Here is a 57,671-nt window from a genome sequence, read left to right on the forward strand (position 1 = left end):
TGTACAAGCGGGTATTCCACCTCCAGGACCCGAGTCTGGTGTTCGTCGGCCTGATGCAGTCGACCGGTGCGGCACTCCCGGTGGTGGAGGCCCAGGCGAAACTCGCCGCCGCGTACCTGTCCGGAACCTACGCCCTGCCCACCCCGGCCGAACAGCGTCGCACCGTGGACACCGAGCTGCGAGCCGCAGCCGAGCGGTGGGGCTGGAACAGGCGGCCGCACATGCGGATCGACTTCGACCGCTATGTCACCGGCGTGCCGCGGGAGATCCAGGCCGGGCGCGGCCGAGCCGCCCGCGGAACGGCCGTCACCTTCACCCCCGCCCGTCGTGAGGAAGCCACCGCATGAGCATTCGACGTCCTTCTCGCGCCGCCACGGCGGCCGGTCTTCGTGATGCGCACGGCCTGCGTGTGCTCATCACCGGCGCGTCGGGAACCTTCGGCCGGGCGATGAGCGCACGGCTGACTGATCTCGGCGCTCACGTCATCGGCCTCGACGTGGCTCCCGGCCCGGACGATCCGGTCGAGGTCCTGCCCTGTGACATCACCGATGACACGAGCGTCGAGACGGCGGTGGCCGCCGCCATCGCCAAGCTCGGCGGCCTCGACCTGCTGATCAACAATGCCGGAGTGGGCGGACCCGCGCCCGCGGAATACGTTCCCGGGGCCGAGGTTCGCCGCCAGCTCGAGATCAACCTGCTCGGTGCCTGGCGGGTGTCCGCGGCATGTGTCGACGCGCTGGTGGGTGCTCGCGGGCGGATCGTCATGGTCTGCTCGCGCATGGCGGTCCTGCAGTTGCCCTTGGCCGCTGCCTACGGCGCGTCGAAGCGCGCCCTCGTGGCGTACGCGGACGCGCTGCGCCTGGAGATCGGCACGCACGTCGGCGTGACCTGTGTGTACCCGTCCGCGGTGCGCAGTCCGATCCATGACTCGACCGCCGCCGCCGGGCTGTCGCTCGAGGGGATGAGCAGCTACGAGCCGCTGGAAGGCGTCGTCGATACGGTCCTGCGCGCATCTCTGGGCCGATTGCGCCGCGACATGCCGACCAGCCGCAAGGGGGCCGTCGAGTTCTTCCTGGCTCGCCACCTGCCGTGGGTGACCGATCGCATTGTTGCCCGGACACTGGCCCGCCGCGCCCGGTCCGGCGCGTTCGGCGACGCCGGACTCGCCGCCGGTGTCGTCCGGCGTCACAGCGCCGGATGAGCACCGTCCGCGAGCCCGGAACGGGCGAGAATACGGTTCGGCCGGACGACTCGGTCCGCGCGAAAACCGCTGACCTGCTGGCCTATTCGACCGGATCGGCCGGTATGGGGGTGTGGATCACGGTCCCGGGTCTGCTCCTGCTCTACTTCCTCACCGACACTCTCGGCGTCTCGCCCCTCCTGGCCGGGTTCACCCTGTTGCTGCCGAAGATCGTCGACGTGCTGGCCCATCCGCTTTTCGGGTCGCTGTCGGACCGGCAGGCGCGCAAGGCCGGGCACCGGCGCGGCATGATGCGCTGGGGACTATTGCTGGTGATCGCCATGGCGGCCATGTTCTCGGTGCCCACCGTGTGCACCGGTCCGGCGGCCGCACTGTGGGTGGGCGGCTGGCTGGTGACAGGGAACTTGCTGTTCGCGTCCTTCCAGGTGCCGTACCTGACCACACCGTCGGATCTGCTGGTCGGTTATCACGAACGCACCCGCGTCTTCATGTTCCGGATGCTGCTGCTGACGGCGGGCCTGCTGGCCGCCGGTGTGGCCGCCCCGGCACTGGTGTCAGCGGGTGGCCGTGCGGACTACTCCCGCATGGCGGTGCTGCTGTCGGGCGCGATGCTCGTCTCGGGCCTGGCCGCGTTGACCGGCGTCCGCAGACTCACCGCCGACTGCGGCTTCCGCGTCCCAGCGGAGAGCCGCCGGTCCACGGCCGGCGACGTTCGGGATGCGTTGCGGGACCGCGACTTCCGGACGCTGGTGCTGTCCTATCTCTGTACCGGGGCGACCACTCATCTGTTTCTGGCGGCGGTGCCGTTCTATTCCGAGTACGTATTCGACGACAGCACGCTCACCCCGAAACTGATGGGCGGATTCCTCGGGGCGGCGCTGCTCGCCGGACCCGCCTGGATGCGGGTCTCTCGACGAATCGGCAAACAGCGGGGATTGCTGCTGTCCCAAGGCATCTTCGTCATCGGATCGCTCACCCTGCTGGCCGGCAAGTCGCTCGGGGCGGCGGCGACCGTAGCCGTGGTCGTGGCACTCGGAATCGCTTTCGCGGGGCTGCAACTGCTCGCGTTCTCGATGGTTCCGGACGCGGTGGCCGCCGCGCAGGCGCACGGAGGCGCACGGGCGGGGGCTTACACCGGGGTATGGACCGCGACGGATGCGTCCAGCACCGCCCTGGGCCCCTATATCTTTTCCACCGTCCTGGCTCTCGGCGGCTTCGTGGCTTCCACCGACGGCCACACCGTGACACAGTCGGGCACCGCGCACACGGCGTTGCTTCTCGGTTTCACCGTGGTGCCGGCGGCATTGATGACGGTGGCCATCGCGTTCCAACGTCGATGCGCCCTCGACCGGGCCGCGCGGTGATCGGCCACGCGGTGTCCGCCACGCATGTCCTCATGCTCGGCGGCGTATTGTTCGGCGCGGTGGCGCAATCCGCGACCGGCATGGGGTTCTCCCTGGTGGCGGCGCCCCTGCTAGTCCTGCATCTGGGCCCCCGCGAAGGCGTCGCGGCCACGGTGATGCTGGCGGCGCTCTCCTCCGTCGCACCACTGCTGCGCGATGGGCGCCACGTCCGGCCCCTCGAAGTCACGCGACTGCTGGCGCCGATGCTGCTGTGCACACCGCTCATCGCCGCGGCGTTGCACGGGATCGACACCGACCTGCTGGCGATGACCGCCGGCGCCGGCGTGATCGTCGCCGTCGGCGTGCTCGCCAGCGGCATCCGCTGGAGCTGGCTGCGACGCCCCTGGGGAGCGGTCGCCACCAGCGGCGCCAGTGCGTTTCTCAATGTCATAGGCGGTGTCGGCGGACCGCCGATCGGGCTCTATGCCGCCAACTCCGACTGGGAACCGGCGACTGTGCGCGCCAATCTGCACAGTGTCTTCATCGTGCAGAACATCACGACGGCACTGATTCTCGGCATAGCTGTTCCCGATTCGCTCGAACTGCTCGCGCTGGTGATCGGCACGGTCATCGGGATGGCGCTGGCGACGCGCATTCCGACCGCGCGAATGCGGCTGGTGGTGCTCGGCATTTCGTTGTTGGGCGGAATCGCATTGATCGGCCGCGCCATCTGAGCCGAGGGCCCTGCCGCTCCAGAGGACCTGTCGCACAACGGATTCACAAGTAGATGAGGAAGAAGTATGAGCATTCGCCGAGCGACCCTGACCGCCGCCGTGCTGGCCGCGAGCGTGGTCACCAGCACCGCGACCGCCACGGCCGCACCCGACACCACCACACCGCCGCCGGTCGCCTTCCGCGCGAACCTGGTCGGCGACGCCGTGGTCACCACACTCGCGGACGGGGTCTTCGCACTCACCGGCGACCAGCAGTCCGTCGCCGTTCGCGATGCCGCCGGGCAGACCCTGGACGCGCTACCGCTGGCGTTCACCCTCGACGGGCAGCGGCTGCCGATCCGGCAGCAGATCACCGACGACGGGCACACCCTGCGGCTCGTCCCCGACCTCGCCGGTCTGGACCGGGCGGTGTTGAAACCCGTCGCCGCACCTCTGGAAGACCAGCTGGCCATGAACGACCTCATCAACGCCGTCAGCCTGGGCACCTCGATCGGCAGCCTGGTCGGCACCGCCATCGGCGCGGTCGCCGGTATCGGCGTCGGCGTCGCGCTGGCCGGCGCGTCCTGCCTGGTGCTCACCCTCGGATGCGTGGTGACCGTGCTGCCGATCATCAGCCTCGTCGGCGCGGCGGGCGGGCTCGCCGGCCTGGTCCTCGCGGGCGGTCCCACCGCGGTGGCGGCGGCCTTCGACTACTGGACCACGCTGCGCGCCGAGCCCGGCCAGAGCAAGTATGCCCCGCAGTTGCAGGGCAAGCCCGGCATCCCCGCCCCGGCGGCGTCCGGGAACTGACCCACCACGAACCCAAGGGATACCTGAATGAGACTTCGCACAACGGCTTTCGCCGCGATCGTGGCGGCCGGCGCGATGACCGTGGCAGCCACGCCCGCCACCGCGGAGCCGACGGCATCGGCGCACTACCGCACCGGCGTGGTGGGCGGCTCCGTCGTCACCACCCTCGAGGACGCCACCTTCACCCTGGCGGCGGACCAGCGGTCGGTTCTCGTCCACGACGCGGCGGGACAGTTGGTGTTCAGCCTGCCGCTGGCCTTCGAGCTCGACGGCGTGCCACACCCGATCCTGCAACAGATCACCGATGCGGGACGCACCCTCGTCCTCATCCCCGACACCGGCCTGCGCGAGATCGCCTCGCCGCTGGAAAATCAGCTGGCACTGACGGAATTCGCCGGAAACATGACCAAGGCGACCTTGGCCGGCACCGTCGGTGGATTCGTGGTCGGCGCACTGGTGGGCGCCGTCATCGGTCTCGGCTCGTGCCTGCTGGTCGGCCCCGGCTGCCTGGCCACCACCCCGGCGGCCATCATGGCCTTCGCCGGCGCCGGCGGCCTGATCGGGCCCCTCGCCCTCGGTGGCGCGGCCCTGGTCGACGGCGTGTGGAAATACGTCACCACCCTGCAGGCCACACCCGGCGAGAGCGCATACGCCGATAAGGGAGGTCTGCTCGACCCAGACGGCACCGGCGTCCCCGACGCCAACCTTCGGATTCCGCCACTGCCGTTCAAAGCCCTCATGAGCGGCTCCGCTGGCCGATAGGGCACGGCAACAGCGCATGCGTCGCGGTCCCGGCAGCCGCGGCGCAGGCCGGACAGCCCGAGATCGGGGCGGTGGTGACCAGGTGAGCCAGCAGACGTCGGATTGCGCCGATAGCGAGTGGGATGAGTTCGCTGCCAACGCTTTCGGGACGACGGCGGCATAGCGGCGAGGTAGGCGTTGGCGAGCATCGCGAGGGTGACGTGCCGACATTCTGCGCTTTGCCAGTCAGCACCCAATGGAACGCGCGACCGTGATCGCCTCAAACAAAATCAGGCCCGGCAATTCGCCGAGCCCGATCATCTTCCTGTGGACCTGACGGACCAGCATACGAACCGGGCGGTGCTGGTCGACGGGCCGGATGTGGTCATCCGGGCGGTGGGTGCCCGACCGGTCGCGGGCGGTGGTGCCCGATGACCGGCCACGACGACCGCCCGGCTGCGTTTGGGTCGGCGGATAGCGGCGCGGATGGGGCGGCGGCTGCTCGGTGTCCTATAACCGCCACCCCAAACGCCGAACACGATGTCAGTATCCGCGCCGCTCACGCCCACAATCCGGGGGTGGGCTCGAAATCCCGACTCAGTATCAATACTGAGGGTTCATCGCGTAGGGGGCGGCGCGGCGGCCGTGCCGTGCACTGCGGCGGGCATCCGGATGCGGGGCCGTGGTTTCGCCTGCTCGATCGTGACCGTCGTCTTCTCGCACTACTTGCTGAACACAAGGTGCTGACCACCGCCCAGATCGCCGGCCTGGAATTCACCTCGATCCGCCGCGCCCAGGACCGGCTGGCCAAGCTGCGCGAGATGGGCATGCTCTTCGCCTTCCGCGAATCGCTCTACGGCGGCGGCACCAGCCAAACGCGCCACGCGCTCGGCTATTCCGGCGCGCGCCTGATCGCGGCCCGGCGCGCCGAGACGCCACCGACCCCGGCCGTCTACGCGCTGTCCCTCGAACGGCTGGCCTGCTCCCCGACCCTCGGGCATCGTCTGCGTGTCAACGGGTTCTTCGCAGCGCTGGCCGCGCACCGCAACCCGGCCCGCAACCCTGACGCGACGGTGCTGGAGGGGCTGACGCAGTGGTGGTCCGAACGCCAATGCGCCGAACAGTTTTGGACGGCGTTCGAGCGCGATCCTCAGATTCGTCCCGACGGCTACGGCTGCTGGGAACAGGAGGAACACGCGGTGCGGTTCTTCCTCGAGTACGACACCGGCACTGAAACCCTGTCCACCCTCGCCGCCAAACTCACCGACTACCAAGGCTTCCCCACCGACAGGTTCGGAATCCTGCTGTTCTCCCTGCACTCGACCCGCCGTGAAACCGGGCTCCGGACCGCGCTGCGCCGCACACTCGGCAGCGGCAACCCGGGCATGGTGATCGCCACCACCGCCCGTGACCTCACCCACCCCGACGGCCCGGTCGGACCCGTCTGGGTCCTGTGGACGGCTGGGGACGGCGACACGGTGACTGAGCGCCTCCGGTTGACCGAGCTACCCGAACGTGGACCTCGAATTCCGCACCACTCCAGCGGCGGCCAGCCCTATAACGAGGCCGCCTTCGACCACTACGACCCACAGGTCCACAACCTATTCATCGCCGCTCAGTCACGGCCTGCCACGCCGAATTCGCTCGCGACCGCACACCTGGTCGAGAAGGCCGACGAAGAGGGCTTCATCGAATTGGACGACCAATCCCCGGACGGGCCGTGACCATTCGCTCCGCTCGATGGCTGTGCTGGTGAATTCCGACGTCGATCATCGGCCAACCGTGACGCCCTCCAGCGCAGTCGAGATCCGTTGGTATCGGCGAAACTTACGTCGCCGGGTGGTGTCCAGATGCTTCGGCGCGTCTACTGAACGCACTATTCTGCCGAATGCAGCGAGGTCCGGGCTGTGCATCTACCGTTCGATGTGGACGGCAGTAAGATCTCGGATCGCTGAGGACCGGCTGTGGGGGGAATGTGAGTGACAATATAGGACACCTGTCCAGTTTCGTGTGGTCCGTGGCTGACCTACTGCGCGGCGACTTCAAGTCTTCCGAATACGGACGGGTGATCCTGCCGTTCACGGTATTGCGTCGGCTCGACTCTCTGCTGGCACCGAGTCGGCAAGCGGTGCTCGACGAGGCTGAGCGCACCGACAACGAACAGGAGCAGGAGCAGCGCCTTATGGCGGCCTCGGGTTGGCCCTTTTACAATCTGAGCCGGTACTCGTTCCAGAGTGTGCTCAATGATTCGTGGAACGCCGACCAGGTGCTCTTGGAGCATGTTCGCGGGTACTCCTGCAACGTTAGAGAAGTGCTGGACGGCTTCGAGTTTGAGCGGACCGTTGTCCGCCTGCATCAGGCAGAACTTCTCTACCCAGTAGTCAGGCAGTTCGCCTCGATCGACCTGGGGCAGATGATCACCGACTTCGATATGGAGAACCTTTTCGAGGAGCTGGTCCGACGATTCGCGGCGGGCAGCAACGAAACGAGCGGGGAGCATTACACCCCCCGGGATGTCGCCCATCTGATGGCGGGGTTCCTCATCTCCGCCGACTCGGACCTGCTGACCTCGCCACACGCCGTTCGCACCATCCTGGACCCGGCCTGTGGAACGGCCGGCCTGCTGACCGAGGCGGCCTCGTTCATCACTTTGATGAACCCGGGGGCGGACATCATGCTGTACGGCCAGGAGATCAACCGGCAGGCATGGGCGATTTCCCGTGCCAACATGATGATCAGCGGCCGCCTGGCCTCGACAATCGCCTTTGGGAATGTCCTCGCTGAAGATGGGCACCAAGGAATCGCCTTCGACTACCTCCTCGCCAATCCGCCGTTCGGCATTAACTGGAAGAAGATCGAGTCCACAGTCCTGCGGGAGCACCAGCAGCTCAGTTTCGCGGGCCGTTTCGGGGCCGGTCTTCCTCGGATCAACGACAGCTCGCTGCTCTTCCTACAGCACATGTTGGCGAAGATGAAGCCAGTGAGCGCCTCGGGTGAGGGCGGCAGCCGGATCGCAGTCATCTTCAACGCCTCTCCGATGTACGTCGGCGCCGCCGGATCCGGCGAATCAGAGATCCGGCGGTGGATCTTGGAGAACGACTGGCTTGAGGCCTTGGTCGCGTTGCCTGACCGACTCTTCCACAACACGGGCATCGGCACTTACCTGTGGGTCCTGAGCAACCGCAAGCCTGCACAGCGCAGGCATGAGGTGCTGCTACTGAACGCGCAGGACCAGTACCAGCGGATGCGCCGCACCATCGGCTCGAAGCGCAACTACATCACCTCGGACCAGATTGCCGAGGTCACAGGGCTCTACCTGGACACTCTGTCCGCCGACCGTGCCCAGCGGCCGAACGACCGGGTCCGCATCGTCTCCACCCACGAACTGATGTACCAGCGCGTCACGATCGATCAACCACTTCGGCTTCGGTACGAACTGTCCGACGAGGCCCTGACTCGCCTCGCCGAATCGCCTGCGATAAAGAAGACCGGTGATCCTGCCGCTCTGGTGGCCGCCCTGCGTCCGTTGATCGGCTCGACGTGGACGAGGTGCCAACAGGCCATCACCGCACTGCGCCGGGAGGCCACCTCGGCTGGCGTGAGCTGGCCGCGGGGGAAGGTCTTCGAGGCGGCGGTCCGCAAGGCCATCGGTGTGCGCGACAGCGACGGGGAGCCGCAGCGGACGGGGGATGCTTACGAGCCGGATCCCGAGCTGCGTGTGCTGGTCAATCTGCCGCTTCACGTGGATCCGAGCGACCACCTCCGAAGCGAAGTGCACCCGAGTGCTCCGGCAGCCTGGATCGACGACAGCAGGACGCGGGTGGGTTGCGAGATCCCACCCTCGCTCTTCTATCGACCCGAACTCGACGGCGAATTTGAACTGCTGCGCAACCTCGCCCGATTGGAAACCACTCGGGTCCACCCGCCCCAGAGAGGCGAGGAGCAGGAGGAGGGCACTGACCGGCCCAGGCATCTACGCGCCCAAGACCTTCACGAGGCCGACTCTGCCGCTGACTTGCCCGATGCCCCAGAGGACGGAAGGCCACTTACCCTCTGCTCGGGCGGCATGCTCGTCGGACGGCCGGGGAACTGGCGTCTGCTCCCGAATGGCTTCGGCGAAGCGGCCACCTCGCTGTTTGTACTGCAGCCGCTGCACGGCGGTGGCCAGGCGCTATGCGAGTGGTTGAACTCCCGCAAGGACAACGGTCAGTACCCCAGCACTCGCGACCTGCTGGATACACACATCCCTCTCGACCTAGTGACCGACAGCGAGGTGGAGAGCCTCCTGGAAACCGTAGAAGAAGGGCGGCGCGCACTGCGGAATACGATGTCGGGAATCTTGCCCAACGTCTTCAGCAGCGGCGAGCGGGACGTCCAGAGGGTTCGGAACGAGATCCGGTTCGCCGCCCATGAGGCAGGCCTGATCGGTGAACTCGTGCGGCCCCTGGACGACCTCATCTCGCGCGCCGAGTGGAGCTTTCCGTACCACGCGGCCGCACTGTCCCGTCGGTACCGAATCAGCACGCACCCAGCGGAGCAGAAAGACGGACTGCTCAAGCTAGGAGAAGGTCTGGCCCGTGTGCTGGGCGTGCTGGCGCTCACCGAACTCGCCGAGTCGAGTGGATTCTCCCCGAACCTGCGCAAGCAGTTCCGGCCCCAGGCCTCCTTCGGTACTTGGCTCTGGTTCCTCGACCGGCTGGAGGCTGAGGGAATCACGCCTCGCATCCAACAGCTCGCCACCCTGCGCGACCGGGGCAACGCACGAGCCTTGCTGGGCCACATCAAGGACTTCAGGAACACCTCGCATCACGCGCATGGCGTCCGCGCTAGCCACCAACTGGCGGAGGACGTTGAACGGCTGGAACCACACATCGTGGGGGCAATCAGTGCGGTTAGATGGCTCTCCGGAACCCACTGGGATTGGGTGGAACGGTGCGAGTACCTCGACGACGGCCAGTATCGGATCGTCGGGTTTCGACTGAGAGGCAGCCATCCGAACTGGGAGCCGTTCGATCGGTCGAGCACTCGGCCGATGCGTCCCGACCGCATCTACGTGGACAGTGCTCCATACGGTGCTCCGGTCGACCTGTGGCCGTTTGCAGTCGTCAGTATGTGCGACAAATGCCACACAAGGGAGCTCTTCCTGCTCAACCAGGTCCGAGGCGACCAACTGACGCTCCGCAGCCTGGAGGAGCATTCGCTGGAGATCACATATGGCGAGCCCGAGTAGTGGCGGGGCGGGGCGAGGCTGCGTCTGATGCGGAAGTGAAGGGGAATAGTCACAGCGACGCGGCCTTACGGTCGAAGGCACGGGTCGATCTCCGTGCTGGTCGCCGCAGTCTTCCACAAATAGACCGCAGCGCCCGGGCGCCGCATTCGGCTTGCCGACGCCAACGCGGTTGCGGATCAACGCTATTGGTGACGGGACTGGCATGATCTATGGGGTGAGCGGGGAACATCTCAACACCGATGCCGAAATCGTGTCGATCGCCGAGGATCGGCTGCAGCGGGCCCCGTTCGTGCGCCGGATCGCTGAGCGCATCAGCAGGGCCGGCGCGGACCGCAGTGTCGTGTTCGGGTTGGCGGGGCCTTGGGGCAGCGGCAAGTCGTCGGTACTCAACATGATCAGCGAGGTGCTGTCCACCGAGCACGGCGACCAGTGGTCGGTGGTGTCGTTCACCCCATGGTCGGCGTCGAGCGTGGCGGAGTTGACCGAGGAGTTCTACGCCGCGGTCGCCTCGGCCATGCCCGACACCGAAGCCGGCCATCACGCCCGCAAGGCACTGAGGGCCGCGGTCCCGGTGGCGGTCGCGGTGGGCAAGGCAGGCGTGGCGGCACTATTCGACAGGCACTTCGGTGACGGCGCGACCGCAAAGATCCTCACGGCGGGTAGCGACAAGCTCGCCGAGCAGGTCGGCCACCTGCCCGCGCCGGTCACCGACCCGTTTTCGCAGCGCTTCGAGGCGGCGTCACAGGCGATCTTGGCGGCGGGCCGGAACGTGCTGGTCGTCGTCGATGACGTGGACCGGCTGCACGCCGACGAGCTGCTGGCGGTGATGAAAGCGGTGCGGCTGCTGGGACGCTTCGACCGCGTGCACTACCTGCTGTCCTACGACGAGCAGACGGTGCTCGACGTCCTAGTCGATACCGATCTGGCCCGCCACAATCCGCGGCGCGCCGGCCGGTATCTGGAAAAGATCGTCCAGTATCCGTTTGTGCTGCCCCCGATCCAGCACCAGCATCTGAGCGCCGAACTGCAACGCGAGATCCGCGAGCTGGTGGACATTCACGACCTCAGCGCTGCGCGGCCCGGCATCGACACCGCGCAGGAGGCTGCGACGGTGTGCGAGATCCTGCTGGACACGTTGCCGACCGACACGGTCACTTTGCGTAGTCTCAAGCGACTGTGCAGCCAGGTCGATGTGCTGCTGACACTGGTCGGATCGCGCGAGATCGACCTGCTCGACGCGTTCGTGCTGACGTACCTGCGGCTGGAACACCGCGCGTTGTATGCGATGCTGCCGCACTGGCGCAGCGAGCTGACCCGGTCCCCGCAGACTGCCGCGCGGCTCGGCGGCGTGAGCTCGGACTGGTATCAGCGCATCGAGGACGTGACGGGCTTCGCTGTGGGGGACCGGGAAGCACGCACCATCTACCGGCTGTTGGCCACCGTCTTCCCCGCACTGCCGATAGGACCGGACACGGTGATGCCGCCCCGCGCGCGGGCCACCTCGTTGCGCGCCCACAACGGTGGCTACTTCGACCGGTATTTCGCGTTCCGGGTCCCCGTCGACGACATCGAAGACCACCGGGCCCACTCGGCCTTGGCCGAGCTCGCCCGCACCGGCCGACTGCCGACAGTGCTGACCGAGTGGCTGCCAGACGAGAACCGTCGCCGCCTGCTGCGAGACAAACTGCTGTCTAACCTCGACGCCATCGCTGGCGCGCCACCGGCCCAAGCTGCTCAGGCCGCGACGGCGTTGACCGAAGCGGTGCCGGTCGACCACGCCGACCTGTATTTCACTAGGTGGGGCACGGTGATCCATGCGCTGCTCGCCCACGCGATCACCGAACTCGGCCCCGCCGATGCTGCGGCGTTGATCGACGACTACCGCGCTCGATTCGGGCTGGCCACGACCCTCGATGTGCTCGCGGTCCCTACCGCAGTGTCGGGGGTGCCAGTGGCCTCGGTCCTTGTGGCCACCACCGCGGTTCGCCGCGAAGTGTTCGAGCTATGCGTGCGAGATCTCACGACCGACATACCGAACGATGAGCAGGCACCGCACGCCAGTGTGCTCGGCGTCGCGCACTACCTCGACGACCAACTGTGGGGCGACCTGCGCACCCGGGTCGGCGAGCTGCAGAACTCCGGCGTCTGCGACATCCTCGACGTGGCAGCACGTTTCGTCAGCATCAGCACCCGCCTGGATCCCTCAGGCAACGGAGGCCACCGGCAGCGCTACCTCAGCCGGTTCGAATCCACGCTCTTCGGGCGGCTGATCGACTCCGACCAGTGGCGCACTCTGAATCTGCCCCAACCATCAAACATCGCGATCGACGACAACGATCTGTCGATGAGCAACCGGCGCGAATACGCTATCGGCGCGCTGCGCCAGCTACAGGTCACCGGTCAGTACACCGGTTACTGAATCGGACACCGCGGCCGCGGCCCTGCCCTCGAAGGAATCCTGGTGCGGCCACGAGACCGGGTGCTGGCCAGTTCAGTGAGCATCGGCGACCGGACTTGATCAAGTCACCTCGCACGGGGGAAGGGTCTGCGCAGGTGCCGGATCTGTCATGGTCCAGATGATTCCCGATGAGCTCACTCCGCGCTCACTTGAGAATCCACCAGACGTCGGCACCGGTTCCGAACGCGCAATAATGTCGCATCCAGCGCGGTACGCGGCTGCCAGCGCGACCTACCCGAAGATCAACCGGCTCCGGGGCATCTCGGGGCCGTCGCTGTGTCCGCTCAGCAGTCGAGTTGGGCATGCCGAACAGGTGTGGCTAAGGGGTGGCACTGATCGCGGCCCCGGCGTCTTTCACCTTCGCCCTGCTATCGATCGTCTCGTCGTCTGCCGGTGTACCAGTCCGGTGCCGGTTCAAGTGTCTGCATGTGCAGAACCTCGAAAGAGTCGGCACCGATCGGAAACCGATCGGTCTGAGTATGCTTTGAGATTATTCGGTTCCGTTGGAGCTGGCGCGGTGGTTCGATAGGACCGTGGCGGTAACGATTTTCCTGGAGAGCGGACCCTTCACGTACATCAGCATCATGAACCAGTGCAGTGGCGTGCCGGTAACTTCCGCCGTCACTGCTGAGGAATATCTGCGCTTCGCGAAGTCTGATCTTGAGATGGGTACAACACATGGACTCATCAACGCAATGGGAAACGCGAAGAGATCACTGCATCTGATGATCGATACTGTCTTGCAAAGCTACGGCTTGCTCGCGCAGGGCAAGCGGCGTTCATTTCCCGATAAATTGCGATTGATGGATGACGTTGGACTCATTGCGCTCAATGTGTTCCGAAAGCTCAACGTGGAGCGCAATGTCATGGAACATGAGTACATGGTGCCGGATCTCGATCGGGTACAAGACTTCGTCGACGTATGTCACCTGCTGCTGCTGGCGACCGAACGACTCGGACAAGACCTTCCTTATAGGTCGATCGTTGGATTGCGTAGCACCGGTGAGCATATGCTCCTAGAGCTTGAGCCAATGGCAGGCACGGTGAACTTTCGACCTCTGCTCACGCCAACGGTAATGGAGACTGAAGCCTTTGATAGAGATATCGAATACGTCGCGAGAATCTGGCGTGATGAGGGTCCGACTCCAAACGCGGAGTCCATCGGAGATGTTGTGCAGAGCATCGCGCTTCGACCGAAAGATGAAGCGGAGTGGATACCGATCGTGAGGTCCTTAGTCGCGGTCGGAAACGACTTGTCGAGGTCTCGCAGTTCGGCAATAAAAGACGGGATGATGACCATCCAGACTGCCTTCACGTTCCCGGTTGCAAGCGCTGACGGTCTGTCGCTTGCCGACCTCATCAGAGAGAGACTGGCCGTGTTGTCAGCGGATCAAGATGAGGAGAAGCCCTGACTGACTCCAACGCATTCGCACGTGCTAAACCAGCTGACTTACCCGGCCAGCGCTGAACGCGCACCGAATATCGCGTTCAACGAGCCTTTGCCGTCAGCCTTGCGACAGCGGTGTCATTGAACCTCATTGAATGCCGTTAGTTGCAAGATAGACCCAACCTCTGCGGGGACACTGCGCACGAACGAGACGATACGAGGGTCGGTGTGAGCTTCAGAACTGTGGTGATCTCTGAGGATCTGGCGTTTGCGTTGCCGTTATGGTTTGTCGAGGCCCATCCTGAGCTGCACTTCGGCAACGGCGGGGACGGGTCGCCTCGCCTGCCGATCGCAAGTCGCTTTGAGCGCAAGTTCTACGGTTCCAAGGACGATCCGCTCTTCCTGGACCTGCAGCGGGTGTTGAACGAAACTCCGTCATGGCGGCACCATGTCGAGCTGATCCTGTTCCACGAGTGCGGTGGGATTACCAAGGTGCTGGTGACGCGCGACCGGATACGCATGGCCGAGCCCACGGGCTGGTCCGAAGTCGACGAGATCGAACACTGGTTCTGCGGCTGCTCATTCGATACTCAAGTCGGGCCCGAGAGCTCCGAGTCCGCGGAGCGTAGCGGCCCCGAGATCGGAAAGGCCGTCAGCCCGCAGGTCGGCTCGAATGAAGAGTGACGATCCGAATACTGAACTTTTGCCAGCAAGCCCGACCTCCAGCACGGACGCCGCACCATGATACCGCTGATCGCTCGATTCGAGACGGTCGCGGCGCCCAACCTAACGCACAGATTTGGCGATTCCAACGCGATCGCATGCGCGGGCTCCGGTGGCTATGGCCGACCAGGTTGAAGTTTCGCGTGCACGCCCATTACGCGGAGCTGGCGCTCGATGATCTCCATCTCAACACGTGTGCCTACGAGGCCGGTCGCGCGTAGCCTCTCAGCCAACGCCTTGGCCTGCACCAGCGGCAGGGGCCCCAGTCAGGCGTAATGCTTGCATCAGCGTGGCTGTAGGCACATTGACCGAGCCAAGTTCGAGGACGGTAGTTCTGTTCGCGGCCAAAATGGCATCACGAAAGCCCGCGAGCGGTTTCGGATAGCCGCAGTCCTCCCAGACCGCGCCACATATCGGCAGCGTCCGTCGATATCCCACCGGTGGCCTTCGCCTACCAGCGCCTCAGTGAGTGTGGACTCGGTCAGTGAGCCGCAGCTGATACAAGGCATCGGGTACGGGGCTGATTCGGTGACAATCTCCACGTGGTCGAATCTAGTCGCGTGACAGCTCGACGCGAGTTCGACGACATGTCGGCCGGATCTGGATGCCGCTGTGCGAGTTGAGAGCTCAGATTACGATCTGCGAAACGCACTACTGTAATCTGCCGCATGCCGCGCCGACCGAAGCGGCCAACATGGCGCGGCGGAAGATCAAATGGCCGTGGCGAATTGAGCCGTCCCGGACGTTCACTACTACCGAATGCAGGACCTTGTGAACGCAAGAGCGCGACATCTTACAGACGCCTATGTAGTTAAGAGTTGGCTATCATCGACGGATGGGCGTCAGACCGCTGGGTCTGTTGGTGGAGCAACTGCGAGGACTGCGTTTTGCTCCGTTGTGGGTGATCGTGCTTGTCGCGTACGCGGCGCTGTGGGGTTTCGCAGCGGCGGTTGGGTTCGGCTACTTCGCGGTTCTCCTCGCAGCGATAAGTACTCCGACCTTCCCGATTGCCATTGCGACGGAGCGGAGACGTTACGGCGGCCGTGAGCAGATGCGCGAGTTCTATGACGTAATACGGGCTCGGCAATTACCGGTGCTGACCTCAGCGGATGAAGCTATTCGCTGGAACCGCTTGATCATCGATGAACGTACCAATCGCCGCTCCGGGCTCGCGCTCTCCTGGGTCATCGTGGGAGTTGCGTCCTTCGTCTTGGGCCTGCCCGTGCTCTTTGGCTTGGCTGACGGGGGCAAGGGCTACGAGGGCAGCGGTTTCGGCATGCTTGTGGCCGGAATACTCGCCATCGCCGCCTTCGCTTGGCTCCGGTTTGCCAACCCTCGTGTACTCGCCGCGCTCGATGTGCTGGCCCAGCAGGGAACCGAACGCGGATATGGGTCCCTGCTAACCGCTGGCTGGTCGTCTGCGCGCTGACCGGTGCCAAACGCACTCATTTTGCCGCTTACAAGGTCGTTCGGACGGGCCAGGCCGCGCTGGCCTCCTTGACGAATCCCAGCGCGGTGCCCTGCTGAATTTCCGCGTGGTGATGCGGTGTCGGTTGGCGGTCGGCTGAAGTGGGCTGCCGCATACTGACTGGTATGGCAGCCGACAGTGCAGCAGGCGCTCGGGCGCACGCTCGGTGGGGTCGTCGATGACGCGTTTCTCGGATCGTGTTGCCGAGTGGCGTGGGGTGAAGTGCGAGAGGGTGGAGGCCCTCATCGAGTACGAGCCGGACTCAACCGGCGTGGCCCCCGTGTTCGACACCGTGATCGAGTTTAGTGACGGGACGCGTCTGTTGACCGGGTACTGGCGGTTGACGAAAAAGGCCAGACCGGTGCGGAGCATCTTCGATCATGGTCTCCGGTACGGTTTGCCCGCGCCGATCGACGCGTTGGCCGTTCTGCGTGACGAGCTTGTCGGCCAAGGGCTGCTGGCCGCTGAGATGGACCAGACCACGGCGGACTTGAGGTTCATCTTCGAAGGTGAATTAAGGCTGGAGGTGTTCAACTTCACCGGTTTCGAAGCCTGGGAGTTGAAATTCCCCGACGGCACTGTCGAGTGGTCGAACTATGCTCTAGCGGATTGACCGAAGCAGTACCGCTGCAACGGTATTCGTTAGCGGCACGGGTCTACGACCCATCGTGCTCAGAGGTATTTCCGCCGTGAAATGGTCCCTTGATGGTGACTGTGCGGGTGCCGATGCGCCGGTTGTCGTCGGCCAGGGCCGGCGATGCATGCGCATGCCGCCTCCAGCGCTTCGGAGTGCCGACGGCCAGTGGCGGCGAAGTGGGTTGATGATCGGTCCATGGCCAGCGGAAATACGGATAGGAAGCAGTTTCGGTTCCATGTCGAGAGCGTCTTCACCATCACCGGCCGCGGCACAACGGTCATCGGAACGATCGAATCAGGAACGATCTCGACCGGGGATCCACTCACCCTGATCAAGGCCGACGGCAGACAAGGCCCGACAGCGATCTGCCGGGCAATCGCGGGGGTCCGTCAAACCGGACGAGACCCGGAGCAGCCTGCACCACTTGGCCTTATCATTCCCGAACTCCGAGAAGACGAGATTGCTCCCGGTGATCTTCTCGTCCACGACGCTGGAGCCATAGACACCGACGTCTGAACATCCGGTGATGCCGCACTGACCGCTGTTCGAACCGGCCAAAGTGATCCTGTCCGGACGTACCGGTTTGACGAGTGCAGCGCGAAGTGTCGCGACATGGGGGATGCTATCGATCGTTCATGATTCTGTTCATGAGCGAGCCCAGCCCTGAGTGGACTCCGCCAGAGTCCTGTGATCAGTGCCCGCATCCGATTTCCGAGCACATGCTGTGGAAACCGGATGCGGTATGCGGCGGCTGGATGCACTGTTGCGCTGTTGACTGCCAGTGCTGGCACGACTGGCCGCAGCTGACCGGCGCGCAGGCGAACGTCGAGTCGCGAATGCTCGTGGAGAGGGTCGATCGTCTATCGAGCCGTCCCGGGTGGCTGTTCATCACGGGAGTCGTCGAAGGTGAGCCGCTGCATGTTGGCGACACGGTACTTGTCCAGCGTGGGAACAAGACTCGCTCCACGACGGTCAGAACGATCGAAATTCATACTCTCCCCGGTAAGACCACGATCGTGCTGGACACCGACCTCGAAGAGGTAGCCGTAGAGGGTGCGATCGTGAGTCGTCGGGCGGGGCAGCAACGCGCGAAAGCGGTCGAGGGCAGAGCCCAGCCAAACCGTTGACCGCGTAGGGTCTGGGGCGTGAAGCGTGCGACGCAGTGGAACATCCTCGGGGAGCGGCTGGTCGATGAGAATCGGCATATTCGGCTCTCGACCGTGGACGTCGAACTACCGGACGGTGTTCGGTTCACTCAGTACGTAGCGCGGATGCCGCGGTGCGCGATGACGTTGGTACTCAACGAGAATCGCGAGGTGCTGTTGATGTACCGGCACCGGTTCATCATCGATCAATGGGTGTGGGAACTACCGGGTGGCTATGTCGACCATGCCGAGGATGTCGCGGTGGCGGCGGCGCGGGAGGTGGAGGAGGAGACCGGGTGGCGGCCGCGCGCGATGGAGCATCTGGTGACCTATCAGCCCTCGATCGGCACATTGGATCAGCCTCAGGAGATCTATCTCGCTCGGGGCGCGGATCTGACTGATACCGCACCCGACATCAACGAGGCCGAGGACGTGCGGTGGATCCCGCTGGCCGAGGCGGCGGCGATGATCGATCGGGGTGAGATCGTGGGTGCGGCGACGGTGGTGGCGATCTATCGGGCGCTCAGCCTCGCCGAGTGAGTTCGAGGATCTGCTGGCGAAATTCGGCGACCTCGGTCAGGTCGTTGAACGGCCGCAATCGGTAGCGCAGGTCTCGCAGGTAGGACAGGCTCCGGCGGGACGCGAGATCGACGGCGATATCGAGCGCGCCGAGTCCGACCCGCACGGCCTCCCGTGGGTCGGTGACGGTCAGGGCTGAGGCGAGCAGGCTCAGGTTGAATGCGCGTCCGCGTTGGTAGCCCGCCGACATTGTCAATGATCTTTGTGCGAATTGCGCTGTGCGCGTGTGGTCGCCAAGTTCGCGGAAGCAATGGGCTGTTTTCGCGGACATGTAGGACTGGTCGAAGTACGCCAGCCATACCGGTTGTTCACCGGGTCGGGCGCGGTCGTATGCGCGTTCGGCGGCCTTGAGTGCTGTGGTGCAGGATGTTTCGTCTTGGCGGGCGGCGTGGCCGTGGGCTTCGACCATGTGGCATTCGGATTCGAGGGCGGCCAGACCAGCGGTGCGCGCGGCGATCTGGGCGGCGCGGGCCAAGTCGATGGCATCTCCGGGCCGACCGACGTAGGTGGCCTGGTGGCTCATGGCGGCCATGATTTCCGCGCTGAGCGCGCCGTCGCTGGCGGCCCGGGCGAGTCGGAGGGCTTGGATCAGGTACCGCTGGGCCAGGCCATGGTCTTCCTGGTCGTAGGCGGCCCACCCGGCCAGGCGGACGAGTTCGGCTGTGGAGCCGAACAATTGGCGTCCAATGTGTTCGTTGAAGCTGCCGCGCAGCAGCGGCGCGACCGAGCTGTGCAGGTACTGCACGATCGTCGAACGGACCTTGCCGCCACCGACCTTGTTGTCGAGATCCCGGAACGCCGCCGCCATGGATTGGACCGCGTCGACGTCGATCTGCCCGACACGTCGCGACGAGCCGATCGATACGGGGTGTTCGGGGCCGGGCAGTGTCAGCCACCGCATGGAGGCGGCCGGGTACACGGCAACCGCGTAAGAGGTGTCCTGCAGAAATCGTCGGTGCTCGATGTCGCTGCGCCACAACGCGGTCGAGGCGTCGACAGCGCCGGAGAGACTGAGTGAGAACTCCAGGCCGAGATCCGCGGCCGCATCCCGGGGTTGGACATGCCGCACATGGCCGGTGTGATTGTGCGCCCGAGTAATTCGGTCAGCGTGTCCGCGATCAGCTGCGGCACCGGTGGCTGGGCTGCTCTCCCGAGAGCCAGCGCCCGATCGAAGTGTGGTCGTAGCTGAGCTTCAGCCCGAGACCGCGGCCCCGGTCGACGACGCGGCGGGCGAGGGCCTTGCGTACCCCGCCGGCCTCTTCGACCAGCTCCTCGAACTGCCGATTCGGTTGTTTCGCACGGCGTCCCATGCATCGCAGTGTGGCACCGGTGACACCGAACCGCTATCAATCGGCGATTGCGCACACCCCCTGTGCACACACCCGCCCAGCCCGCGCGCCTACCGATGACCGCCCCCTGTGCAGTGGACTGGCAGTCAGCCCCACCAATGCCGGGTGGCCTGTTAACACGCGATACCCCCGGCATCGGGTGCGCTGCAACGACCATCGAGTACCGGGAGCTGCCGGACATGGACATCCTTCTTGCCATCACGCTCGTCTCGCTAGTGATCTTCGTCGCCGCAACCGGCCGCCTTCTTGCTGGCAGTGACGGTCCCGCGACGCGGCTGACCGTCGCTGACATCCAGGCACGACTGGCCGCCGAACCGCCACGCAGTTACGTCCCGATCAGTCGAGGGCGGTGAACGATGGCGTTCACGGAACCCGAGGCGAAAGTGCTTGGCGCACTGTCGAACCTGGACCCGACCGAAGCGCTGACCGTGCGACAACTCTGCCGCGCGACCAGGCTGCCCGAAACCTCGATCCACCGGGCATTGCTGCGACTGTCCCGCACCGGGCTCGCGATGGGCACCCTGCAAGGACCAGCGCGCTGGCGCTGCACCAATCGGGGTCGCCTCGCGATCACCCGCCCCGTATATCGCGAATACGCCGGGACCTGACCATGACCAACTACGTGATCGGATTCCTCCGCCCCGACGTCTCTGGCGAACAGTGGCAGCAGGACGAGGCACGCATTCACACGCTCGCGGAGAAGCGCGGGTGGTCGGTGGTCCTGGTCTACTTCGGCGACCCGAAGCGCCCCGGCGCGGTGATCAATCGCCTGATGAATCTCGCCTTCGCCGAATGCGTCAACGAGGTGATCGCCCCAAGCGCCGACCATTTCGAACCCGACGACCTCCCTGCCCTGGTAAAGATCGCCGACGTGATCTGCGCGGACACCGAAACCAGGTACACCATCCCAACAGACGACGCTCCCCAAAGCCCCCCGAAACCCGCAGCTGCTGGGGGGAGGTGAACCGCCGATGAAGTCCTTGAAACCCGGCCCGAACGGCAACAGCCACGACATGTGGAATGTGCCCGTAAACGCCGATGACGACGGTCAAGACCAGACCGGCCTGATCAACCGGCGGTAGGCGTCACTGCTCCCATGAACCCGTTCAGAGCGCCCCAGGTAAGGCAATCGCCCCTGGGGCGCTCGGCTGTGGCGACACCGATCGTTATCGAACCTTTTCGCACGAAATGTCGAAATCGGGCCCCTCCTTGGCAGTTAACAGGCGCGACACCCCATATGCCGGAACCCAGCGGACCCCGTGATTGATGCCGAACCTTGACCGCGGAACACGGAATTGCATCAATTCCGGTCTCATACGCGGATAAACGCGGGTTCTCCTGCCAGTACAGGGTGACGCCACGCCAAACGCCGAACATCTCACAGGAGCCCCGATGGAACGTCCCGAACCCGGAAAACGCTCCCCGACAGGTACAGAACCCGCCGGGCCATCTGCTCGTAACCGCGCTCACCAACGCTGGCACATCGACCGAGTCGACACCGAACCCGTCACCGCCACCCAACACGACCATGCCGTCACCCTCCTCGCTGGCCTTCTCACCGCATGGATCCACCGTCACCACCCCGACAACGGCGAATGGAATGCCGCATGAAACGCCACGACCGAAATAGCCGCCACACCAATACATTCGAAAACCGATCGAGGGACAATAGGACCGGCGACATACCGGACCGAATCCCGTACCCGAATTCCGTGCCGTCACAGGTTGTTTCAGATATCCACCTTTTCGAGAAACGTGTATCGATGGGAAGGACCGGCAGCATGGCAGGCACCAAGAAATCCTATCGCGTATCCCCAACAACACTGCCGCATGGGAACAGGACGTGCGAGTAGGTACCTACACCCGCCGCTCCACCACCGAAGACAACCAGCCCTACTCCATCGAAGCCCAGGACGCCCGCCTGGACTCCTACATCAATTCCCAACCCGGCTGGCGACACACGACGTCCTTCACCGACGACGCCTCCGGCGCAAGCACCGAGCGGCCCGGCTTGCAACGCGCGTTGCAGGCCGCACGTGCCGGGCTCATCGACGTGCTGGTGGTCTACCGGGTCGATCGCTTCTCCCGCAACCTGCGTGACCTGGTCACCTTGCTCGACGAACTCGACCGAGCCAAAGTCGTGTTCCGCTCCGCCACAGAACCATTCGATACCTCCACACCGATGGGGCGCATGCTGGTGCAGATGCTGGGCATGTTCGCCCAATTCGAACGCGACACCATCATCGACCGCGTCATCGCAGGCATGGAACGCAAAGCCGCCAAAGGTAAATGGAAGGGCGGCAAACGGCCCTACGGATACGGGGTCGACAGAGCTACCCAAACCCTCGTCGTTGACGAGGCCGAAGCCGTGGTCGTGCGCATGATCTTCGACCTCTACGCCTGCCGCCGTCTCGGTGCCCGTGCCGTCGCCGCGGAGCTGAATGCCCGTGGGCACCGTGCCAGCACCGGCCGTGAATGGTCCGGCCACCATGTACTGCGGATCCTCAACAGCCGAATTTATCTCGGTGAGTTGACCTTCCGCGACACCACCGTCACCGATACTCACCCCGCCATCATCGAAGCCGACACCTTCGACCGCGCCCAGGCGGTCCTCGAAGCACGCGGGGAATCCCACGCTCACCGCGCCGCTAACTCCTCGGACTACCTGCTCACCGGACGCCTGCGCTGCCCACGCTGCGGGCGGGCCATGATCGGCACCCGCGCGACCGGACGTTCCCGTTCCTATCGCTATTACACCTGCTTCAACCGTGCCCGCTACGACAGCGACAAGTGCGACTTCACCCGACTCGACGCCGACTCAGTCGACGCGGCCGTTCTGGAGGCCTTGGGCAAGTTCTACCGCACCCGGCACGATCTGATCAGCCAAGCCATCACGGCCCAGCAGCGATGCCACCGCGATTCCAGTAGTGACACCCGCATCGAACGGGACGCCGTCACCGCCGAGCTCGCCAAAGCTCAGCAGGCGATCGACCGGTACCTGAACGCCTTCGAAAACGGCACCCTCGACCCCGAGCTCCTCGCCGGAAGGCTCAGCGAATTGCGCGCCAAGACAGGCCAACTCATCACCCGGCGCGACGAACTCACCGCCGCGCTGGCGAACGAACCCACCGCGCCGAAACCCGCAACGCTCGACGGCATTGCCGACCATATTGCCGACATCATCACCAATGGCTCCCGTACCCAGGCCAAGGCGCTGATCGAGACCCTCGTCGCCCAGGTCGCCATCACCGGCCCCGACCGCTTGGTCCCCACCTTCCGCATCCCCCAACCCAAAAACGACATTGGGGCTGGTACCGCTTCCGCGGTACCAGCCCCAATGGAGTCGGTTCGTGCAATGACACGATTGGTGGAGCTAAGGGGACTCGAACCCCTGACCCCCACACTGCCAGTGTGGTGCGCTACCAGCTGCGCCATAGCCCCGGATGGTTGCCGCGAGGTTTCCCTGGCGACTGGGAGAAGGTACACCAGGACACCCCCTGCAACGCAAATCGGCTGGAAATATGGGTGGGCAGGGGATGGGTCGGCGCGCGTACAGTGGGCGGTGATTCGTTGTCGTCCGGGGTGGTTCGCGGGGAAGGCGGGCCGCGCCGCGGGGAAGGTCGGACGCCGGTGAGGCTGATCAATGGCCGGTACGAGCTGCGGGAGCTGGTCGGCAAGGGGGGTATGGCCGAGGTCTGGGACGGCTGGGATCTCCAGCTGCGCAGGCAGGTTGCGGTCAAGGTGCTCGATGCGGGCAGTGTCGCGGTGCGGGCGCAGGAGGAGCAGGTCGCGTGGCAGCGGTTCGAGCGGGAGGCGCGGATCGCGGCGCAGATGAACTGCACCAATATCGTGATGCTGCACGATTCGGGGGTGTTCGCCGAGAATGGCTCCCGCTCACCGTTTCTGGTGATGGAGTTCATTCACGGGGAGAACCTGCGGCAGTTCATGCGGGACCAGGAGAACTGGTCGCTGGCGGCGCTGGCCCGAATTCTCACCGACGCGCTCAGCGGGCTGGTGTACGCGCACTCCAAGCAGGTGGTGCACCGCGATATCAAACCCGAGAACATCATGATCTGCCGCGACGGCTCGGCGAAGTTGGCCGATTTCGGTATCGCCATCGAGATGCGGGAGAACATGCTGCGGCTCACTCGCGCGAACCAGGTGGTGGGCACTCAGAACTATTCCGCGCCCGAGTATCTCGAACACGGCCGGTTCACCCATCTCAGTGACGTGTACTCGTTCGCGGTGGTGTGCGACGAGGTACTGGAGACGGTGTTCGCGCCCGCGCCCCTGCCCGGCCGGCTGAAATCGGTGCTGGATCAGGCGCTGTCGCCGGATCCGTCCAAGCGTTTCCAGTCCGCGGCCGAGTTCCAGCACTTCTTCCGTGACGCCGTCCATTCCGAGACCCGCAATGCGACCCGAATCGTCAAGGGCCCCAGGCCGGAGCCGGTCACCGTGCCGGTGCGCGCGCAGACCAGCGTGCTCACTCCGGGCCCGCCGGTGCGGCCGCCGGAGGAGCGGCACGGCGTCGAGATGCCGGCGACCGGCCTGTGGGGCATCTTCGTCCGCCCGGCCCTGGAGTTCCGCCAGCGCGTCCTGGAGGGGCTCACCCGCGACGATCCCCGCTACATCGGCGGCGTGCTGCTGGGTGCGGCCGCCGCCGGAATCGTGCTGGGCTGGCTGGTCTTCGTACTGCTGGCCTGGGTGATCCTGACCATCGCCCACCTGTTCTGAGGATCTGCGATGAACAACCGACAGTCCGGTCTGGCCTGGCAGCAGTACGTATACGCGGGATCCCGCGCCTGGCACTGGCTGCGGGTGGCGTCGGGTGTCGGCGCGGCCCTCTTCCTGGTCACGCTGCTGTGGCTGACCTACACCGTGCTCTGATGGGGTGCCCGTGAGAATCGTCTGCCTGAACTGCCTGGCGGAGTTCAAGTTCGACACCGCCCGCCGCTCCTGGATCTGGGTGCTGCGCCAGTCCAACGGCGGCTTCGCCTCCCGCGTCGGTGACTATTCGCGGCAACTGGACCGGCGCTGCCCCAACGGCTGCGAGATCGACGAGGAGATCCTCGCCCATCCGACCACCGTGATCGGCTTCGTCGGCGAATCCGCCTCGTCCAAGACGCATCTCATCGTGTCCATGATCTATTCGGTCATGAACGACCCGATCCTGGCCCGCGAATGGTCCATTGTGCCGTCCCGCCGCTCGACGAAAATGCTGGCCGCGCTGGAGAACACACTGATCAACCGGCAGGCCATCGGCTACACACAGAAGCGCGGCTATGCCGGCGCGCAGCAGCGGCAGGAGAACGGCATCGGGCCGCTGGGCGCACCCCAGCCACCGCGCCCGCCGCGACCCCCGATGACGCCGCAGCAGACCCAGACCCACGCCTGGAGCGGCTGGCAGGTCCGCACCCCGATCCTCATCAAGTTCACGTCGCTGTCCACCAGGCGCACAGTGAATCTCGCCTTCGTGGACGTCGCGGGCGAGGATGTCGCCGACGCCGAGATCGCGGCCAAGGTGAGCCCGCACCTGGCCATCGCCGACTTCCTGTGGTTCGTGGTGCCGTCCACCCTGAACAAGCAGTACCTGGCCATCATGCGCGAGCACGCGGGACCGGCGAACGAGGAGAGCCTCAGCAACAATGTCGAGCACTCCCAGACCGTGGGCCGCACCAAGATGATGATCGACCAGATCGCGAAGCTGTGGCGCACCGCCAACAGTTACCCGCTGGATCTGCCCATCGAGCCGCCGCGGCTGCACGCCTCGACCATCATCGCCAAATCGGATCTGCTGTCGCTGATCAACCTGCCCGAGGTGGGTCTGGTCGCGCCGCCGCCGGACTGGGCCGACACCCCGTACAGCCTCAATGGTGCGGGCAACCTGTATCAGCCCGGCCAGATCGACTACCGCTCGGACGCCACCAGAAGCCTGGTGCGCAAACTGTTTCCGGCCGTCGACGCCACGTTGTCGATCCATTTCCCGCAGAACCGCTACTTCCCGGTCTCGGCGGTCGGCTGCGGCAAGCGCGCCGACAACAGCTATCCGGTGTTCAAGCCGTTCGCGGCCGTCGACCCGGTCATTCACATGCTCGACCGCATCGACCGGCTACGGTCCGCCCGATGACGGAGTTCGCGCAGCTGCTGTGCGGCTGGGCCATGGTGACGCTGGAGTCCTCCGGGACCGGGGTCGGCGTGGTCGCCAGATCCGGAAACTGGCCCGCCGCACTGGGATCCACCACGCGGGAACTCGGGTCGCTGGTAACCTGGGACGGTTCGCCCGCGCCGCGGGAGGCCTTCGCGCTGGAGTTCACCGTGGTGCGGGGGCTGGCGGTGGCGGCACTGAAAACGCCGTCCAACGATCGGCCCGGTACCTGTGTGACGCACCTCGTCGCGGGCGGGCGCGGAACACTGGACGGCGCAACGGCTTTGAGCCTCTATGACGCAGGCCACTTCCGTGCCTCGCTCGACGATCCCGGCTTTCCCACCGATCAGTGGCCGCCACTGCCGAACTCCGTGGAACACAGTCCCGCCGTCACCGCCGCGGCCGATGCCTTTCTCGAGCTGGACTGGGTACCCGCCCTGCTCGGATACACCCTCGCGCATCTGGCCGGGCGCGGCCCCGCCGTCGAACTGCACGTCGAGAGCGGGACCGACGCCATCGCCATGTTGCGGGCACTCTATGGCCTGCTGCCACGGAAGAGCCTGCGGGACTTGACCTTCTGCACCTCCAGCACACCGTCCACGGATTCCGTCGCGATCACCGCGGTGACCCGCGACAGCGCCGCCCCGCCCGGTGGAGCGCGCCGCATCGTCACGCCGGGCGATCCCGGCGACGAATCGGACCCGTTCGTCCTGCTCGGGCAGCAGATCATCGGCCATCGGCGCGCCGGCGTCATACTCCCCGAATCCCTTTCTACCGCAGATGAAATCGGTCACTGGTGCTACCGACGTCATCTGCGCGCCCTCGGTCCGGCCGAACTCGACGACGACCACCTGGCCGAGGTGATCACCGATCCCGAGCTGAACCCCGACTGGCTCCGCGACGACGCCGTGGCCGCGCGCGCCGTTCGCCTCGCCATCGGAAGACCCAGCGTCACGAAGGCATTGGCGCGGCTCGACCTTCGCCCCAGCGTCCGCCGCACCTTCGAGCAGGTGCTCACCGACCGCGTCCTCAGCGACGACCGCGACCGCACCCGCACCGTGGAGGTGGCCCGGCAACTCGGCGTCGATCTGAGCGAGGCGCTGGCCACCTCCGCCTGGTGCCGCCTGGAATCCGGAAACGCGCCGCTGACCTCCGCCGACGCCGATTCGGTGTGGCCGCGCCTCCAGAAAGACTGGGCCACCGGCGAAGTCGAGCATCGCCGCGGCATCGCCGCCCATCTGCTGCGTCACCGGGCCTTGCGCGAGCATGCGATCGACTCACGCGATCGGGCGCTGGTGTACGAGGCCCTCAGCGCCGAGGTCGACGACCCGGGCGCGCACGCCGGCGGCAGCCGCATTCTCCGCCAGGCCATGCACACCAACCTCGGCATCGTCGCCCAGCTGCTCGTGAACGTCTCCTCCGACCGGCGCGATCGCTATGCGCTGGAACAGATCCTGGCCTGCGCGCCCGCCGGCCAACTCCCTGCGCTGCTCGCCGAGGCCGGCCGTTACCCCGCGCTCAATGCCGCGGCGCTGATGAAGGCCCTCACCCTCAGCAGCTCCGAACCGGCCGAACTGGTCACCGCGCTCCGTCCCGCGTGGCGCACGCTGCGCAAGACCCTCGGTCTTCCGGAACCGATCGAGGCCCTGGTCGTCCTCGCCACCCCGAGCCCTGCCGACACCGCGGACCGAGACGGACTCCGCCCGCCCCGCAAGCCATTCGGATGGGCGAGGAACCGCGCCACCTGGTCCCGCGCCGAACTCTCCGCCCTCCTGCGCACCCCCGCCGACGAACCGCTGGAAGCTGATTCCCCCACCGAAACCCTCGCCGCCGCACTGACCGCGGACCTGGAATTCGTCGTCTCCACCCTGGTCTCCCGCTCCCGCGCCCCCGACGCCGTCCCGGCCCTGCGCCGCATCCTCGCCCTCACCCCCGACGAGCAGCTCCCCACCCTGGTCACGGCCTGCGCCCGCCAGTGGGACATGCCCCCATCGACCCTCCTGCACGCGGTAGCGGCCCTCGATCTCCCCCCAGCCGACCTGACCGAAACCCTCGCCGGCGCTTGGCCCTGGCTCCGCACCCGCCTCGATCTCCCCCAGGCCATCGCTCCCCTCCTGGTGCTGGACCTCTCGGACAGCCTGCCTCCCGCGGCCAAACCCCTTACCCAAGACGCGGATTCCCGTCGCGGCTGGCAATTCTGGCGTTGACCACCGCTAGGTATTCAGCTCCGCCGCTTTCACCAGCGCGCGGTACCGCCGCAGCACATCCTGGAGGTCCGCGTCCTCGGGCACCGTTTCGTGCGCCGATCGCTCGATCATCGCGGCCTGCTCGAGCAGGATCGCGCGCCGCGCGGGATCGGTTGTCCGGTCCGCGATCTGGGCCAGCGCGTCGAGCTGCCGGATCATGACGGCGACATCCCCCCGTGCGGCCTGGCGGATCTTCTCGAATGACCGCTGCACCAGCCGTTCGTAACTCGCCTGCGCGGCGATGACCCGCACATACCCGTCCTTGCCGCGGTAGACCGGACTCGGCTCCCATGTCTCCGCAATCCGCGACAGGCAGTCACCCAGCCAATCGATACAGGTCAGCGCGGTGAACGTGTCGTTCACCGCCGCGGACAGCGCGCGCAGCCCGATCTCGACCAGCTGATCGATGCCGAAGGAGATGTCCTGGGTGAGCGACCGCGTCGGTCCGGCCACATGCCCGCGCGAGAAGTTCTTCGCCACCTGGGCGGCCGCGGAGGCGGGCCATACGGTGGCCACGATTTGCCCCTCGGTGAGGAAATGCCCGGGGCGATACGGCAGATGGATCACCGAATCGGTCTCGGTGGCGATCCGCACCAGCTGCTCGTAGCGGATGTAGCGCAGATAGCCGCTCCCGGTCACCCGCACCTCACCGCCCTCGTCCCCCATGCGCTCGAGCAACTCCGCCGCGGTCGGCCCGCGGTGCGGGGTCGTCGACATGTCGACGCGCTGGGCCTCGATGCCCGCCGCCACCTCGCCCGCGATCTCGGCGATGACATTCGGCAGCTGGATGGCCATGGCGATGTGATTGATGAAGTAGATCAGCACCGCCAGATCCAGCACCAGCGACGCGATCGACACCGTGGTGGAGATGTGCGGCACGAAGTCCGGTCCGATCGAGACCAGCGTGGCGATCGCGTAGACGAAGCTCGCCACGAAGGTGCCCAGCGTGACCTGGGTCCCCCGATCCCGGATGAAGGTGCGCAGCATGCGCGGGCCGAACTGGGTGGAGGCCAGGGTCAGTGCCAGGATGGTGATCGAGAAGACCACGCCCACAACGGTCATGATGGCCGCCGCGATGGCCGTCAGCACCTGCCGCGCGGTATCGGGCGTGCCGCCGATGACCCAGCTCGGAACCGCGAAGGCGCCCCGGTCGGCCGCCCTGTCGAGCAGATAGGTGAGCACGAACAATCCGCACGCGGCCAGGACCTCCACCGTCGGCACGAACCACAGATTGGTCCGCAATGCCTCGCGTCGGCGGTCGGATTCGAGGGCGATGCCGGCCACGGTCGAGCCTCCTACACCATCGGCGTCACGGGCACGCCGACCGGGCTTCCCGGCTGTGTCACCCGAGAGCCCGGACGTGTGATCAATTTACACCCGGAGGAATGGGCTCACCTCCGGCGCCAGTCGACACGCACGGGCAGCCGGCCCCAGGTGGCCGTCGTGGCACACGTGCAGCCGCGCATCCGGAAGGCGATCATCGATACCGGCGGCGGCGATCTCCACACCGGCGCGCAGCAGCTGATCAACGATTTCAGTCGTGCCGCGGTCATCCCGTCTATGGCCCGATCAGTCCGTGTTCCGCGTCGGGTCCGGCAGTCACGTGCCGGACCGGCAGGGCGCGGACTGCTGCCAGACCACGCGACGGAGCAGGCGCAGGCCGTTGAGGCCGACGATGACCGTCGAGCCTTCGTGGCCGGCGACGCCCAGCGGGAGGGGCAGGGTGCCGGCCAGATCCCAGATCACCAGGACCGCAATGAACGTCGCGGCGATCGCCAGGTTGGCGACCACGACGCGGCGGGCGCGGCGGGACAGGGCGATGACGGCGGGGATGGCGGTGAGGTCGTCGCGAACGATCACGGCGTCGGCGGTTTGCAGGGTCAGGTCGGAACCTGCTCCGCCCATGGCGATTCCGGTGTCGGCGGCAGCGAGGGCGGGCGCGTCATTGATGCCGTCGCCGACCACCGCGACGCGGTCACCGGTGGACTGCAGAGCCCGGACGGCGTCGACCTTCTGGTGCGGGAGCAGCTCGGCGCGGGCGTCGATGAGCCCGACCTGGGCGGCGAGGCGATGGGCGGCGCGACTGTTGTCCCCGGTCAGCAGAATCGGGGAGGCCCCTGTCACCTGTGCCGTGAGGTCGACCGCGGTGGCGGCCTCGCGACGGAGTTGATCGGTCATCGCCAGCACTCCGATCGGGCGCCCATCGCAGGTGACGATTACCGCGGTGAAGCCCTTGTCCTGCAATCCGTTCACGACGGTCCGGGCCGCCTGGTCCGCGTCCGTCGCGGCCCGGCCGGAGCCGGCCAGCATTGCCGCCGGAGAACCCACCGCGATCAGGCGCTCGCCGATCCGGGCGCGGACGCCGCGGCCGGGGGCGGCGACGAAGCCTTGGACGACGGGCAGCTGCTGCCCGGCCGCGCGGGCCGCGCGCACGATGGCCGCCGCCAGCGGGTGCTCGCTGTCGAGTTCGGCGGCGGCCGCCAGCCGCAGCACCTCGGTCTCGCCGAATTCCGAATCGACACTGTGGATCTCGTCGACGTGCGGGGTTCCCCGGGTCAGGGTGCCGGTCTTGTCGAAGGCGACCCGCGTGGTCATCCCCAGCCGCTCCATGACCACGGCCGACTTCACCAGCACGCCGTGCCGCCCGGCATTGGCGATGGCGGCCAGCAGCGGCGGCATGGTGGCCAGCACCACCGCGCACGGGGAGGCCACGATCATGAAGGTCATGGCGCGCAACAGGGCTCGCTGCAGCATGTCGCCGAAGGCGAGGGGAATCGCGAACACCGCCAGGGTCACCGCGACCATGCCGAGCGAGTACCGCTGCTCCACCTTCTCGATGAACAGCTGCGTGCGCGCCTTGGTGTGCCCGGCCTGTTCGACCAGCGCGGCGATGCGCGCCACCACCGAGTCCGAGGCTCGGCGATCCACCCGGATCCGCAGCGCCCCGGTGCCGTTCAGGGTTCCGGCGAACACCTCGTCGCCGGTGGTCTTGTCCACGGGCAGCGGTTCGCCGGTGATGGTGGCCTGATCGACCTCGCTGCCGCCGTCGATCACGGTGGCGTCGGCGGCGATTCGCTCGCCGGGGCGCACCAGGACCACATCGCCGATGCTCAGGTCCGCGGCGCGCACGGTCTCCTCGCCGGTGCCGGTGAGGCGGGTCGCGGTCTCGGGTGCGAAGTCGAGCAGGCCGCGCACCGAGTCCTCGGTGCGCGCGGTGGCCAGCGCCTCCAGCGCCCCGGAGGTCGCGAAGATGACGATGAGCAGAGCCCCGTCGGTGATCTGCCCGATGGCGGCCGCGCCGAGGGCCGCCACCACCATGAGCAGGTCGACATCGAGGGTTTTCTCGCGCAGTGCCCGGAGCCCGGCCAGTCCCGGCTCCCAGCCGCCCGCGGCGTAGCAGGCCAGGTACAGCCCCCACCACAGCCAGTCCGGGGCGGCGGTCAGCTGGGCGGCGAGCCCGAGCGCGAACAGCGCGACGGCCAGTGCGGCCCAACGCATCTCGGCCAGCTCGAACAGACGGGTGCGGCGGATCGCCACTTCCGGCCGCGCGGACACCCGCGTCGGCATCGCCACGACCACAATCCACCTCCATCGCGACCTTCGAACGCCGCCACGATACCAGAACACATGAAGATGTCTTCATGTGTATGAAGTTCCTCGAGGTACCCTCCTGTGTTATGGGACATGGCGTCGAGGGCCGCGATCGGCCGACGGCACGGCTGGACGCCGAGGCCGCCGCCCATGTCGCGACCACCCTGCAGGCGCTCGCCACCCCGAGCCGGCTACTGATCCTGAGTGAGCTGCGGCAGGGCCCGCTCGCGGTCACCGAGCTGGCCGCGTCGATCGGCATGGAACAGTCGGCGGTCTCGCATCAACTGCGGCTACTGCGCAATCTCGGGCTCGTCGTGGGGGCGCGCACCGGTCGCAGCATCGTCTACAGCCTCTACGACAACCACGTCGCGCAACTACTGGACGAGGCCATCTACCACAGCGAACACCTGCGCCTGGGCCTCACGGACCGGCCCACCACCGCCTGACCCGAACGCGACCGGTGGGCCGACCCAACGAGAAGCGTTGCGAGGCGGATCAATTGGCGGCGAGGGCCCCGGGGTGATAGCTGACGGCGGGGTTCCAGAGGAAGAACCCGTCGTAGCCCGCCGCGTAGGTGGCGTCGATCTGGGCCTTCACCTCGGCGTCGCCGTAGGTCACGCCGAGGCTGAAATCCTGGAGCCACGGGATGATCTGGGTGTTGGTGCCGGCGGTGCGGGCACGGAAGTCCTGCAGTGATCGGACGATGATGTCGTAGGGCTGGGCGTTCGGGTTGGCGACGTCGTATTCGCCGGCGTGCCAGTGGCTCGGGTAGAGCATGGGGGCCAGGAAGTCGGCGTAGCGGGCCATGGCCGGGATGTCCTGGGCGATCTCGTCGGGGCGGGTGGCGGCGATGCCGAAGACGGCCGCGCTCAGCGACGCTCCGGCGTCGTGGACGGGTTCGCGGCAGTCGCGCAGAAAGTCGGCGATGGAGTCCGACGGCGATTCGGCGAGGCCGGGGAACTGCATGCTCTCGAGGTTGCCGTCGGGGCGGCGGATGTAGTCGTACATGATGCCGTCGAAGCCCAGCCGGGCGGCCTCGACCGCGAGATCCAGGTTGTAGGAACGGATTTCGGGGCTGGCGAAGTTGGTGAAGGCGATCGCGCCGTAGCCGCTGGAGTACGGCTGGCCAGCCGGGTTCTGGATCACCCAGTCGGGGTGGCCGTTGTGCCAGGCCCAGGACGCCAGGGTGGGATCGCGGAAGGCGACGATACGGCCGACCACCTTGACGCCCATGTCGTGCAGCTGCTTCAGTGCGGCGGCGGCGTCGTAGATCGTGGTGGCGGCGCCGGATTCGCGAGCCAGCGGCACCTGCGAGTCGTAGCCGACCATCCCGTCCTCGTCCTTGATATCGAGTTCGACGGTGTCGATGCCGCCCTCACGCGCCATGTCCAGCACGGCATCCCGCATGGGGTCGTAGGCCCAGGCGTAGGCAGTGACGTGGACGGCACGGATGCGCGGCAGCGTGACGTCCACCTTCAGCGGGGTGGTGACGTGGTCACCCGAGGCGCCGGTGGCCACGACGGTGGTGTCGAGCGGGGCGTGCGGCAGCTGAAGCTCGAAGGATCCGTCCTCGGCCGGCTGGACCGACCGATCGCCCACCGTCACCTGCTTGGCGCCGATCGCCTTGCCGCGCACCGTCACCGGATCACGGTAGGAGGTGGCGGTGGCCGTCGGGGCCAGTTCCAGGCGGGGCGGCCGGGTCTCGGCGGAGGCGGCCGAGGGGCGGCCGCGGCCGAAGACGAACACCATCGCGGCGAGCACCAGAACCACGACCGCGCCGATCGCGAGCAGGGCGGACCGCCGGCGGCGGATCGACCGGAGTCGCATGAGCAACGTACACACCAACTTCCACTGACAGCTGTTGGCATCACTATCGCGCCTGCACCGAGGAGCGGGCCGTTTTTCGCCGAGATCACCTCAAAACCGTTGTCGCCGCGTAGCGTTGCGGCGATGAAGGCGTCGACGACGCTGCGGATGGTCGCGGCGGCGCTGCTGTGCACGACCGCCACCGCATGCGGAGCAACCACCGCCACCGTGCCGCGCCCCACGGCCGTCACCACGCCACCGCCGACGACCGCGCCCCCGGATCCGGCCTCGGTGACCGCCGATGAGCTGGGCCGGATCCCGATCCTCATGTACCACCGCATCGAGGCCGAGCCCAGCAGCGAATACGACCAGACGCCAACGAAATTCACCGCCGAGCTGGACCGCCTCTACGCCGAGGGCTACCGGCCGATCACCATCGCCCAGTATCTGGCGGGCGCCATCGACCTCCCCGCGGGAACGCACCCGGTGGTCCTGACCTTCGACGACTCCACCCGCACCCAGCTCGCCCTCACCGATTCCGGCGACCCCACCCCCGACTGCGCGGTGGGCCTGCTCGAGCAATTCCATTCCCGCCACCCTGATTTCGCCGCCACCGCCACCTTCTACGTCAACAACGAGCCGTTCGGCGACGACCCCCGTGCCCTCCCCTGGCTGGTCCGCCACGGCTACGACATCGGCGCCCACACCGCCACCCACCCGAATCTGGCGCACCTGTCCCCCACCGACGTTCAGCGCGAACTGGTCCAGAACGTCCGGGCCATCACCACCGCCGCCCCCGGCGCCGCCATCCGTTCGATGGCCCTCCCCCTCGGCGTCTATCCCGCCGACCGAGCCCTCGCCACCGCCGGGACCTGGGACGGCACGCCTTACACCTTCGAGGCCGTTCTCCTCGTCGGCGCCAACCCGGCGCCCTCCCCCTTCGACGCCGCCCTCGACCCGAACGCCCTCCCTCGAATCCGGTCCGGTCGCACAGCCGTTCCCTTCGACTCCACCTACTGGCTCGACTGGTTCGCCGCCAATCCCACCGCCCGCTACACCGCCGACGGCGATCCCGCCCACCAGTCCTTCCCCCGGCCCCTCGCCGACCAGCTCGCGCCCCGCTTCACCGCCACCGCCCACCCCTACTGATCCACGCGCCACTCCGGGTCGAGGCACCTGCGGTGCGGTTCGATGACGCGGTCGCAGGTTCTGTGTCACGGTGGACATCGTGTTCGGTGAGCGCGTGGCGAGGACGAGGTGGCGGCCCGGATCCGGGCGGCTGGTGACGATCATGGCGGTCTGCTTCGGGCTCACCGTGGTGATCACGCGGCTGTACCTGATGGCCGCGGGCTATCCCAAGATCGGCGGCAGCACCTACCACATCGCGCACGCCCTCTTCGGTGGATTACTGCTGGTCATCGCGTGCCTGGTGATGTTCCTGTTCGCCGGGCGCGCGGCGCTGACCACCGCGGCGGCGCTCTCCGGGGTCGGGTTGGGCCTGTTCATCGACGAGGTGGGGAAGTTCATCACCTCGGACAACGATTACTTCTTCCCGCTGGCCGCGCCCATCATCTACCTGGCCTTCCTGCTGATCGTGCTGGTCGCCCGGTATGCCGCGCGCAGCCGGGTCCGCCCGCCCGCGCTGATCCTGGCCGACGTCACCGAGCAGGTCGGCATGGACGTGGGCGGCACGATCAGCGTGGAACAGCGCAACTATCTGCTCACCGCCCTCGACCGCATCGATCGCAGCGGGTTCACCCCCGACACCGTCGCGCTGTGTGAAGCCCTCGGCACCTACCTGCGCACCACCCACGAGAGCGCCCGGCCCTCCCGCTTCGCCCGGCTGCGACATGCCTACCGGCGCGCCGAGGACGCGGTCCTGCCGCAGCCGGTGCTGGCGACCGTGCTCATCACCGTCCTGATCGGCCATGCCGTCTGGACGCTGCTGCGGCTGGTGCTGGCCGTCATCGTGCTGGCGGTCTGGCACTCGCCCTGGACCGCGCTCAACCACTTCCTCGACGTCACCCAGAACCACGGCTGGAAGGCCTTGGTGGGCTTGGGCATCGCCGCGGTAGCCGAACTGCTGGTCGGCGTCGGCTGCGCGGTGGCGGCCGGGGCGTGGATACGCGGTCGCGCCGATATCGGTGTGCGGCTGGGCATCTGGTCGAATATTCTGTCGCTGACCGTGGTGAATGTACTGGCGAGTTACTTCAGCCAATTCCTCACCGTGTTCACCGCCGTCGCCGAAGCCCTCCTGCTTTGGCTCCTCATCCGCTACCGCACGCGATACTGTTCGGTGTGAGCGCATTTCGGCACAGCCCACCCCCGGCGAAGTCGAGAGGGCGTGTTCCGCGCAATGCCGAGTTGCTACTCTGCGTGGCCGCACTGGCCCTGATCGCCTTCGCCTACCTGGCCATGACCTCGGCCACCGGCAACGGCTTCGACGGCCAGAGTGTCCGCGCGCTCACCGTTTTCACGGTCTTCGTGCTGGTCACCCATCTGGCCGTGCGCCGCTGGGCGCCCGCCGCCGACCCGGTGCTGCTGCCGTGCGTGGTGCTGCTCAACGGCATCGGCCTGGTCCTCATCGACCGGCTCGACCGCGCCGAGGTGGTGAAGGCCAAGAACGCCGGCGAGCCGATCCCGTCCTCGGATTCGGCACACCAGCTGATCTGGACCGGCCTGGGCATGCTGCTGTTCGTGCTGGTGCTGGTCTTCGTACCCGATCACACCAAGCCCGCCCGCTACGGCTACACCTATGGCCTGGCCGGTGTGATCGCCCTGCTCATCCCCGCCCTGCTGCCGTCGCGCTTCAGCGAGGTCAACGGCGGCAAGAGCTGGATTCTGATCAGCGGCTTCTCGATTCAGCCCGGTGAATTCGCGAAGGTGCTGCTGATCATTTTCGTGGCCGCCTTCCTGGTCGCCAACCGTGAACTGTTCACCTCCGCCGGAAAACGCTTCCTGGGCATGACCTTCCCGCGGCTGCGGGATCTGGCGCCGCTGCTGCTGGTCACCTTCGTCGCGGTGCTGGTGCTGGTGTACGAGAAGAACCTCGGTTTCTCGCTGCTGGTCTTCGGCACCGTGCTGGCCATGATGTACATCGCCACCGGGCGGGCCTCGTGGCTGCTCATCGGCCTGGCCATGTTCTCGGTCGGCGCGATCATCGCCTATCAGCTGTTCGGCCACGTGCGAGTGCGCGTCGAGGTGTGGCGCGATCCGTTCGCCACGTACTACACGACCGGATACCAGATCTCGCAGGGCCTGTTCGGCATGGGCACCGGCGGGCTGGCCGGGACCGGGCTGGGCAGCGGGCGCCCGCAGGACGTGCCGTTCGCGGGAACCGACTTCATCATTTCCACCATCGGCGAGGAACTCGGGCTGATCGGCCTGACCGCCGTGCTCGCCCTGTTCCTGGTGCTGTGCATCCGGGGTTTCAGCGCCGCCCTCACCACCCGCGACGCGTTCGGCAAGCTGCTCGGCGGCGGGCTGGCGTTCTCGATCGGCTGGCAGCTGTTCGTGGTCGTCGGCGGTGTCACGAAACTGATTCCGCTGACCGGTCTCACCACCCCGTTCATGTCCTACGGCGGTTCCTCGCTGCTGGCCAACTACATCATCCTGGCGCTGCTCATCCGCATCTCGGCCGACGCCCGCTCGGCCCCGCCGCCGCCCACCCGGCCGACGCCCACCGTGCCGCCGATCGCGGAGGCCATGACCGAGCACGTCTCCCGCCGCCTGCTGCCACGACGACACTGACCGAGGTGTTCCGGCGCTGACCCGAACGGTAGTCATCGACGGCGGCGTGATCGGCGCCGACTCCGGTGTCCTGGACGCCGATCCGCTCGCCGACATCACCGCCACGACGCGATCCGGGAAGTCTGGTCTGCGGGAATCCCGGTCTCCCGGTAACTTTCATGATCGGGGAGCTCCCGCTGCGGTCAACCGCGCAACCCGCGCCGGGAGCTCCCCGATCCTGCCCGCGATGGGAGGGCGCGCGCGACCGCTCGGACGGCTCGCAACCGGCCGTCGGCGAGCGCCCGGGTCAGGTTCTCGATCTTCTCCGCGAAGTTCGGGACGAAGGACTGCAGCCCAACGGGATTCGGCGGGGCGGCCAGCACGACCCGCATGATCGCGGCCGCCTGATCGGTGAGGTCGTCCCAGTGCTCGAGCGCGAAACCGGACCGCTCCAGCGCGGCGCGCAGTTCGTCCGGGGTCGTGAGATGGCTCTGGTCCGGGTGATCGGCCCACGGGAGGGGAAAGTCGGGGTCGGCGGCGGGGGCGCCGGCGATGTCCCAGATGGCCAGCAGACCACCGGGATTCAGCAGCCGTCGCGCTTCCCGGTAGAGCCCGTCCTTATCGGCGATGTTCATCTGCACGTGCTGGCTGAACACCACATCGAAATCGCCGTCGGCGAAGGGCAGCGCGGTGACGTCGCCCTGCCGGACAGTGATCCGGTCGGCCAGCCCGACCAGGCCGTTGAGCCAGCGGGACGTCCGGCAGTAGTCCTCGGTCAGATCCACCGCGGTGACGTGGCAGCCATAGGCGTCGGCGACATACCGTGTGGTGCCCCCGATCCCGCTGCCCGCGTCGAGCACCCGGGTCTCCGGGGTGAGACCGGTGAGCTCCGCCAGCGCGCCCGTGGCGATCCGGCCCATGGTGTGGAAGTCCTCGACCAGCGCGAGGTCGGCGAGCCGCAGCCGATCGAGGTCGTGCCCGGCTGCGAGCAGGGCTTTCTCGATATCGGTCCGGGAGTCGCCGGCGGCGTACGGGGTGGCGCGGGAAATGTCGTTCATGGCAGCACTTTTCATTCGAAGGCCGGTCGGCGGACCGCGAAGTTTCCACTGGTCACATCTACGAGTATGCGAGCCCATGTGACCGTCGTCAACATCCCCGCCGAATGTGCCATCCTGACCTCATGAGCCCCGCCGCCCCGGACCGCCGCACCACCTATCACCACGGCGCCCTGCGCACGGCCCTCGTCGACGCGGGTCTGGCCCTCGCCGAGGACGGCGGACCCGACCGGGTGATCCTGCGCGAGGTCGCCCGCACCGCCGGGGTGTCGCATTCGGCCGCCTACCGGCACTTCGCCGATCGCGAAGCCCTGCTCGCCGAGGTATCCCGGCACGCCCGCGCCGCGCTCGCCGCCGAGATGCGCCGGCGCATCGCCCGCACCGAGGATCCGCGCGGCCGGCTACACGCCGTCGGCACGGCCTACATCGATTTCGCGCTCACCCGCACCGGCCTGTTCCGCACCGCCTACGGCGCCCACACCGCCGCCGCCCCGGGTCCCGCGGACGAACCGGCCGACGATCCGCACCGCATCCTCGCCCAGGTCCTCGACGAGGCCCGGGCCGCCGGACTCCTCGACCCGGCGCTGCGTCCCGGGGCGGATATCGCCGCCTGGTCGGCGGTGCACGGCCTGGCCGGCCTGCTGCTCGACGGATCTCTCCCCACCGAGCGCGCCGACATCGACTTCGCGGTCGAACAGGTCCTCGGCCTCGTCAATCGCGGTCTGCTGACCGACCCGGACCGGGGGTGACCCATGATGGGGGCGTGAATCGGATCCGGGAATGGTCGCGGCCCTCGCTCTGGGGACTGCGAATCCGGTCGGCCGTCGCGGCCGCGCTGACGGTGGGCGCGGTCCTGCTGCTCGCGGCGGGAGCCATGCTCGGGCTGCTGAACCGGTCCCTGCTGCGGGAGATCGACACCGCGGCGGGTACCCGGGCCGAGGCCATCGCCAGTGACCTGGCCCGGAATTCGGTGGCGGAGCTGCCGGATTCGCTCTTCGAGGCGACCGGGCAGATCGGGGTCGTGCAGGTCATCGATGCCCAGGGGCGGATCGCACGGGAGTCGAATCCGAAACTGTCGGCGCCGCTGCTGGACCCGGTAACCGTGGGTGCGAGAGAGAGCGCGCGACGGCCCGTTCCGGTGTACGACGAGGATCTGCGGGTGTCGGCCCGCACCCATTCCGCACCGGACGGCCGGTACGTCGTGCTGGTCGCGGGCGACAGCGAATCGGCCGAACACGCGGTGAAACGGGTCGCGGCACTGGTCGCGGTGGGCGGGCCCATCGTGGTCGCGGCCGCCGCGCTGGCCACCTATCTGCTGGTCGGGCGGTCGCTGCGCTCGGTCGAGGAGATTCGCAGCCGGGTCGCGGGCATCGGTGCGGCCGGGCTGTCGGAGCGGGTTCCGGTGCCGGTGGCCCGCGACGAGATCGCCCGGCTGGCCGAGACCATGAACGACATGCTCGCCCGCATCGAGGCCGGGCACGCGGCCCAGCGGCGCTTCGTCGGCGACGCCTCCCACGAACTGCGCAGCCCGCTCGCCGTGGTGACCGCCGCCCTCGAACTCGCCCGGGACCGGCCCGAGGCGCTGGACGCCGAATTGATCGGCGGCACACTGCTGCCCGAGACCGAGCGCATGCGGCACCTCATCGAGGATCTGCTGACCCTGGCCGCCGCCGACGAGAGCGGGCTCGACATGCGTACCGGCGATGTCGATCTCGACGATCTGGCCGGCGAGCAGACTGCGGCCCTGCGGGCGCGGGGCGGGCTCACGGTGCGAACGGCGATCGAGCCGGTGCGGATCCGGGGCGATCAGCCGAAACTGGCCCGGGCACTGCGCAATATCGTCGACAACGCCGCCGCGCACGCCCGCACCACGGTGGCGGTGACGGTCCGGCGCGACGGCGAGACCGCCCGGGTATCGGTGGACGACGACGGCCCCGGCATCCCCGCCGCCGACCGCGAGCGCGTCTTCGGCCGCTTCGTGCGTCTGGAGGCCGACCGGGCCCGCGCCACCGGCGGCTCCGGGCTCGGCCTGGCCATCGTCGCGGAAATCGTGGCCGCGCACGGCGGTTCGGTCACGATCGGCGAATCACCGTGGGGCGGAGCTCGATTCGTCATCGATCTGCCGGTCGCCGGACCAGTCGGGGTCGACCAGCCGGTAGCCGACGCCCCGTAGCGTCTCGATGCTGCTGCTGCCGAACGGCGCGTCGATCTTCTTGCGCAGATAGCCGACGTACACCTCGACCACGTTCTCCGGTCCGTCGTAGTGGGCGTCCCACACATTGCGCAGGATCTCGGTCTTGGTGAGCGCCAATCCCTTGTGCCGCAACAGGAATTCCAGCAGCCCGAACTCGCGGGGCGTCAGGGTGAGTGCGGTATCGCCGCGCCGCACGGTGCGCCGGGCCGGGTCCAGAACCAGGTCGCCCGCCGTCAGCACCAGTGGCTGCTGTGGTGCGCGCCGGCGCAGCAGTGCGCGCAGCCGGGCGATGAGCACCACGAAGGAGAAGGGCTTGGTCAGGTAGTCGTCGGCGCCGAGATCCAGCGCGTCGGCCTGCTCGTAGTCGCCGTCCTTGGCGGTCAGCATGAGCACCGGCGTCATCACGTCCCGGGCGCGCAGGCGACGCAGCACCTCGTAACCGCTCAGTCCCGGCAGCATGATGTCGAGCACGATCACATCGAAGGTGTCCTCTACGGCCGCCCACAGCCCGTCGGTCCCGGTGTGGGCGAGCTGCACCACGAATCCCTCCAGCTCGAGCCCGCGCTGAACGGTCCGCGCCAGCCGCTCCTCGTCCTCGACCACCAGCACCCGCACGGGCACCAGCATGCCCGACGGTCCGGTCCGCGGTCGCCCGCCCCCGTTGTGCGCCGGATCCCAAGCCATCCGTCGCACCTCTCAACGTTCTCTCAGCGATGCCATGGCAACCTCGGTGGCATGCTGTCCGCACCGCCCGCACCGCAGGAAGCGCCTACCACGAATCCACCGACGGAAGTCCCCGGCCACAGCCGGGCCGGCGTGTTCATCGCGCTGGCGATGGCGGCCGTGATCGGCGTCCTCACCTGTTTCGTGGCCTGGGCCAATGGCCCGGCGGGACCGGATTCTTCCTGGTTGCAGTGGTTCATCGAGCAGCGCACCCACACCTGGACCGTGCTCGCCGAGGCGGTCAGCGCGGCCGGGGACACCACCTCGGTGGCGATCTACTCGATGCTGGCGTGCGTCGTGCTGGCGTGGCGGAAGTACTGGGATCGGGCGGTCCTCGTTGCCGTGGCGGCAGCCGGCGCGGGGGTGCTCGTATTTTTCGGCAAACTTCTGATCGGCCGCGATCGGCCGCCGGTGATCGACCATCTGGTCAGCGAGAGCAACCACTCGTACCCGTCCGGACACGCCCTCGGTTCGGCCGTCGTGGTCGGGATTCTGGCGGCCGTCCTGCTGCCCGCCCTGGCCCACCGCGTGATCCGTGTCCTCGTGATCGCGGTCGCCTCCCTGTTCGTCGTGGCGGTCGGCCTGTCCCGGCTCTACCTCGGCGTGCACTGGCCGACCGATGTGCTCGCCGGATGGCTCATCGGCGCGAGCTGGCTCTCGCTCTGCCTGAGCCTGCGCCCCTACACCCGTCTGGTGACCGACCGTCTGCCCGGCTCGTTGCGCTGAGCCGGGCGGACGGACGGCACCGCTCAGCGCAGCGTGACCGTGGTGGGCAGGCTGGCGAAGCCGCGGTTGTTCGAGGCGTGGATGCGCTGCAGACCGGCCGGGTCGACCTCGAAATCGGCTACGCGCGAGGCGATTTCCTGAAGCGCCGTGCGCAGTTCCAGCAGCGCCAGGTTGGACCCCAGGCAGTGGTGGCGGCCGCTGCCGAAGACCAGGGAGGCCGACGTGTCGCGGTCCAGGTCGAAGCTGTCCGGATCGGCGAAGACCTCAGGGTCGCGATTGGCCGCGCCCATGAGCAGCAGGATGCGGGCGCCGGCGGGGATGGTGACGCCGTGCAGTTCGACCGTTTCGGTGGTGGTGCGCAGCTGGGTCTGGGAGGCCGGGTCCCAGCGCATGGCCTCGCCGATCCAGTCGTCGATGCGGCCGCCGAGGGCCTGCTTGCGCTGCTCGGGGTGCAGCCAGGCGGCGTGCCAGGCATTGCCGAAGGTGAGCATGCTGGTCTCGATGCCCGCACCGACCAGCAGGATCAGGACACCGACGATCTCCTCGGGGGTGAGCCGGTCGTCACCGTCGGCGGCGTCGAGCAGCCCGGAGAGCAGATCCTCCTGCCGGGACTTGCCGCGCTCGATGGTGAGCTCGGTGTAGTAGCCGACCAGCGCGCCGATGGCCTTCATGGCCTCGGGCCGCAGATCGGTCGACTCCTCCTCGGTGTACATGATCTCCATGCCGAGCTTGCGCAGCATCTCCCGGTCCTGCTCGGGCACGCCGACCAGCTCGGAGATCACCTCGGTCGGGAAGGGCCCGGCGAATTCGGCCATGAGATCGAAGCTGCCGCGCTCCAGCAGAGGTTCCAGCAGGCCGATCGCGATCTCGCGCAGCCGCGGCTGTAGCGCCTGCACCCGGTGGGCGGTGAAAGCGCGCGTCACCAGGCCGCGCAGCCGGGTGTGTTTGGGCGGGTCCATGGCCACGAAGGAGAAGAACTGTTCCGCCTGCGGTCCCCAGAAAGCCGGTTCCATCCGCAGGCCGTTCATGCTGGAGAAACGGTCCGAATCGCGGAGCGCGGCGAGAACATCGGCGTGGCGCGAGAAGGCCCAGAAGTCGTCGGTGTCGTTCCGGTAGACCGGGGCCTCGCTGCGCAACCTGGCATAGTAAGGGTACGGATCGGCATGGACATCGAAATCGAACGGGCTGTAGCGCAACTGCATGACGAACCTTCCGGCAAGGCTGCGGGGGCAGGCGCACGGCTCTGATTTCCGACAGTACAGAGCCGCTACCGATCCGCAACTGGAGCTGACGGATTCTGACAGTAGCCGAAAAGGATTGTGAGCGTTTTGAACTCGGATTCAGCGGCGGACCGCGTCGACACCACCAAACCGCATCCCGCGCGCCGGTACGACTACTGGCTGGGTGGCAAAGACAACTTCCCCGCCGATCGCGAGTCGGCCGACGCTGTGGCGGAAGCCTTTCCGACGGTGCAGCTGTCCGCGGTGGAGAACCGGAACTTCCTGCGCCGCGCGGTCGCCTACCTGACCGGTGAGGCGGGCATCCGACAATTCCTGGATATCGGCTCCGGCCTGCCGACCGCCGGCAATGTGCACGAGATCGCGCAGGGCATCGCGCCGGAGTCGCGCATCGTCTACGTCGACAACGATCCGATCGTGCAGGTGCACGCCCGCCATCTGCTCGACAGCTCCCCCGCGGGCAAGACGGCGTACCTGGACGCGGACCTACGCGACCCGCAGCACATCCTGACCCAGCCCGATCTGCTGGCCACCCTCGACCTGAGCAAGCCGGTCGCGCTCATGGTGGTCGCGGTCGCGCACTTCATGACCGACGAGCTACACCCCTACGAACTCGTCCGGCAGCTCACCGACGCGCTGGCCCCCGGCAGCTACCTGGTCATGTCGCACGCCACCAACGACTATCTCGACGAGCACGATCGGGCCCGCTCCGCGGCGGCCAATGCCCGCAGCGGCGTGCCGTTCCAATTGCGCTCCAGCGCCGAGTTCGCCAAGTTCTTCGACGGATTCACCGTGATCCCGCCGGGCATCACCGCGGTCACCCTCTGGCGACCCGAGGAGTACCGGCCGCATCCGCGGCCCGAGGCGGTGGCCATGCTGGCCGCGGTGGGCCGCATTCCCTGATCCGATGACCGGTCGGCTGCCGGATGCCGAACGGGCCGTTGACCTTTCATCCACGACCCGCCCCGACCGGCGCGCACCGTCAGAGCTTGCCGATGTCCTTGAGCACCCGCCGGGTCTGAGCGAACAGCATGCCCACATTGACCGACTTGCGGCACACCACCACCACGACCACGTCGTCGCGGCTCTCGGTGCGCACGAGGCGCGCCGGCGTTGCTCGATGTGTTCATTGCGTCCTCTCTGGTTTCCTCGGAGTGAGGGTTCGTTGAACGCGTGGTGACCGCGGCCTGCGCCAGTTCCCGGACCAATTCCCCGGCGGATTCACGGCCCAGCGCCAGCAGTCGCCCGGGTCCGGCGACAGCTCCCGTAGTCATGCTCGAACTCCTGGGAAATAGGCATGGCGAATTGAGGCGTATCGCAGCCGGGGAACAAGCCGAATGTGAAAGGTGCACGCCTGGTTGATAATTCGACGGCAAAGCGCACCGAACCCGTTCACCGCGTGGGGCATATCGTGACAGCCCAGCAGTTGTGGAGCAATGGATTCCGGTGAATCGATTACCCAAATCCGACGCCCGACCCAACCCGGCGCGCACGGAAAACAGCATCACCAGCGCAAGCGGTCCGCTACACGCGCCACACGCCGGTCAAGCCCGCTTGACGTTTGAATCACCGAAAGATATTGCCGCGCAATGTGAACCGTCCGGTCGAATTAATTTGTCCGAATTCAATTATTGCTGGGCCGCGCAACCGGCCAGCGCCGGCAGATCCTCGTCGGGCCGTCCGGCCAGCATGGCCGCGGCGGAACGCACGTGGCGCAGCGATTCCGCTTGCGCCCAGGCCTTCGCCGCGGCCGCGTCCAGGGCGATGTCGGGCGCCGCGCCCAGTGCCGAGGCGGCGGCCAGCACCAGCGCCGGCCGCAGTCCCCGGCCCGGCTCCCCCGCGGTGACGACGCCGCCGGCATCGCACCAGCCCAGGTGGTACCCGGCCATGACGCGCAGTTCGCTCGGCAGGGTGTCGACGGCGGCGCCCATGAGCGGACGGGTCAGGCGCTGGGCCCGGCGCAGCAGGTATGGGGCGCGCTCGCCGGGTCCGATCACGCTGTCCCGCAGGCCCTCCCGAGGTGAGAAGGCGGCACCGGCCGCTGTCAACGAACTCATGACAACTCCAGGGAACTACCGCGATTCGATCAGCGACTCCGCGTCGTTGCGGTCAGCGCCGGCCCGCCCGGTCGGCGAGCACGCTGACGAAGGGGCCGAGCGGCCCGGTGATCACCGGCTTGGGACGGAAGGCCCGCAGGGCCTGCTCGGAATAGCGGCCGGTGACGGTGTGCCAGTGCAGGTTTCCGGCCATATGATTCCGGAGCCGGTCGACGTGGCCGAGCAGCGCCGTCCGCACCTCGCCGGGCAAGACGTGATCGGCGAAGAATTCGGGAAGCCGTTCGCGGGCAACGAGTTCGAACTGCCTCGAGCGCTCATTGGCGAGATCGACGACGATATCGGCCGCGACTTCGCGGGAGCAGCCCAGGAACGATTGGGTGAGGTACACCAGATTGTGGAGCTCCACATCGTATTCGATCTCCCGCTGATACGAATAGAGATCGTTGACGAGGGCCGCGTAATCGTGTGCCGAATGTTGCAGCTGCCGGACGATACTGGAGTCCGATAATCTCCGAAATCTGTGGGTTTGTCGCTATTTCGGGCGAATACAGAGCATCCAGCGCACAGAACAGCCGACCGCCCGAGGTGACGCGTCGCAGTTCCAGATAGTCGACAGGATCGGGCATACGCCGTCGAACTTCGTTCTCCAGCACGCGTTCCCAGCCGTCGAACAACTCGATCAGAGCCGTCCGCAGGCGTGCCCGCCCTGCCCCGTCGCGCCCGGCCGCCGTATCGCGCCACAGCGCGGCCAACCCGTGCTCGAGGGCGGTGAGCGGCTCGGGCGGGGTATCCGACAGCTGAAGCGGCAAGCGCCGACCGACCGGTACCTCCCGGACCGGCCACCATGCCGCCCGCCGGGATAGCCTGGGCGCTGCGCCACCCGCACCCGCCACCCCACCAGGAGGATCGTCCATGTCGAATCCCGCCGCCGACCGTGCCCTCATCCTGCAGCGGCTGGGCGACCGTGGCCGGGTGCGCGTGATCGTCGCGGGCGGCGGTACCGGCGGCCACACCTATCCGGCGGTGGCGGCGGTGCGGGCGCTGCGTGATCTGGCGGCCGAGGCCGGAGCCACGGCCGAGGTGCTGTGGGTCGGCGTGCCCGACAGCCTGGAGCAGCGGGTCGCGGCGGAGAACGACATCGACTTCACCGGCATCAAGGCCGGAAAGCTACGCCGCGACCGCAATCCGCTCAAGATGCTCAACAAGGACAATGCGCGCGATGCGCTGCGCGTGCCGGTCAGTGTCCTCACCGCGCAGGGCGTGGTGCGCCGGTTCCGGCCGGACGCGGTGCTGTGCACCGGCGGCTACGTGTGCGCCCCGATCGGCATGGCCGCCGCGCTGCGCCGCCGGCCGCTGGTGATCCACGAGCAGACCACCGGCGTCGGCAAGGCCAACCTGCTGCTGGCCCGGATGGCCAACCGCATCGCGCTCAGTTCCGAGGCGTCCATCGCCATGCTGCCCGCGCGGGTCCGGGATCGGGCCGTGGTCACCGGCAATCCGATTCGACCGAGCCTGACGACCGGCGATCCGGGCGCGGCGGTCAAGGCCCTCGACTGGGAGGGCTACACCCCCGGCCTGCCGACCGTCTACATCACCGGCGGCGCGCAGGGCGCGGTGCAGATCAATGACCTCATCGCGCAGCTGCTGCCCGAACTCCTGCACTCCGCCAACGTGATTCACCAGTGCGGGCGCCTCTCCTTCGAGCAGGTGCGCGAGGCCGCGGCCGCCCTCCCGGAGGACGTGCGCGGCCGGTACTTGGTGCGGGAATTCATCGGCCCGGAGCTGCCCGACGTGCTGGCGCTCACCGACGTGGTCGTATCACGTTCCGGCGCGGGCACTCTCGCCGAGTTGACCACGCTGGGCAAGCCCTCGGTGTTGATTCCGTACCCGCACTCGGTCGGCGGCGAGCAGATCCGCAATGCCCGAATCCTGTCCGACCACAATGCCGCTCGCGCCCTGGTCGGCGAGGACGCCACCGTCGCGAATCTCCGCACGGCCCTGACCGAACTGCTGACCGATGCGCAGACCCGCGCCGCCGTGTCGGCCGCCGCCCGTTCCCTCGGCCACCCGGAGGCCGCCACCGACCTCGCCCTGACGGTCCTGGGCCTGGCCACCCGCTGAGCGCGGACCACGAAAAACCGCACGCCGCCACGCGATTTATTCCACATGCCACGCTCAGCGGAAGTGAGTAAGGTCGGAGGTGTCAGCAAGCCCTCGGTTACGCCGGGGATTGCTACCCGAGAGATTGGAGTTGCCATGCAAATCCAGGTCTTCGCCGATAAGCACATCGGCGGCGGCGCGATCGCCCAGGAAGCGACCGACACCATCGCTTCGATACTGGATCGGTTCGCTGATCACCTCACCCGGGTCGAGGCCCACATCACAGATGTGAACGGCCACAAGGGTGGTTTCGAGGACAGAAAGTGCACCCTCGAGGCGCGGCCCAAGGGCCAGCCACCGGTGGCGACCACCCACCACGCGGCCACCGCCGAGGAGGCCTACATCGGAGCCGCCGAGAGCATGGCTCACCTGCTCGACAGCAGATTCGGGCGGCTGCACCACGCCAAGGGCGGCGAATCGATCCGTCACCTGGTCGCTGAGCGCTAGCCTGACTCTCGCACTCCCTCGGGGCGAACCCCTGAAACCCCCGAATCCCCTGCGAGAGTGACTATTACGGAAGAAGCCCGAGGCGGCGTGCGCGCACGACCGCCTCGTGGCGATTGTGCGCACCGAGTTTGGTCATGGCACTGCGCAAGTAGCTCTTGACCGTTTCCGGGCGCACCGAAAGTCGTTGCGCTGCTTCCAGATTCGTGCAACCCAGCGCGACCTGGGCAAGGACGTCCAGTTCCCGGGGCGCGAGGCTCACCGCGTCGTCCGGGGCCGCGACGCCGGACACCAGGCGCGCGAGCTTCTCGGTGACCTCCCGCAGGCGCTGCCGGGCCGAGGCATCCGACACCTCCTGGGTGATGCCGCGCAGTTCCGCGTGCAGATCCCGGAGTTGTTCGGTCACAACGGTATTGGCTTCGACGACGAAGGGATTGGCGGTAGTGACGGCTTCCCGCGCGAAGGAGAGCCGCAGTCGCCGATCCACTTCGTCGCGAATGGCCAGTTCCGTCGCGAGCCGGCGTCCGGCCTGCACCATCTCGTCGGCGATGCGGTCGCCGATCACCCCCGAATCCCGGTTGGCCACGTACAGCACCGCGCGCGCCTCGCCCTTCACCACCACCGGCACCGCCACGACCGCGCGCAGGCCCTCGCCGAGGACCGGGGCGTCGTAGTGGTGGGTGATGGTGGACGCGGAGCGATAGTCGGACACCGAACGCGGTTTGCCCGTCGCCACCACCGAGCCGCCCAGCCCGGAACTCGGGGCCACGGCCAGGCCGCGCATGCCGTTGGTGCGGGTGCCGACGAATTCGCTGAGCACCAGCATGCCCGCGTGCACCTCGCCGCCGAAGACGACCGGGAGCTTGCTGGCGGAGGCGAGAGTGCGCAGCTCAGCGCGCAGTGCGTCACCGTCGCTGGGGCGCAGGAGCCCGTCGGCGGCCGAAGTCATCGGTCAGCCCCTTTCGGGGGTAGTCGGTGGTGAGTGTGATGTAGATCCTACTGGTGTGAGCGAGAGCATGAGCTACACCTTCGGAGTCTGGGATGCTCCCCTGCTGGGCGATACCATCGGCGCCAACCTGGACAAGACCGCGGCCGCGCATCCGGATCGCGAGGCGCTGATCGACTACACCACCGGCACCCGCTGGACCTACCGCGAGTTCAACGCCGAGGTCGACGCGCTGGCGCTGGGCCTGCTGGCGGCCGGGATCGGTAAGGGCGACCGGGTGGGCATCTGGGCTCCCAACTGCCCGCAGTGGACGCTGACCCAGTACGCGACCGCCAAGGTCGGCGCGATCCTGGTCAATATCAATCCCGCGTACCGGGCGCACGAACTGCGATACGTGCTGCGCCAGGCCGGGATTCGGATGCTGATCGCGGCCCCGTCGTTCAAGACCTCGGACTACGCCGCCATGATCACCGAGGTGCGCCCGGAGTGCCCGGAGCTCGAGCAGGTGGTGCTGCTGGACAGCCTCGAGTGGCAGGACCTGTTCTCCACCGGCCGGGCCGCGAACCCGGATCTGCTGGCGGCGGCACAGTCGGCGCTGTCCACCGATGATCCGATCAATATTCAATACACTTCCGGCACAACTGGTTTCCCCAAGGGCGCGACCCTGAGCCACCACAATATCCTCAACAACGGATATTTCGTGGGCGAGCTGTGCGGCTACACCGAGCAGGACCGGATCTGCATTCCGGTGCCCTTCTACCACTGCTTCGGCATGGTGATGGGCAATCTGGCCGCCACCACGCACGGCGCGGCCATGATCATTCCGGCTCCGGCCTTCGATCCGCGCGTCACGCTGGAAGCCGTTGCGGCCGAACGCTGTACCTCCCTGTACGGGGTGCCGACCATGTTCATCGCCGAACTGGCCGATCCGGAGTTCGACACCTACGACCTGTCCTCGCTGCGCACCGGGATCATGGCGGGTTCACCGTGCCCGGTGGAGGTGATGAAGCAGGTCATCGAGCGCATGGGCATGCGCGAGGTGAGCATCTGCTACGGCATGACGGAGACGAGCCCGGTGTCCACCCAGACCCGCGGCGACGATTCGCTGGTGCAGCGCACCGCCACCGTCGGCCGGGCCGGGCCCCATATCGAGGTCAAGATCGTGGACCCGGTGACCGGAGTGACCGTGCCGCGCGGCGCGGCCGGTGAGCTGTGCACCCGCGGCTACTCGGTGATGCTGGGCTATTGGGGCGAACCGGAGAAGACCGCCGAGGCCATCGACACCGCGCGCTGGATGCACACCGGCGACCTGGCCACCATGGACGACGAGGGTTACGTGGCCATCACCGGCCGCATCAAGGACATGGTCATCCGCGGCGGCGAGAACATCTACCCGCGCGAGATCGAGGAATTCCTCTACACCCATCCCGATATCGTCGACGCCCAGGTGATCGGCGTCCCCGACGTCAAGTACGGCGAGGAGCTGATGGCGTGGATCCGGATGCGCCCGGACACAACGCCTTTGACCACAGAGAGCCTGCGCGAGTACTGCACGGGCAAGCTCGCCCACTACAAGATTCCCCGCTATGTGCACGTCGTCGAGGAGTTCCCGATGACCGTGACCGGCAAGATTCGCAAGGTCGAGATGCGCGAGATCGGCGCGCGACTACTCGGCCTGACCGAGGAGCAGAAATGAATGCATTGAGAAACGATTCCGTCAGGGGCGGGGCGACGGGTGGGCCTGGCAATACCGAGGCCTACCGCGCGGCGCGTGACGGACTGCTGGCCGTCTCGACGGATTACGACGCGGCGGTGCGCGAGTTCGAGTGGCCGCTGCTGACCGGCGAATTCAACTGGGCGACCGACTGGTTCGATCACATCGCCCGCGGCAACGACCGGCCCGCGCTGTGGATCGTCGAGGAGGACGGCTCCGAGCAGCGGATCAGCTTCGCCGAGATGGCCGAGCGCTCGGATCGGGTGGCCACCTGGCTGGCCGGGCTGGGCGTCGGCAAGGGCGACCGGGTGGTGCTCATGCTGGGCAATCAGGCCGAGTTGTGGGAGGCCATGCTGGCGGTGGCCAAGCTGGGCGCGGTCATCATGCCCACCACCGGAGCGCTGGGCCCCGCCGATCTGAGCGACCGGATCGAGCGCGGCGGAGCGCGTTTCGTCATCGCGAATCGCAGGGACACCGGCAAGTTCGACGAGGTGCCGGGCGACTACACGCGAATCGTGGTGGGCGAGGCGGAATCGTCGGAAGGCACCTCCGGCTGGCACGAGTACGCCGCAGCAGCGTCGGTCGAGTCGGCCGGGCCGTTCCGGGCCGTCACCGAGGTGACCGATCCACTGCTGGTGTATTTCACCTCCGGCACCACCAGCAAGCCGAAGATGGTGCAGCACTCGCAGATCAGCTACCCGGTCGGTCATTTGAGCACCATGTACTGGATCGGCGTCCGGCCCGGCGACGTGCACCTGGCCATCAGCGCGCCCGGCTGGGCCAAGCACGCCTGGAGCTGCTTCTTCGCGCCTTGGCTGGCCGAGGCGACCATATTCGTCTACAACTACGCGCGTTTCGACGCCGCCGCGCTGCTCGATCAGCTGCGCCGGGCGGAGGTGAACACGTTCTGCGCGCCACCCACGGTGTGGCGCATGCTGATCCAGGCGGATCTGGGCGAGCGTCCGATCGGCTTGCGTGAAATCCTCGGCGCGGGTGAGCCATTGAACCCCGATGTCATCGCCCAGGTGGAGAAGGCATGGGGCCTGACCATCCGCGACGGCTTCGGCCAGACGGAAACCACGCTCCAGGTGGGCAATACGCCCGGCCAGCGGCTCGTGCCCGGTTCCATGGGCCGGCCCGCGCCGGGCGTGCCGGTGGTGCTGGTGGATCCGATCACCGGGCAGCTCGCCGACGAGGGCGAGATCTGCCTGGATCTGGCTGCGGCGCCGGTCAATCTGATGACCGGCTACCTCGGTGATCCGGAGCGCAACGCCGCGGTCATGGAGGGCGGCTACTACCACACCGGAGATGTAGCGGTGCGGGACGCGGACGGGTACATCACCTACATCGGCCGCACCGACGACGTCTTCAAGTCCTCCGACTACAAGGTGTCCCCGTTCGAGCTGGAGAGCGTGCTCATCGAGCATCCGGCCGTGGTCGAGGCGGCGGTGGTGCCGCAGCCGGATGACACGCGGCTCGCGGTGCCCAAGGCGTACGTGGCGCTGGCGGCAGGATGGGAGCCGAACCGCGAAACCGCCCGCGCCATCCTGGAATACGCCCGCGATCACCTGGCCCCGTACCTGCGGGTCCGCCGACTGGAGTTCACCGAGCTACCGAAGACCATCTCCGGCAAGATCCGCCGCGTCGACCTGCGCAATCGCGAGGAGCAGGCGCACGCGGCCGGCGAGACCATCCCCACCGAGTACCGCTACGAGGAAGTACTGAGCGACACCACCCGCTGAATCCGCGTCTCCCCCTGCCCCTACGACAGACCTGAGCTCCCATGCCCCACACCCTCGAATCCGCCACCGCCTACGTCATCGCCGCCCTGGAGGCGAAGGGGACGGCGTCCCGCGAGGACTTCGACGTGCCCGGGATCGTCAGTACGACCCACAACATCACGCAGACATGGGATTTCCGGGCGGTCGACCGCCGCCGGTTCTGGGGCATCGCGGCCACCTTCCTGCGCGCCTGACCCGCAGAAAGAACAGGGAGCGACGCCCGCTCGCCCGCGTTCACAAGAATTCGGGGGCGAGCGGGCTGTCTCACAGTTCGGTGAATTCCGGGTTTCCGGCCGCGAATTCCCCGCACCATTGGCTGATGCACACCTCCGACTCCGTGCTGCTGCCACGTTTCGTCCTGACGCGCGCCGCGGCCGCGGGCCTGGATCCGGCGCGGCTCGCGCGTGACGCCGGTATGCCGAGCTGGTTGCTGACCGACAGCGACGCCCGGGTGCCCAGTGACTATTTCCCACGGCTGTGGGAGCTACTGGAGTACCAACTGGACGACCCGGAGTTCACCCTGCGGTCCACCGGCAGTTATCGGCTCGGGGAATTCGGGCTGATCGACTATCTGGTCTCGACGGCCGAGACCGTCGGCGCGGGACTGGGCGTGCTGGGACCGTATGTCGGGTCGGTGTCCACCAATTTCCGCATCGAACCGGGTGCGCAGACCGAGACCGAATCCACCTTCGACGTCTACACCGTCAACAACGAGGGCCGGGGCCGCGACCTGTCGGTGCAGATGGCGCTGGCCACGCTGGTCTGGCGCATGCGCCAGACGACCGGGCGGCCGATGGATCCGGTGCGGGTCCAGTTCCGCGAACCCGCGCCGCGCCGCCTCGACGCCTTCACCGAGCAATTCGGCACGGCCCGGCTGGATTTCGGCGCCCCGATCGACCGGATCACCTACCGCAGCGCGGACTTCGAGCTGCCCCAGATCACCGCGGACCCGCTGCTGGCGGCGGTCCTGCGCCGCCACGCCGCCACCATGCCGCCCCCGCCGCCGCGCGCCACCGAGTGGCCGGACCGGGTGGCCGCAGTGCTGGCCGAGGTGCTCGACAGCACCGACGCGATGCTCGATCACGTCGCCCGCCGGCTCTACACCAGTCCGCGCACCCTCCAGCGCCGGCTCGCCGAATCCGGCACCACCTGGCGCCTCGAGGTCGATCGCGCTCGCAAGCGACATCTCGAGTTGCTCGAAATCCACTGGGCCGCCGACCACGACGACGAGCCCACATGACCGCCTCGGACAGTGTGCTGCTGGCCCGGTTCGTGCTGACCCGAGTACGGGCGGCGGGACTGGATCCGGTGGAGTTGGCGCGGGCGGCGGGAATCGGGGCCGGCGCGCTGGACGGGCCACCGGGAAGCATTCCGGGGCAGTGCTATCCGCGGTTGTGGGAATTGTTCGAGCGCAGGGCGGAATTGCCGCACGTGGGACTGCGGGCGGCCGAACGGTATGGAATGGGGGAACTGGGGATGATTGATTATCTGCTCGCCACGGCCTCGACCGTGGGCGACGGGTTGAGGGCCGCAGGGGAATTCGGGTCGGCGCTATCGACCGCACGGCGGCTGGCCGTGGTCGGCGAGGACGACCGGCACGTCACCTTCGCGGCGGAAACGGCCGAGAAGAGCCGGGGCGCGGAGGTCGCCGCGCAGGCGAGTTTCGCCTTCCTGACCGCTCGCGCGCGACTCGGCGCGCGCGAGCGGATCGCGCCGGTCGCGGTGACTCTGCGGGAACGCGCGCCGCGCCACCACGCGCCGTACACCGAGTTCTTCGGCACCGCCGCCGTCGATTTCGGCGCCGACGCCGACACGCTCACGCTGCATCGCACGGATCTGGACCGGCGGCAGTTCACCGCCGATCCGGGGCTGGCGGCCGTGCTGCGCCGCGCCGCGACGGTGGCGACCCTGTCCACCCCGCCCGCGCGGGCCTGGGCCGATCTGCTTGCCGCCGAACTCGATTCGCTGTCCACGCTGGACACGGTGTCGATCGACGAGATGGCGCGGCGCCTGGACACCAGCCCACGCACGCTGCAGCGGCGACTGGCCGCCGCCGGAACCAGCTGGAGCCGGGAGCTGGCGAGCGCACGCCGCCGGGCCGCGTGGTGATGGGCGCCCGTGACTACTCGATCCGACTATCACGACAGCATTCTGATGGCCCGGTTCGCATTGGAACGGGCGGCCCGGGCAGGCCTCGACCCGGAGCGGATCGCCCGGCTGGCAGGGGTTCCCACCTGGCGCGAGGGCGGTGAGGGAACGCGGGTGTCGTCCCGCTACTGCCTGCGGGTCTGGGAGCTGCTCGAGCAGGAGACCGGTGACCCGGATATCGCGCTGCGGGTGTCCGAGGAGAGCACGACCGGAGAATTCGGGCTGCTGGAGTATCTGTTCCTGTCCGCGGAGACCTTCGGCGCGGCGCTGGACGCCTGCGTGCGCCACTCCGGCAGTCTGACAACGAGTTACACCTTCCGGATCGCGAATCGCACCGAGCACGAGGTCTGCTACGAGGTGGTGTCCGGCGTCGAGGACTGCCGCGGCCGGGAACTGTTGGTGCAGGCCGTTTTCGCGTTGCTCGTGGGCCGGGGCCGGGCAGCCACCCGGGGCCCGATCGTGCCCGCGCAGGTGCGGTTCCGGCAGGCCGCGCCGGCCGATCTCGCCGGGTTCAACGAGCTGTTCGGCACCCGCGCAATCGATTTCGGGAGCACGATCGACGCGGTGACAATACGGGCGACGGATCTGGCACTGCCCATGAAGTCGGCCGATCCGGAGTTGACGGCCGTGCTGCTGTCCTACGCGGCCACCCTGCCGGCCACTCCCGAGTTCGGCGTCACGTGGCTGGATCAGCTCGGCACTGTCCTCGACACCGCCCTCGAGGAGGGCACGGCGACACTGGAAGTGGTAGCGCGGCGGCTGCTGACATCACCAAGATCACTTCAACGCCGCCTGACCGAGTCAGGAACCAGCTGGCGTCGTGAGGTGGATTGCGCACGCCGCCGCAGATTGCAACGGGCCGAACACCTTCCACGCGCCCAGCAGGCGGAATTCCTGGGATACGCGGATCCCGCGAGCCTGCGGCGGGCCGTGCACCGGTGGCGCGACCGCGATGATTCCTGAAAGCTGGACCCTGCGCACAGGCCGAAATCGCACCTACCGTACGGTATTCCGGCAACCACACAGCAAGGTTGGCGTGTCCTGTCCCGGTTTGGCGTCTTCGGAACTCCCGCGCGACGCGGCCGGAAACAAAACTGGACGGAAACGCCACGACGCGCCCGCCGCGAGGCTCGCCAGGGCGTTTGCGATGCGTGGTTGTGGCCGACGCTGTCCACGGCCACGCATACCCATCCGGTCCCGGTCCTCGATTGGAGCTTCCCAGTGCCCCACACCGCAGAAACCGCCACCGCCTACGTCGTCACCGCCGTGGAGGCCAAGGGCACCGCCACCCGGCACGACTTCGATATCCCGAGCATCGTCAACATCACACACAGCCTCACCGAGAGCTGGGATTTCAACAGCGTGGACCCGAACATGTTCTGGAACATCGTCGCCACCTTCCTCGAGCACTGAGTTCGATCCAGCGCTGAGGATTCGGCGCTAGACGCCGTCGACGGAGAGCGTGGCGTTCATCAGGTTCATGGCGGCCGCACACGGATCGGGTTGCGCGGCATGTCCGCGGTTCTGCACCCACCACGTGACGGTCCCGGTATCGGCGACTGTCACCGCACAGCTGCCGGGATCCTTCGGATCGCGCCAGTACATGCCGCCGAAGTGCTTCACCACCAGACGCTCGATCTGGTAGCCGAATTGATCGGCGATCTGGACCTCGCGCGCGAGGGTGTCGTCACGCAGCCAGGCATAGGTCAGGTCGACCGTGCCGCCGCCGGCGTTGGTGCCGGTCCAGTTACACACGGTGGGCGCGCTCTGCTGCCGCAGACCGGTGGCGTTGATGGCGCCCGCCAGCTTCTGGTCGTCGATCGGACCGCAGCCCGCCAGCAGGTTCGGATCCTCGGCGGGCCGCACCTGGGTCCGGTGATCGCCGTGCGAACAACCCGACAGTGCGGCGATCAGCATCGCCGCCGCCGCGATTCGCGCGCGTAGCGCCATCAGCCTTGTCCCGCCTTGGTCAGGGTGGCCGCGGCCAGCTGTTCCACGCCCTTGCATGAGGGCGCGGCGGCGTGCTCGGACCAGTCGATGAAATCGGTGTCGCCGAACGCGACGGCCACCTCGCAGGATTGCCCGCCCTGCCACTCGATGCCCGGCTGCCCGGCGACCTGGACGGTGGCGGACTTGCCGGTGGTGACCTGGCCGCGCCGATCCTCCAGCGCGCTGCCGCGGAACCAATGGAAGGTGACCGCGTAGTCACCGCCCGCGGCCGGCTGCCAGGCGCAGCTGACCGGATTCGCCGACACCCGATGGGCATCGCCGACCTCGGTCGCCTGGATGACCTCGGCGTCGGACACCCCGCCACACAGCCCGATGGTGTTGGGCGAGGGCATGACGGCCTTGGCCGAGGTCGTCGTGGCCGGGGCCGCCTGCCGATCGGAGGAGCCGCAGCCCGCGACGCCCATCCCGATCAGGGCGATCCCCACCGCCGCGCCCACCGCTCTCATCACGCCGACCAGCGTAGGCGAACCGCCCGAATCGTGCGATCGGCGGCGTGGCGTCGAGCGGCGCCAACGGTCATGGCCGATGGTCAGTTCTCGCGGCGAGCCCGGGCGCGGCGCTTGCCCTCGTGCATGGCCTGCACCCGGGCGACCGGGATGGTGTGACCCTCGGCGATCAGATCGGCTGGGAGAGACTGGGGTTCGGGCATGGCCTCGGCCCACGGGTCACGGTCGCCGAGCAGCTCGGGGGCGGTGCGGATGGTGAAGTCGTGCGGGTCGATGCTCGGGAGGTCCGCCCAGCTGACAGGGAAGGATACGGTCGCGCCCGGCCGGATGCGGGGGCTGTAGACCGAGACCACCGTCGCGCCACCGGCCCGCGTCGAATCCAGAAAGACCTTGCCGCCCCGGTCCTCTCGAATGAACGCGGTGGTGGCCAGGGCCGGATCGAGCCGCTCGGCGCGCGCCGCGATGGCGCGCGTGGCCGCGGCGGCGTCCTCGAGATTTACCCCGGGCCGCAGCGGGACGAAGATGTGCACGCCCTTGGATCCACTCGTCTTCACCGCGCCCGCCAGACCGTCGGCGGTCAGTGCCTGGTGGATCAGTTCGGCCGCGGCGACCACCTGACCGAACGGCTGATCGGGCGCGGGGTCGATGTCGAGCACGAGATGCGTTGGACTGCCTGAATAATCGGCCAGTCCGTCGGCGGTCAGCAGTGTCACGTGATACTCGACGGC

General features: G+C 67.5%; 54 protein-coding genes, 1 tRNA gene and 3 pseudogenes (2 of these 58 cut by a window edge). 41 read left to right on the top strand and 17 right to left on the bottom strand.

Annotated features, from left to right (window positions below; genetic code table 11):
* The 16 genes from ON33_RS21025 to ON33_RS21100 form a co-directional block, all read left to right on the top strand.
* A protein-coding gene (locus ON33_RS21025; protein ID WP_040860739.1) for a flavin-containing monooxygenase crosses the window boundary here: on the top strand, positions 1-347 show its 3' portion. The gene continues 1,015 nt to the left of window position 1, outside the view; the window shows 347 of its 1,362 coding nt (coding positions 1,016-1,362); its start codon lies beyond the left edge, outside the window; its stop codon occupies positions 345-347.
* A complete protein-coding gene (locus tag ON33_RS21030) occupies positions 344-1,201 on the top strand; it encodes an SDR family NAD(P)-dependent oxidoreductase (RefSeq protein ID WP_040860740.1) in 858 nt (285 codons plus the stop codon). Before ON33_RS21025 ends, ON33_RS21030 begins: the two co-directional genes overlap by 4 nt.
* Positions 1,198-2,565 (top strand): MFS transporter, encoded by a 1,368-nt coding sequence (locus ON33_RS21035; RefSeq protein WP_083869159.1) that lies wholly within the window; start codon positions 1,198-1,200, stop codon positions 2,563-2,565. Before ON33_RS21030 ends, ON33_RS21035 begins: the two co-directional genes overlap by 4 nt.
* Before the next feature lie 32 nt (positions 2,566-2,597).
* A complete protein-coding gene (locus tag ON33_RS21040; protein WP_218001480.1) occupies positions 2,598-3,278 on the top strand; it encodes a TSUP family transporter in 681 nt (226 codons plus the stop codon).
* Between the two features lie 66 nt (positions 3,279-3,344).
* Positions 3,345-4,067 (top strand): DUF8020 domain-containing protein, encoded by a 723-nt coding sequence (locus tag ON33_RS21045; protein ID WP_040860741.1) that lies wholly within the window; start codon positions 3,345-3,347, stop codon positions 4,065-4,067.
* Between the two features lie 27 nt (positions 4,068-4,094).
* Positions 4,095-4,829 (top strand): DUF8020 domain-containing protein, encoded by a 735-nt coding sequence (locus ON33_RS21050; protein WP_157184642.1) that lies wholly within the window; start codon positions 4,095-4,097, stop codon positions 4,827-4,829.
* Positions 4,830-5,458: 629 nt separating this feature from the next.
* The gene (locus ON33_RS21055; RefSeq protein ID WP_051152574.1) at positions 5,459-6,532 is read left to right on the top strand and encodes a replication-relaxation family protein; all 1,074 of its coding nucleotides are present in this window, start codon (positions 5,459-5,461) and stop codon (positions 6,530-6,532) included.
* A 284-nt stretch (positions 6,533-6,816) separates the two neighbouring features.
* Positions 6,817-10,038: a type I restriction-modification system subunit M gene (locus ON33_RS38380; RefSeq protein WP_281033229.1), complete on the top strand. Its 3,222-nt coding sequence runs from the start codon at positions 6,817-6,819 to the stop codon at positions 10,036-10,038.
* Positions 10,039-10,240: 202 nt separating this feature from the next.
* Positions 10,241-12,457 (top strand): KAP family P-loop NTPase fold protein, encoded by a 2,217-nt coding sequence (locus ON33_RS21065; protein WP_040860742.1) that lies wholly within the window; start codon positions 10,241-10,243, stop codon positions 12,455-12,457.
* 572 nt (positions 12,458-13,029) lie between these two features.
* Positions 13,030-13,908 carry a hypothetical protein gene (locus ON33_RS38385; RefSeq protein ID WP_157184643.1) on the top strand — a complete coding sequence of 293 codons (879 nt, stop codon included), beginning with the start codon at positions 13,030-13,032 and terminating at the stop codon, positions 13,906-13,908.
* Between the two features lie 218 nt (positions 13,909-14,126).
* Positions 14,127-14,567, top strand: a complete 441-nt coding sequence (locus ON33_RS21075; protein ID WP_157184644.1) for a hypothetical protein — start codon at positions 14,127-14,129, stop codon at positions 14,565-14,567.
* Between the two features lie 874 nt (positions 14,568-15,441).
* Complete coding sequence (locus ON33_RS21080) at positions 15,442-16,035, top strand: hypothetical protein (RefSeq protein ID WP_040860744.1); 594 nt, start codon at positions 15,442-15,444, stop codon at positions 16,033-16,035.
* Between the two features lie 217 nt (positions 16,036-16,252).
* On the top strand, positions 16,253-16,687 hold the full coding sequence (locus tag ON33_RS21085; protein ID WP_157184645.1) for a CIA30 family protein: 435 nt from the start codon (positions 16,253-16,255) through the stop codon (positions 16,685-16,687).
* Positions 16,688-16,906: 219 nt separating this feature from the next.
* The gene (locus ON33_RS21090; RefSeq protein WP_157184646.1) at positions 16,907-17,227 is read left to right on the top strand and encodes a hypothetical protein; all 321 of its coding nucleotides are present in this window, start codon (positions 16,907-16,909) and stop codon (positions 17,225-17,227) included.
* A gap of 119 nt (positions 17,228-17,346) precedes the next feature.
* On the top strand, positions 17,347-17,838 hold the full coding sequence (locus tag ON33_RS42520; protein ID WP_051152577.1) for a hypothetical protein: 492 nt from the start codon (positions 17,347-17,349) through the stop codon (positions 17,836-17,838).
* Between the two features lie 18 nt (positions 17,839-17,856).
* Positions 17,857-18,396 carry an NUDIX hydrolase gene (locus ON33_RS21100; RefSeq protein WP_040860747.1) on the top strand — a complete coding sequence of 180 codons (540 nt, stop codon included), beginning with the start codon at positions 17,857-17,859 and terminating at the stop codon, positions 18,394-18,396.
* On the opposite strand, the gene ON33_RS21105 is transcribed toward ON33_RS21100, so the two are convergent.
* On the bottom strand, positions 18,380-19,504 hold the full coding sequence (locus ON33_RS21105; protein WP_218001482.1) for an NsdA family TPR-like regulatory protein: 1,125 nt from the start codon (positions 19,502-19,504) through the stop codon (positions 18,380-18,382). The genes ON33_RS21100 and ON33_RS21105 overlap by 17 nt on opposite strands.
* Before the next feature lie 50 nt (positions 19,505-19,554).
* Positions 19,555-19,745, bottom strand: a pseudogene (locus tag ON33_RS42525) (hypothetical protein); the annotation flags it as partial.
* A gap of 218 nt (positions 19,746-19,963) precedes the next feature.
* Between ON33_RS42525 and ON33_RS41440 the strand changes: the two are divergent.
* From ON33_RS41440 to ON33_RS44450, 4 genes and pseudogenes are all read left to right on the top strand, one after another.
* The gene (locus ON33_RS41440; RefSeq protein ID WP_157184647.1) at positions 19,964-20,137 is read left to right on the top strand and encodes a hypothetical protein; all 174 of its coding nucleotides are present in this window, start codon (positions 19,964-19,966) and stop codon (positions 20,135-20,137) included.
* Between the two features lie 3 nt (positions 20,138-20,140).
* On the top strand, positions 20,141-20,392 hold the full coding sequence (locus ON33_RS21120) for a helix-turn-helix domain-containing protein (RefSeq protein WP_040860750.1): 252 nt from the start codon (positions 20,141-20,143) through the stop codon (positions 20,390-20,392).
* Positions 20,393-20,394: 2 nt separating this feature from the next.
* A complete protein-coding gene (locus ON33_RS21125) occupies positions 20,395-20,748 on the top strand; it encodes a type 1 periplasmic-binding domain-containing protein (RefSeq protein WP_040860751.1) in 354 nt (117 codons plus the stop codon).
* A gap of 879 nt (positions 20,749-21,627) precedes the next feature.
* Positions 21,628-22,572, top strand: a pseudogene (locus ON33_RS44450) (recombinase family protein); the annotation flags it as partial.
* Between the two features lie 30 nt (positions 22,573-22,602).
* Here the strand turns inward: ON33_RS44450 and ON33_RS42815 are convergent.
* Together ON33_RS42815 and ON33_RS21140 are read right to left on the bottom strand one after the other, a co-directional pair.
* The gene (locus tag ON33_RS42815; protein ID WP_040860753.1) at positions 22,603-23,073 is read right to left on the bottom strand and encodes a hypothetical protein; all 471 of its coding nucleotides are present in this window, start codon (positions 23,071-23,073) and stop codon (positions 22,603-22,605) included.
* A gap of 76 nt (positions 23,074-23,149) precedes the next feature.
* Positions 23,150-23,225, bottom strand: a tRNA-Ala gene (locus tag ON33_RS21140).
* 189 nt (positions 23,226-23,414) lie between these two features.
* Here ON33_RS21140 and ON33_RS38395 point away from each other — a divergent pair.
* From ON33_RS38395 to ON33_RS21155, 4 genes are read left to right on the top strand one after another with little or no spacing between them, the layout of a single operon-like run.
* On the top strand, positions 23,415-24,518 hold the full coding sequence (locus ON33_RS38395; protein WP_051152578.1) for a serine/threonine-protein kinase: 1,104 nt from the start codon (positions 23,415-23,417) through the stop codon (positions 24,516-24,518).
* Between the two features lie 9 nt (positions 24,519-24,527).
* Positions 24,528-24,671 carry a hypothetical protein gene (locus ON33_RS41445; RefSeq protein WP_157184648.1) on the top strand — a complete coding sequence of 48 codons (144 nt, stop codon included), beginning with the start codon at positions 24,528-24,530 and terminating at the stop codon, positions 24,669-24,671.
* Between the two features lie 4 nt (positions 24,672-24,675).
* Entirely contained in the window at positions 24,676-25,911 is a 1,236-nt protein-coding gene (locus ON33_RS21150) for a hypothetical protein (protein WP_040860754.1), read from the top strand.
* Complete coding sequence (locus ON33_RS21155) at positions 25,908-28,136, top strand: hypothetical protein (RefSeq protein WP_040860755.1); 2,229 nt, start codon at positions 25,908-25,910, stop codon at positions 28,134-28,136. Before ON33_RS21150 ends, ON33_RS21155 begins: the two co-directional genes overlap by 4 nt.
* Before the next feature lie 6 nt (positions 28,137-28,142).
* Here the strand turns inward: ON33_RS21155 and ON33_RS21160 are convergent, their stop codons facing one another.
* The gene (locus tag ON33_RS21160; protein WP_051152579.1) at positions 28,143-29,459 is read right to left on the bottom strand and encodes a DUF2254 domain-containing protein; all 1,317 of its coding nucleotides are present in this window, start codon (positions 29,457-29,459) and stop codon (positions 28,143-28,145) included.
* A 315-nt stretch (positions 29,460-29,774) separates the two neighbouring features.
* Entirely contained in the window at positions 29,775-31,742 is a 1,968-nt protein-coding gene (locus tag ON33_RS21165; RefSeq protein ID WP_040860930.1) for a heavy metal translocating P-type ATPase, read from the bottom strand.
* Between the two features lie 110 nt (positions 31,743-31,852).
* Between ON33_RS21165 and ON33_RS21170 the strand changes: the two genes are divergently transcribed.
* Positions 31,853-32,212, top strand: coding sequence for an ArsR/SmtB family transcription factor (locus ON33_RS21170; RefSeq protein ID WP_040860756.1), 360 nt, complete (start codon positions 31,853-31,855; stop codon positions 32,210-32,212).
* A 49-nt stretch (positions 32,213-32,261) separates the two neighbouring features.
* Here the strand turns inward: ON33_RS21170 and ON33_RS21175 are convergent, their stop codons facing one another.
* On the bottom strand, positions 32,262-33,593 hold the full coding sequence (locus ON33_RS21175; RefSeq protein WP_051152580.1) for a putative glycoside hydrolase: 1,332 nt from the start codon (positions 33,591-33,593) through the stop codon (positions 32,262-32,264).
* Between the two features lie 123 nt (positions 33,594-33,716).
* Here ON33_RS21175 and ON33_RS21180 point away from each other — a divergent pair, with 123 nt between their 5' ends.
* The 3 genes from ON33_RS21180 (at position 33,717) to ON33_RS21190 (ending at position 37,322) form a co-directional block, all read left to right on the top strand.
* Positions 33,717-34,721, top strand: a complete 1,005-nt coding sequence (locus ON33_RS21180; protein WP_040860757.1) for a polysaccharide deacetylase family protein — start codon at positions 33,717-33,719, stop codon at positions 34,719-34,721.
* A 94-nt stretch (positions 34,722-34,815) separates the two neighbouring features.
* Positions 34,816-35,874 (top strand): hypothetical protein, encoded by a 1,059-nt coding sequence (locus tag ON33_RS38400; RefSeq protein ID WP_157184649.1) that lies wholly within the window; start codon positions 34,816-34,818, stop codon positions 35,872-35,874.
* Complete coding sequence (locus ON33_RS21190; protein WP_051152582.1) at positions 35,871-37,322, top strand: FtsW/RodA/SpoVE family cell cycle protein; 1,452 nt, start codon at positions 35,871-35,873, stop codon at positions 37,320-37,322. Before ON33_RS38400 ends, ON33_RS21190 begins: the two co-directional genes overlap by 4 nt.
* Before the next feature lie 182 nt (positions 37,323-37,504).
* Here ON33_RS21190 and ON33_RS21195 read toward each other — a convergent pair whose 3' ends face one another.
* Positions 37,505-38,359: a class I SAM-dependent methyltransferase gene (locus ON33_RS21195; protein ID WP_051152583.1), complete on the bottom strand. Its 855-nt coding sequence runs from the start codon at positions 38,357-38,359 to the stop codon at positions 37,505-37,507.
* A gap of 122 nt (positions 38,360-38,481) precedes the next feature.
* On the opposite strand from ON33_RS21195, the gene ON33_RS21200 reads away from it, so the two are divergent.
* Both ON33_RS21200 and ON33_RS21205 read left to right on the top strand, forming a co-directional pair.
* Positions 38,482-39,105, top strand: a complete 624-nt coding sequence (locus ON33_RS21200) for a TetR/AcrR family transcriptional regulator (protein WP_040860758.1) — start codon at positions 38,482-38,484, stop codon at positions 39,103-39,105.
* 14 nt (positions 39,106-39,119) lie between these two features.
* Positions 39,120-40,529 (top strand): sensor histidine kinase, encoded by a 1,410-nt coding sequence (locus tag ON33_RS21205; RefSeq protein ID WP_051152584.1) that lies wholly within the window; start codon positions 39,120-39,122, stop codon positions 40,527-40,529.
* On the opposite strand, the gene ON33_RS21210 is transcribed toward ON33_RS21205, so the two are convergent.
* Positions 40,443-41,165, bottom strand: coding sequence for a response regulator transcription factor (locus tag ON33_RS21210; RefSeq protein ID WP_051152630.1), 723 nt, complete (start codon positions 41,163-41,165; stop codon positions 40,443-40,445). The genes ON33_RS21205 and ON33_RS21210 overlap by 87 nt on opposite strands.
* A gap of 120 nt (positions 41,166-41,285) precedes the next feature.
* Between ON33_RS21210 and ON33_RS21215 the strand changes: the two genes are divergently transcribed.
* A complete protein-coding gene (locus ON33_RS21215; protein ID WP_083869161.1) occupies positions 41,286-41,999 on the top strand; it encodes a phosphatase PAP2 family protein in 714 nt (237 codons plus the stop codon).
* Between the two features lie 23 nt (positions 42,000-42,022).
* Here ON33_RS21215 and ON33_RS21220 read toward each other — a convergent pair whose 3' ends face one another.
* Positions 42,023-43,201 carry a cytochrome P450 gene (locus ON33_RS21220; RefSeq protein WP_040860759.1) on the bottom strand — a complete coding sequence of 393 codons (1,179 nt, stop codon included), beginning with the start codon at positions 43,199-43,201 and terminating at the stop codon, positions 42,023-42,025.
* 117 nt (positions 43,202-43,318) lie between these two features.
* Between ON33_RS21220 and ON33_RS21225 the strand changes: the two genes are divergently transcribed.
* Entirely contained in the window at positions 43,319-44,140 is an 822-nt protein-coding gene (locus tag ON33_RS21225) for an SAM-dependent methyltransferase (RefSeq protein ID WP_245550643.1), read from the top strand.
* Between the two features lie 725 nt (positions 44,141-44,865).
* On the opposite strand, the gene ON33_RS21230 is transcribed toward ON33_RS21225, so the two are convergent.
* The 3 genes and pseudogenes from ON33_RS21230 to ON33_RS44455 all read right to left on the bottom strand — a co-directional run.
* Positions 44,866-45,294: a hypothetical protein gene (locus ON33_RS21230; RefSeq protein WP_040860761.1), complete on the bottom strand. Its 429-nt coding sequence runs from the start codon at positions 45,292-45,294 to the stop codon at positions 44,866-44,868.
* A 52-nt stretch (positions 45,295-45,346) separates the two neighbouring features.
* Positions 45,347-45,787 (bottom strand): terpene synthase family protein, encoded by a 441-nt coding sequence (locus ON33_RS44045; protein ID WP_281033230.1) that lies wholly within the window; start codon positions 45,785-45,787, stop codon positions 45,347-45,349.
* 76 nt (positions 45,788-45,863) lie between these two features.
* Positions 45,864-46,238, bottom strand: a pseudogene (locus tag ON33_RS44455) (terpene synthase family protein); the annotation flags it as partial.
* On the opposite strand from ON33_RS44455, the gene ON33_RS21240 reads away from it, so the two are divergent.
* Positions 46,207-47,415 carry a UDP-N-acetylglucosamine--N-acetylmuramyl-(pentapeptide) pyrophosphoryl-undecaprenol N-acetylglucosamine transferase gene (locus ON33_RS21240; RefSeq protein ID WP_051152586.1) on the top strand — a complete coding sequence of 403 codons (1,209 nt, stop codon included), beginning with the start codon at positions 46,207-46,209 and terminating at the stop codon, positions 47,413-47,415. The pseudogene ON33_RS44455 and the gene ON33_RS21240 overlap by 32 nt on opposite strands.
* Before the next feature lie 135 nt (positions 47,416-47,550).
* Positions 47,551-47,901: a hypothetical protein gene (locus ON33_RS21245; RefSeq protein WP_040860763.1), complete on the top strand. Its 351-nt coding sequence runs from the start codon at positions 47,551-47,553 to the stop codon at positions 47,899-47,901.
* Positions 47,902-47,965: 64 nt separating this feature from the next.
* Here the strand turns inward: ON33_RS21245 and ON33_RS21250 are convergent, their stop codons facing one another.
* Positions 47,966-48,847: a helix-turn-helix transcriptional regulator gene (locus ON33_RS21250; protein WP_040860764.1), complete on the bottom strand. Its 882-nt coding sequence runs from the start codon at positions 48,845-48,847 to the stop codon at positions 47,966-47,968.
* 67 nt (positions 48,848-48,914) lie between these two features.
* On the opposite strand from ON33_RS21250, the gene ON33_RS21255 reads away from it, so the two are divergent.
* From ON33_RS21255 to ON33_RS21285, 7 genes are all read left to right on the top strand, one after another.
* Positions 48,915-50,540, top strand: coding sequence for an AMP-binding protein (locus tag ON33_RS21255; protein WP_040860939.1), 1,626 nt, complete (start codon positions 48,915-48,917; stop codon positions 50,538-50,540).
* A complete protein-coding gene (locus ON33_RS21260) occupies positions 50,537-52,300 on the top strand; it encodes an AMP-binding protein (RefSeq protein WP_051152587.1) in 1,764 nt (587 codons plus the stop codon). The genes ON33_RS21255 and ON33_RS21260 overlap by 4 nt, the downstream gene beginning before the upstream one ends.
* 41 nt (positions 52,301-52,341) lie before the next feature.
* Positions 52,342-52,533 carry a hypothetical protein gene (locus ON33_RS21265; RefSeq protein ID WP_040860765.1) on the top strand — a complete coding sequence of 64 codons (192 nt, stop codon included), beginning with the start codon at positions 52,342-52,344 and terminating at the stop codon, positions 52,531-52,533.
* A 125-nt stretch (positions 52,534-52,658) separates the two neighbouring features.
* A complete protein-coding gene (locus ON33_RS21270; RefSeq protein WP_157184650.1) occupies positions 52,659-53,579 on the top strand; it encodes an AraC family transcriptional regulator ligand-binding domain-containing protein in 921 nt (306 codons plus the stop codon).
* Positions 53,576-54,448: an AraC family transcriptional regulator ligand-binding domain-containing protein gene (locus ON33_RS21275; RefSeq protein WP_040860766.1), complete on the top strand. Its 873-nt coding sequence runs from the start codon at positions 53,576-53,578 to the stop codon at positions 54,446-54,448. The genes ON33_RS21270 and ON33_RS21275 overlap by 4 nt, the downstream gene beginning before the upstream one ends.
* Before the next feature lie 9 nt (positions 54,449-54,457).
* Positions 54,458-55,450, top strand: a complete 993-nt coding sequence (locus ON33_RS21280; RefSeq protein WP_157184651.1) for an AraC family transcriptional regulator ligand-binding domain-containing protein — start codon at positions 54,458-54,460, stop codon at positions 55,448-55,450.
* 258 nt (positions 55,451-55,708) lie between these two features.
* The gene (locus ON33_RS21285) at positions 55,709-55,900 is read left to right on the top strand and encodes a hypothetical protein (RefSeq protein ID WP_040860768.1); all 192 of its coding nucleotides are present in this window, start codon (positions 55,709-55,711) and stop codon (positions 55,898-55,900) included.
* Between the two features lie 27 nt (positions 55,901-55,927).
* On the opposite strand, the gene ON33_RS38405 is transcribed toward ON33_RS21285, so the two are convergent.
* From ON33_RS38405 to ON33_RS21300, 3 genes are all read right to left on the bottom strand, one after another.
* Positions 55,928-56,437, bottom strand: a complete 510-nt coding sequence (locus ON33_RS38405) for a DUF3558 domain-containing protein (protein ID WP_051152589.1) — start codon at positions 56,435-56,437, stop codon at positions 55,928-55,930.
* Positions 56,437-56,943: a DUF3558 family protein gene (locus ON33_RS21295; protein ID WP_083869164.1), complete on the bottom strand. Its 507-nt coding sequence runs from the start codon at positions 56,941-56,943 to the stop codon at positions 56,437-56,439. The genes ON33_RS38405 and ON33_RS21295 overlap by 1 nt, the downstream gene beginning before the upstream one ends.
* A gap of 83 nt (positions 56,944-57,026) precedes the next feature.
* Positions 57,027-57,671: the 3' portion of a DNA polymerase domain-containing protein gene (locus ON33_RS21300; RefSeq protein WP_040860770.1), read on the bottom strand. Its footprint extends 318 nt past the window's final position; the window shows 645 of its 963 coding nt (coding positions 319-963); the start codon falls outside the window, past its right edge; the stop codon is at positions 57,027-57,029.

Origin of the sequence: Nocardia niigatensis NBRC 100131 (assembly GCF_000308655.1) — a bacterium.
GTDB classification, from domain to species: domain Bacteria; phylum Actinomycetota; class Actinomycetes; order Mycobacteriales; family Mycobacteriaceae; genus Nocardia; species Nocardia niigatensis.

Coding starts and splice junctions, on each gene's coding strand:
- ON33_RS21155 (WP_040860755.1), top strand. CDS start 25,908: ATGACGGAGTTCGCGCAGCTGCTGTGCGGCTGGGCCATGGTGACGCTG.
- ON33_RS21045 (WP_040860741.1), top strand. CDS start 3,345: ATGAGCATTCGCCGAGCGACCCTGACCGCCGCCGTGCTGGCCGCGAGC.
- ON33_RS21220 (WP_040860759.1), bottom strand. CDS start 43,201: ATGCAGTTGCGCTACAGCCCGTTCGATTTCGATGTCCATGCCGATCCG.
- ON33_RS21040 (WP_218001480.1), top strand. CDS start 2,598: ATGCTCGGCGGCGTATTGTTCGGCGCGGTGGCGCAATCCGCGACCGGC.
- ON33_RS21200 (WP_040860758.1), top strand. CDS start 38,482: ATGAGCCCCGCCGCCCCGGACCGCCGCACCACCTATCACCACGGCGCC.
- ON33_RS38405 (WP_051152589.1), bottom strand. CDS start 56,437: ATGGCGCTACGCGCGCGAATCGCGGCGGCGGCGATGCTGATCGCCGCA.
- ON33_RS42520 (WP_051152577.1), top strand. CDS start 17,347: ATGATTCTGTTCATGAGCGAGCCCAGCCCTGAGTGGACTCCGCCAGAG.
- ON33_RS21050 (WP_157184642.1), top strand. CDS start 4,095: ATGAGACTTCGCACAACGGCTTTCGCCGCGATCGTGGCGGCCGGCGCG.
- ON33_RS21295 (WP_083869164.1), bottom strand. CDS start 56,943: ATGAGAGCGGTGGGCGCGGCGGTGGGGATCGCCCTGATCGGGATGGGC.
- ON33_RS21275 (WP_040860766.1), top strand. CDS start 53,576: ATGACCGCCTCGGACAGTGTGCTGCTGGCCCGGTTCGTGCTGACCCGA.
- ON33_RS21065 (WP_040860742.1), top strand. CDS start 10,241: ATGATCTATGGGGTGAGCGGGGAACATCTCAACACCGATGCCGAAATC.
- ON33_RS21230 (WP_040860761.1), bottom strand. CDS start 45,294: ATGAGTTCGTTGACAGCGGCCGGTGCCGCCTTCTCACCTCGGGAGGGC.
- ON33_RS21085 (WP_157184645.1), top strand. CDS start 16,253: ATGACGCGTTTCTCGGATCGTGTTGCCGAGTGGCGTGGGGTGAAGTGC.
- ON33_RS21030 (WP_040860740.1), top strand. CDS start 344: ATGAGCATTCGACGTCCTTCTCGCGCCGCCACGGCGGCCGGTCTTCGT.
- ON33_RS21245 (WP_040860763.1), top strand. CDS start 47,551: ATGCAAATCCAGGTCTTCGCCGATAAGCACATCGGCGGCGGCGCGATC.
- ON33_RS21260 (WP_051152587.1), top strand. CDS start 50,537: ATGAATGCATTGAGAAACGATTCCGTCAGGGGCGGGGCGACGGGTGGG.
- ON33_RS21195 (WP_051152583.1), bottom strand. CDS start 38,359: ATGAACGACATTTCCCGCGCCACCCCGTACGCCGCCGGCGACTCCCGG.
- ON33_RS21090 (WP_157184646.1), top strand. CDS start 16,907: ATGGCCAGCGGAAATACGGATAGGAAGCAGTTTCGGTTCCATGTCGAG.
- ON33_RS21170 (WP_040860756.1), top strand. CDS start 31,853: ATGGGACATGGCGTCGAGGGCCGCGATCGGCCGACGGCACGGCTGGAC.
- ON33_RS41440 (WP_157184647.1), top strand. CDS start 19,964: ATGGACATCCTTCTTGCCATCACGCTCGTCTCGCTAGTGATCTTCGTC.
- ON33_RS21175 (WP_051152580.1), bottom strand. CDS start 33,593: ATGCGACTCCGGTCGATCCGCCGCCGGCGGTCCGCCCTGCTCGCGATC.
- ON33_RS21270 (WP_157184650.1), top strand. CDS start 52,659: ATGCACACCTCCGACTCCGTGCTGCTGCCACGTTTCGTCCTGACGCGC.
- ON33_RS21125 (WP_040860751.1), top strand. CDS start 20,395: ATGACCAACTACGTGATCGGATTCCTCCGCCCCGACGTCTCTGGCGAA.
- ON33_RS21180 (WP_040860757.1), top strand. CDS start 33,717: ATGAAGGCGTCGACGACGCTGCGGATGGTCGCGGCGGCGCTGCTGTGC.
- ON33_RS21215 (WP_083869161.1), top strand. CDS start 41,286: ATGCTGTCCGCACCGCCCGCACCGCAGGAAGCGCCTACCACGAATCCA.
- ON33_RS21240 (WP_051152586.1), top strand. CDS start 46,207: ATGTCGAATCCCGCCGCCGACCGTGCCCTCATCCTGCAGCGGCTGGGC.
- ON33_RS21255 (WP_040860939.1), top strand. CDS start 48,915: ATGAGCTACACCTTCGGAGTCTGGGATGCTCCCCTGCTGGGCGATACC.
- ON33_RS21080 (WP_040860744.1), top strand. CDS start 15,442: ATGGGCGTCAGACCGCTGGGTCTGTTGGTGGAGCAACTGCGAGGACTG.
- ON33_RS21250 (WP_040860764.1), bottom strand. CDS start 48,847: ATGACTTCGGCCGCCGACGGGCTCCTGCGCCCCAGCGACGGTGACGCA.
- ON33_RS21035 (WP_083869159.1), top strand. CDS start 1,198: ATGAGCACCGTCCGCGAGCCCGGAACGGGCGAGAATACGGTTCGGCCG.
- ON33_RS21165 (WP_040860930.1), bottom strand. CDS start 31,742: ATGCCGACGCGGGTGTCCGCGCGGCCGGAAGTGGCGATCCGCCGCACC.
- ON33_RS21265 (WP_040860765.1), top strand. CDS start 52,342: ATGCCCCACACCCTCGAATCCGCCACCGCCTACGTCATCGCCGCCCTG.
- ON33_RS41445 (WP_157184648.1), top strand. CDS start 24,528: ATGAACAACCGACAGTCCGGTCTGGCCTGGCAGCAGTACGTATACGCG.
- ON33_RS21120 (WP_040860750.1), top strand. CDS start 20,141: ATGGCGTTCACGGAACCCGAGGCGAAAGTGCTTGGCGCACTGTCGAAC.